Origin of the sequence: Solirubrobacter deserti (genome assembly GCF_027587175.1) — a bacterium.
Taxonomy (GTDB): domain Bacteria; phylum Actinomycetota; class Thermoleophilia; order Solirubrobacterales; family Solirubrobacteraceae; genus Solirubrobacter; species Solirubrobacter deserti.
In genome coordinates this window covers 107964-162458 of the sequence record NZ_JAPCID010000007.1, presented here as the reverse complement: position 1 = coordinate 162458, position 54495 = coordinate 107964, and the positions used below count along the sequence as shown (strand labels likewise).

Here is a 54495-nt window from a genome sequence, read left to right as displayed (position 1 = left end):
CTTCTCGAGCCCGTACTCGCGGATCGTCTCCAGCATCCGGTAGCGCGTGGGCTCGGAGTCGGGCACGACCTGAACCAGGGACCGCTCGGCCAGCGCGGCCAGCCCGTCGAACGCGTCCGCGCCGTAGACCGCGCTCGCCGAGGCGACCGTCGCGCCCGCGGTGAACAGTGCGATCCGGCGCGCGAGCACCCGCTCGGGGTCGTCGAGCAGCTCCCAGCTCCAGTCGACCACCGCGCGCAGCGTGCGGTGACGCGGAAGGGCGGTGCGCGAGCCACCCGTGAGCACGCGGAAGCGATCGTCCAGCCGCTCCGCCAGCTCGCCGGCGGTCAAGGTCCGCAGCCGCGCCGCGGCCAGCTCGAGCGCGAGCGGCAGCCCGTCGAGCCGGCGGCAGATCTCGCGGCCCGCCTCATCGATCACGTAGCCGGGCCGCGCGGCGGCCGCGCGGTCGGCGAACAGCGTGACCGCGGGCGACTCGGCCAATGGCGGCACCGGCACCAGCGCCTCGCCGTCGATCGCCAGCGCCTCGCGGCTCGTGGCCACCACCTTCAGCCGCGGGCAGCTCGCCAGCAGCCGGTCGGCGAGGTCGGCCGCGCCCGCGATCACGTGCTCGCAGTTGTCGAGCACGACGATCGTCTCGCGCTCGGCGAGCACGTCGAGCAGGCGCGGCAGCGAGTCCCGTGGCGCCATGCCCGGCAGGACCGCCTCGCGCAGCCCGAGCGCGCCGACGACCGCGCCCACGATCTCGGACTCGTCGGTGATCGGCGCGAGCTCGACCATCCAGACGCCGTCGGCGACGTCGTCGACGTGGCGCGCGACCGCCTCGCGCGCGAGGCGCGTCTTGCCCGCCCCGCCCGGGCCGAGCAGGGTGATCAGCCGCGCACGGTCGAGCAGCTCATCGATCCGCTCGAGCTCGGCCTCGCGCCCTACGAAGCTCGTCACGGGCGCGGGCAGGTTGGTCCGCCGCGTCTTGCGCTCCCCCTGCACCACGGCCAGGTGCGCCTGCTGGAGCTCCGGCGACGGCGCGACGCCGAGCTCGTCGTCCAGCCGCCGGCGCGTGCGCTCGTAGACGGCGAGCGCGTCGGCCTGGCGCCCGGCCGCGAACAGCGCGCCGATCAGCCGCGCCGCGAGCCGCTCGTGCAGCGGGTGCTCGGCGTGCAGCGCCTCCAGCGTCGGCAGGTCGCCCGTCGCGATCAGCGCCGCGACGCGCTGCTCCTCCAGCCGCTCGGCGGCCAGCTGCGCGAAGCGGTACCCGCGCAGGTCCGCGAGGGCGGGCCCGCGCCACAGCTCGAGCGCGCCTTCGCGCTCGAACTCCTGCACGTCGGTCTGCGCCTCCAGCCGGTACCCGCCCGGCGCGGGCGCCACGAGCGCCGCGTCGCCGAGCGCCCGCCGCAGCCGCGAGACGAGCGACTGCAGCGCGTGCACGTGATCGGCGGGCAACTCGTCCTCCCACACCGCCTCCACGAGCGCGCCGGTGGTCACGGGCCGCCCCGCGTCGAGGGCGAGGCGCGCGAGCAGCGCGCGCAGCCGCCCGCCGCCGACCGCGACCGCTTCACCCTCGTGCTCGATCTCGAGCGGTCCGAGCAGCCCTACGCGCATGGCCCGTACTGTCGCAGGAGGCGAACCGCCGGGTCGTGGCGGATCGCCGCCACTCAGTCGGCTGGCTGGCTCCACGGACCGCGGGGCCGCCGTTCGGGAGGCTTCCGGACGTCAAGCAACCCCCTCCCCGGAGCCTCCCAATGAACCCGCGTCGCCCCCTCACCGCTCTGCTCGTGTCCGCCCTGATCGCCGGCGGCACCCTGTTCGTCGTCGACAAGCGCAACGACGAGGCCGAGCGCACCGTCAACGACATCCAGCAGCGCGCGCTCGAGTACCAGCGCGACGTCACCAAGGCCATGACCGAGAACGTGCCCCCGGCCGACGCCGACGCCGCGCAGGCCCAGCGCGAGGCCGCCGAGATCGCCGCAGAGGCGCAGGCCGACGCCGACGAACTGATCGAGGAGACCAACGAGGCGATCGAGGACGCGATCGACTGATCACTCGGGAGACGGGACGACGACCGCGACCGGCGCGCCCGGCCGGCCGCCCGCCGTGTTGCGGTAGGCCGGGACGCCCACGCACGTGAACAGCGTCGCCGCGAGCGGCGCGCCGATCGTCGCCTCGAACTCGCCGTCCAGGAACGTCATGCCGCTCGCGCCGAGCCCGTGCGCGTACGCCGCCAGGTGCAGCCGGCCCTCGACGATCCCCGCCTCCAGCTGCGCTTCGCGGTAGCCGCGGTCGTCGAGCGCGGCCAGGTCCATGGCACCCATGACCACGAACGCCGCCGTGCGGCCGAGCGGCTGGTCCCAGCACAGGCGGTAGAGCTCGTCGCGCAGGTTCCCGGTGCGCAGCGGCTCGGGCCAGCGGTAGAGGCCCGGCGCGACGTCGTCCACGCCGTGGACGGCGACGAAGTGCGGGTGGCGGACCCCGTCGAGCGCGCCCAGGAGCGTCTCGAAGACGGTGCGCGGGATCGTCGCCGTCTCGTCCATCAGCCGCGTCGACCCGCGCTTGAGGATCACGTCGTCCGCCACCGGTTCCGCGCGCAGCGGCCAGGGCTCGCCCAGCGCGTCCGTGTCGCCCGCCCGCTGGGCGGCGGTGATCAGCGGGAGCTCGAGCGGCGCGGCGTCCACGGCCCCGGTGGCCGCCTCCCCGCCCGGCTCGATCGCGGGCTCGCCGTCGTCGAGCGCGACGACCGCGAGCGGGAACTCGTGCACGCCGTCCGCGCCCACCAACCGCGTGACCGGCTCGTCGGGGAAGCGCGTGAACAGCCGCGCCCCCGGCGCGAGCGCGAGCACGTGCGACAGCATCGTGCCGGCGTCCCAGTAGAGGTGGCGGAAGCCGCGCTCGGCGTAGCGCCAGGCGGTGCGCCACGGGACGCCGGTGACGATCAGCGTCGTCGCCTCGCCGCCCGCCGGCGGCGCGATACGCACGAGCGCGTGCTGCTCGGGGTCGTACCAGTGCACGCCGTCGAGCGCGGACACGTAGAGCTCGAGCGGGAAGCGGCCGCCCGCCGAGCCCGCCGCCCGGAACAAGACGTTCGGCCGGCCGGGCCGCTGCGTCGTACGCACGACGCCGGAGGACAGGTAGAGCACGCGGCCGAGGCCTTCCAGCTCGCGCGGCAGCGGGACGCGCGGGAGGTCGTACCGCTTGTACGGATACGGCCAGCGCGCGAAGTCGTTGGTGACCAGGTCCTGCAGGACGAGCGGGTGGTCGGCGGGTGTGGCCGGGAAGTCGTCGCCGGCCTTGTAGGCGCTCAGCGCGTGATAGAGCCGTGCGGCGTCCCCTGTCATGCGGGAATAGTGGCGCACCGCGTAACGTCCTGCCGGACATGAGCACACGCGTAACGGACCTGCTGTTCGGAGCCGGGCTCAAGCACGAGCCCGTCGCGAAGCGTGTGCGCGCGGACGGCGTCGTCGACACCACGCGCGCCGTGCTGGTGTGGGAGCCGCGCCGCGTCACGCCGCTGTACGCCGTCCCGGCCGAGGACCTCATCGTGCCCGTGGCGCCGGGCGGCGAGACGCTGCCCGCGCCCGACGGCGTCCTGCATCCGGGCATCCCGTTCGCCGCGCACACGGCGCCGGGCGAGCCGCTCACCGTGGGCGAGCACGCGGGCGCCGGCTTCCGGCTCGCCGACCCCGACCTCGACGGCTACGTCCTGCTCGACTTCCACCCGTTCGAGTGGCTGGAGGAGGACGAGCCGATCCGCGGCCACCCGCGCGACCCGTTCTCGCGCATCGACGTGCGGGTCACGTCGCGGCTGGTGCGCATCGAGCGCGACGGCCGGCTGCTGGCTGAGTCCACGCGCGCGCGGCTGCTGTTCGAGACCGGCATCCACACGCGCTTCTACCTCCCGCGCGAGGACGTGCTCGTGCCGCTGGAGCCGAGCGACACGCGTTCCTACTGCCCGTACAAGGGCGAGGCGAGCTACTGGTCGGCGGGCGGACACCGGGACATCGCCTGGAGCTACGAGGACCCGCTGCCGGACCTCAGGCAGATCACGGGGCTGGTCGCGTTCTGGGACGAGCGCGTGGACGTGGTGTTCGACGGGCAGCGCCGCGGCCGGGCGCAGGGCGAGATCGCCGACGCGATGCGCGACGAGTTCGGCGCCTAGAAGGTCTAGAGCAGCTTCGCCCGCAGCGACGCGGCGAGGCTCTCGGCCTGCTCGGGGGTGAGCAGGGCGGACAGCTCGAGCGTCACGACGCCGTGGCCCGCCGCCCACAGCTCCATCGCCAGGGCCTCGCCGTCACCCTCCGGGCCGAGGTGGCGCTGCGCGCCCTCCGCGAGCATCGCGAACGTGCCCGCGCACTCGGCGGCGTCCTGCTCGTCGAGCGGCGCCTCCATGAACATCACGCGGTACAGGTCGGGCTGCTCGCGCGCGAACGCGGCGTAGGCGCGGCACAGCGGCTCGATCTCCGTTCCGGCGGCGGTGAGCGCCTCGGCGAGCGCGGCGTAGCCGGTGCGGCGCACCTCGCGCTTGAGTTCGTCCATCCCGCCGAAGTGCGTGTAGACGGCCATCGTCGACGTGCCCGCGTCGCTCGTCACCCGGCGCAGGGTGAGCGCGTTCGAGCCGTCCTGCGCGAGCAGCCGCGCGGCGGTCGCGATCAGGACGGAACGGACGGCGGGGTCGGCCTTGCGAGGGGACACGACGCGAAGCATAGCAATGCTATATCGTTGCTATGAAATGAGCGTAGAACTCATCAACCCTCCCGGGCGCCCCGTGTCGCCCTTCTACCACCACGTCAGCGTCGCCTCCGGCACGCGCACGATCCACGTCGCCGGCCAGACGGGCTCCGACGAGAACGCGCAGCTCGTGCCCGGCGGGCTCGCCGCGCAGGCGGAGCGGGCGTTGCGCAACGTCGTGATCGCGCTCGAGGGAGCCGGCTTCGGCCCCGAGCATCTCGCCGCGCTGACGATCTACGTCGCGGGCTGGCGGCCCGAGCTGCTCGAGGAGCTGGGCGCCGGGCTCGCGGCCGCGGGTGACCTCCCGCGCGTGCCGGCGACGCTGATCGGCGTGGACGCGCTGTTCGAGCCGGATCACCTGGTGGAGATCCAGGCCGTCGCGGTCGCCTGAGCGACACCCGAGTGCGCCGTGAGCAGGGCTGGTCCGTACCCCATGCATGCGAATTCTGCTCACGGGAGCGAGCTCCGGGGTCGGCCTGGCCACGGTCGAGCGGCTGGCCCGCTCCGGGGCTTCGCTCGCCCTCGTCGCCCGCGGTGAGGTAGCGCTCGAGGAGGCCGCGGAGCGCGCGCGCCGGCTCGGCGCCGTCGCGCACGCGCTGCCCGCCGACCTGTCCGACCGCCAGGCCGCGGACGCCGTCGTCGCGGAGGCGATCGATCGCCTCGGCGGCCTCGACGTGGTCATCTCCAACGCCGGCGCGGTCGTCTTCGGCCACTTCCTCGAGGTCGACCCCGACGACTTCGACCGCACGGTCGACGTCACGTTCGGCGGCGCCGTCAACCTCGTCCGTGCCGCCCTGCCCGAGCTGCGCGCCACGTGCGGGACGATCGTCGCCGTCTCGTCGATGATGGCGCGCCTCCCGCTGCCCGCGTTCTCCAGCTACACCGCGTCCAAGCACGCCCTGCGCGGCTTCCTCAACACGCTCGCCGTGGAGGAGCGCGAGCAGCAGACGGGCGTCCGGATCACGATGGTCGACCCGGGCCCGCTGGACACGCCGATCTACGGCCGCGCGACGAGCGCGACCGGGCGCAGCCCCGCGCGGCTGTTCGACGCCTACCACCCGGACGAGATCGCCAAGGCCGTGGAGCGCGCGCTCGCGCACCCGGGCCGCCGCGAGCGCGTCGTCGGCGGCGAGTCCAAGCTGATGACCGCGCTGTACGAGACCGTGCGCCCGGCCGGAGAGCTCGCGCTCGTGTTCGTCGACCGCTGGTACCGGATCGGTGGCGAGCCCGCCGACAGGCCGGGCAGCCTCTACACGGGCAACGACCGCGCGCGGATCGGCGACGGCCATCCGGCGCGCCGCAGCGGCGACGTGATCGCGTTCACGAAGAACATGCTGCGCGCCGGCAAGCGCGCGGTGTCGCTCGGGCCGGCACTCCTGCGTCCGGTGCCCGAAGAGCGCCGATGAGTCTGCGGCGCACCCCCGAGTCCTGCGGGACGGTGCCCGTTGGCCTCGCGCCGATGGCAGTTCCTTCTCGGACTGGCCGCGCGACCAGGAGCGCACGGTCCGCCGCCGCAGCCGCCGCGAATCGGGTAGATCCCGTGCATGCCCCCGCTCGTGCACCTGCTCGGCACCGGCCGCGCCGTTGACAACCGGCCCGGCGGCGTGCGCGCCGTCAAGCGCCGGCTCGCCCGTCCGGTCACCAACCGCGTGGTGAACCCGCTCGTGCGCCCGCTGGTGGAGCGCGGGCTGCTCGATCCCGGCTGGGCGCTGCTCGAGACGCGCGGGCGGCGCTCCGGCAAGCCGCGCGTGGTGCCGGTCGGCAACGGCCTGCGCGACGGCGTGTTCTGGATCATCACCGAGCACGGCTACCACGCCGACTATGTCCGCAACATCCTGGCTGAGCCGCGCGTGCGCGTGAAGGTGGGCGGGCGCTGGCGCGACGGGCGCGCGCTCGTCCTGCCCGAGGAGGACCCCTACGCGCGGATGCGTGCGCTCAAGCGGCCGATCAACGACTCGCTGCTCCTGACCGTCGGCACCGAGCAACTGGTCGTGCGCGTGGACCTCGACGACTAGAACTCGTCGGTCCGGTTGCCGTCATACTGGTGCGGGTGCCTCGTCGTCTCGCCGTGCCCGCGATCGCGCTCGCGCTCGCGCTCTTCGGCGGCGGAACCGCGCGGGCCCAGGACCGCACCGACGTCTTCGCCGCGAGCCTCAAGCAGTCGCCGGTGTTCGTCAGCGACTCCGTCACGCGCCGGGTGAGCGACGCGGACCGGGCGGCGCTCCTGCGCGAGGTCGAACGGATGCCGTTCCCGACCTACGTGGTCGTTGCCCCGTACCTCAGCGAGTCGCTGACCGGTAGCGAGCAGCTCGCGCTGCTGCGCGACCAGCTCGGCGAGGACGGGCTGTACGTCTACAGCGACGACCGGGGCAACACGCTCGAGCTGGCCGCGTTCGGCGTGCAGCTGCCGATCAGCGACCACGACATCACGATGGCGGCCTACTGGGACCACGACCGCGACGATCCGGCGCTCGAGAAGCTGCGGTACGCGCTCGCGCTCGCGCGGGGGGAGCCGCGGATGCCGAAGTCCCAGCGGGCGCGGATCTCGCCGTCGGAGGGCGGGCCGATGCCGACCTTCGGCGAGGCCGAGGAGGAGGACGAGGAGGACTCCAGCCTCGCGCTGCCCGCGCTGGGCGTGTTCCTGCTCGGCGGCGCGCTCTCGGTGACCGGGCTCGAGCGGTTGCGCCGGCGCCGCAAGCAGCGCCCAGGGCTGCGCGCGAACGCGCACCCGGAGATCAACACGCGCGAGCGGGCGCTCAATCAGCACGCACGGCTGGCGCGGGAGATCGCGCGCCGGCGCGATCCCTCCGAGCGTGCGCTGGAGCTGGAGGCCGCGGCCTCGATGGCGCTCGACCGGCGCTCGCCGATCGACGACCTCGGCGCGCTCGTGCTCGCTCAGCGCGGGCGCGAGGCGCTCAAGGGCGCCGAGCGTCAGCGGTGCTTCTTCGACCCGCGTCACAAGGGCCGGGCGACGCCGACGCGTTGGCAGTCCTCGCGCGCGACGATCGACGTGCCCGCGTGCAGCCGGTGCGCGGCCGACATCGCCAAGGGCGAGGTGCCCGAGTCGGTCTGGGACGGCGAGCGCCCGTACTGGAAGCGCGACACCGTGTGGGCGCGCACGGGCTTCGGTGCGCTGCGGGAGGACATGCGCCGCGCGCTGGCGGAGGACCGATCGTGAAGGTGGCGGTGGGGATGCTGCTCGCGATGCTGGTGCTGGCCGCGCCGGCGCGCGCCGAGGACCGCCTGGACCGCGCTGCCGAAGGGCTGAACGCGTCCCCGCTCTACGTGCACCCCGAGGTGGGGTTCCTGCTCAGCGAGCGCGACCGGGAGCTGATCGTCAGCCATCTGCGCGCGGCGAACGTGCCGTTCGACGTCAAGGTCGTCGCGATGCCGTTGCTGGAGGCCGACGAGAGCGGCGGCGAGCCCGACCGCCTGCTGTGGGCGATCGACGACCGGCTGTTCAAGGCGCCGCGCCTGCTGATCGCGGTCGACCAGCGCGGCAACTTCACGCTGGTCAAAGCGCGGCTGGAGCGCGACATCGATGTCCCGTTCGAGATCGAGTACGGGCCGTCGGGCGAGGCGTCGCTGACGACGATCGTCCCGCGCCTGCGCGCCGTGTTCCAGCTCGCGGCCCGCGCCGACGACGGCTTCTCCTACCAGCGCGACCGTCCCACCGAACCGCTCGACCCGTTGCCCGAGGACCGGCCCGATGACTACTACGAGTCCGACGACGACGCCCCGGCGTGGGCGACCCTGGTCGGTGCCGGCTTCGGTGGCCTGTTCGCGGGCCTCGTGGGCTGGTGCCTGTTCGTCTTCCTGCGGTGGTTGACCGTTGGCTAGGTTCCTCGCACTCGTGGTCGCGCTCGTCGCGCTGCTCCCGGCCGGCGCGAGCGCCCAGGACGTCGGCGCCGCCGCCGCGGGCCTGGCTCGCAGCCCGCTGTACGTGGACCCGTCGCTGCGCTCGGCGATCACCGAGCAGGAGCGCACCCAGCTGGAGTCCCGGCTGGCCGAGCAGCGCCCGCCGGTGCTCGTCGCGCTCGTCCCGGTCGTGCCGGGGGACGCGGTGAACGGCAAGCCGCGCGCGCTGCTCACCGTGCTGCGCCGGCGCACGGGCCAGCGGGACGCGATCCTCGTGACGGTCAAGGACGGCTCGCTCACCGCCGACCTGCCCGACGACGAGGACGAGCAGCTGTACGCGGCGTCGAGCTACACGAACCTCGTCGAGCACGACTACGGCGAGCGGATCGCGACGACCCTGAACCGCTACCTCGACGCGCTCGCCGATCCGGACATCGTCGCCAAGGCCGAGCAGGCCCGCGAGGACCTCGACGACCGGCTGGACGACACCCCGTCGCGCCCGTCCGTCCCGGCGGCGGGTGCCGCCGGCGCGGACGGCGGCTTCCCGACCGCGCTCGTCGTGGTGATCGGCGTTGCGCTGCTGTCCGCGGCCTCGCTGCTGGTGGTGCGCGGCCGCCGCGGCGCCCGCCCGGCGCCCGACGGCCCGCTCTTCCTCCCGGACCACGTCTTCGAGGCGGCCCACGGCTCCCGCCGCCGCGAGCTGCGGCGCACCGTCGAGAACGAGCTCGTCGAGCTGGTCGGCGAGCTCGACGCCCAGCCCGTCCCGGACCTCCCCGCCGCGCAGGAGCACTACCAGCGCGCGCTCGACGCCCGCGACGCCGCCCGCCGCATCACCGAGGACCCGGACGCCTCCGACGCGGACCTGGTCGGCGCGCTCGTACTCGAGGACGTCGCCCGCCAGGCGCTCGCCGACGCGCTCGGCCGCGGGACGAAGGTGCGCGCGCTGTGCGCGTTGAACCCGCTGCACGGGCGCAGCGCGGGCAGCGGGCGCTGGGGCTCGAGCCCGAAGCTGCCGCTGTGCCAGGCATGTCTGGCCGACGTGCGCGCGAAGCGCGCGCCGGAGGTGCTCGACGACGGTGGGCGGCCGTACCTGGAGCGGGACACGGTGTGGGCGCGGACGGCGTTCGGGGCGCTCGTCTCGAACCTGCCGGCCGAGGTCGTGCGGGATCGGGTAGAGCGCTGACGGCGTAGCGCGGGCCCATTCGCCCGGGGTCGTCGACGTTTGTTTCGTTATCCGAAACTTCCGTCGACCACCGTTCACGCGCTCACGAGCCGCAGCCGCGCCTCAGCCGCCCCCACCACCACACGCTGGCCCCACGTGACCGCGAGGTGGTCGTCCTCGATGCCGTCTCCGAACACGACGCCGTCGATCTCGCTCGTCACGCACAACTCGCGCCCGGGCCCCAGCAGCCCGGCCGTCAGCGACGCTCCCGTCGACGGGCTCGCCCACGCCTCGCGCACGAACCACGCCAACTCGGAGGCCGTCGGCGTTGGGAGCGGGAGCCGTCCCTGGTTGATCGACTGCGCCCACCCGGTCGCGCCCGTCCCGGTCGCGACGATCACGCCCGAGGAGGACTGGCGCTCGCTCACCTCGCCGACGGTCAGCGCGTAGCGGGCGGACTGGTGGGTGCGGTGCCCGACGAAGACCTCGTTCAGCGCCCGCAGCTCCTGGCCGTCGTCCAGCGCGGCCCGGACCATCGTCCGTTCCTGCACGCCGGCCCGGCCCGCGACGAGGTCGGCGCACAGGTCGGCCATCGCCTCCGGGCGGTTGCGCACGAGCACGCCGGCGATCCGCTCCGGCTCCGGGTTCAAGCCGATGACGGGCTGGCCGTCCAGGTACTTGGCGACGTTCGCGACCAGGCCGTCCTGGCCGAGGACGACGACGATGTCGTCGGTGGCGAACAGGAAGCGGTCGAGGTCGGCGCGTTCGACGGTGGCGCTGCGCCAGGACACGGGGATCGCGCCGATCACGCGCGCGCGGGTCTCCTCGTAGCGCAGGTGGCGCTCCTCGACGTCCGCGAGATCCAGGCCGCGCTGGGCGAGGAAGAAGCGCGCCTGCTCGCGCGTGCCGTGACGCGCGAGCAGCTCGCGGAACTCGGTCGGGCGCTCGACCAGGACGCAGCGGGGGAGCAGGGTCATCGGCTTCCCAGCCGCGCCAGCACGGGCGTGAGCATGTCGGGCGTGACGGTGAGGTGCTCGACCTTGCCGAGGTTCTCGGCCAGCTCGCGCAGCGCCAGCGCGAGCAGCACGTCGGCGGGCATCGCGGCGTCGATCCGCGCCCGCTCGGCGTCCACGCGCAGCTGCGCGCTCTGGACCTCGTCGATCGTTGCCGCCTTGCGGGCCGCGGCCAGCGCCTGACGCTCGTCGGCGCCCTGCGCTTCGACCATCGCCGCCGCGGCCTGCTCCTGCGCTCGCTTGCGCGCGTTCGCGCCCTCACGGCCGACGAGCTCCTCCTCGCGGCGGGCGAGCTCGATCCGGTTGTGCAGCTCGTTCTCGGCGATCGCCCGCTCGCTCTCGACCGCGAGCGCGCGGCGCTGGAACGTGGCCTGGTCGGCGCTCTGCTGGATCGCCTCGCGGGTCGGCTGCTGGAGCGCCTTCTCCATCTCGGCGGTCGGCGCGACCGACGCGACGCGCACGGCGACGACCTCGATCCCGAGGTCCGCCAGCGCCGGCTCGGCCGCGAGGCCGGCGGCGATGTGCGCGCGGATCGGCGCGACGCCGTCCGCCAGGATCTGGCGCACGTCGCGCTTGACGAGCTCGTCGATGACGAACTGCTGGGCGAGCTGCATCACGAGGCCGGCGAGCTGCTCGAGCGGCGTCTGCGTCCAGCGCCCGCTCTCGAGGTCGACCGCGAAGTCGATCCGGCGCGCCACGCGCTGCGGGTCCACGACGCGGTAGCCGACGACGCCCTGCACCGTCAACGCCTGGAAGTCGGCGGAGCGTACGTGGAACAGGAACGGGAGCTCGCGGTCGTCGATCGGCACCTCCGCGATCGCGGTGTTGATCGCGCGGAACCAGAACGCCTGACCGGGCCCTTCGGTCCGCAGGCGGCCGTTCTTGTAGGCGAGGACGTGGCTCGTGGGTTCGGCGCGGAGGTGCCGGAGGAAGGGGTAGCGCTTGATCTCAGCCATGATCGTCTTTCTGGTCTGCTTGACCTAAAAGACGGTAGCACCGTTTTGGTCGGTGTGACTCTAACTTCGCGCCCGCCGCGAGGGCGATCGTCGAGCGCGGTCAGCGCCTGCCCGGCTGCCACGCGCGATAGGCCGCGTCCGCGCGGCGCATCGCGTCCAGCGCCGCCGCGCAACTCGCGCACCCCGCGCCGTGATCGGGCGCGGGCAGCACCTCGCTGTCGATCATGCCCGCCAGCCGGGGCAGCTGCGCTCGGCACGGCTCCGGCACCGGCGGGGCTTCGGCCAGCCGCAGCCGTGCAGAGGCGGCCAGCTCGCCCACGTCCGCGCGGGTGATGCCCAGCAGCTCCGCGATGCCGTCATAGCCGAACCCGCTCTCGGCCAGCAGCGCGAGCACCTCGCGCTCGGGTCCGGGCAGGGCGGCGTTGGCGGTGTGCACGGCGGCGATCATCCCACCCTCAAGACGGCGTTCAGGCGCCAACCCTTACGCCTCACCCCAGGGTGCCCTGGGGTCCCTGGGTTCAAAGATGAGGACGGGCGCCTCATGAGCGCGCGGCGCGCCGCCGGGAGTATCTCGCCCCGTGATGACCGATCGCACGGAAGCCCAGCCCCTCACCCACGAGACGCTCGCTCGCCTCTACGCCCTCCACGGCGACCGCGTGTTCGGCTACTGCGTCCGCATGCTCGGCTGCGAGCACGACGCCGCCGACGCGCTGCAGGACACGTTCGCCAACCTCGCCCGCCGGGGCGTGGACCCGCACTGCGACGACGCCCGCTTGCGCTTCTACGTGTTCGCGGCCGCCCGCAACGCGTGCTTCGACCTGCAGCGCCGCCGGCGCGGCGACGCCTCGCTCGACGCGCTGCGTGAGGCCGGGGCGGTGCCGGAGCCGGTCGAGCCGCGCGCGCAGCCCGAGCAGGCCGTGATCGACGCCGCCACCCGCGACGCCGTCTACCGCGCGCTCGCCACGGTGTCCGAGCGCCAGCGCACGGCCTGGGTCCTGCGCGAGATCGGCGACCTGACCTACGACGAGGTCGCGCATCACCTCGGCATGAACGCGAACTCTGTCGCCCAGCTGCTGCACCGCACGCGCCGGACGCTCCGCGGCGCCGTCGCCGCCTAGCCCGCGAGGGCGTCCGGCAGCGCGCGGCGCGAGCGCACACCGAGCTTGCGGTAGACGCTGCCGAGGTGCATCTCGACCGTCTTCTGGGTCACGAACAGCGCCTGGGCGATGTCGCGGTTGGTCATCCCGTCGGCGGCCATCCGGGCGACACGGGCCTCCGCGGGCGTCAGCGCCCCCGCGGCGGCCGGCGCGTCGCGCACCGGCTCGGGCGTCACGCCGGCCCGCGCGGCCAGCGCGGCCGCCCCGCAGCGGATCGCGAGCGCGTGCCCGGCCGTGAGCCGCTTTCGGGCCTGCGCGTCCGCGCCCACGGCCACCAGCAGCAGCCCGTGGTCGATCAACGCGCGCGCGTGCTCGAGCGCGCCGAGCGAGCGTTCCAGCACGGCGACCGCCTCGGCCAGGAGCGCGATGCCCTGCTCGCGCTCGGCCACCAGCCCCGCGGCCCGCAGCGCGATCCCGAGCGCGCGCGGCGCGCCGAACGCCCTCGCCAGGTCCACCTCCTCGAACGCGAGTTCCCGCGCCGCGGCCACGTCGCCCAGCTCGTACGCGACGAGCGCGGCGGTCGAGCGCCAGGGCGTGACCGCCGGGTTGCGGGCACCCCACTCGAGCTCGCGGCGGCCGGTCGCGAGCAGCTCCTGGTAGGCCGCCTCGAGCTCGCCGCGGTGCACGCGCAGGCACGCGTGCGCGTGCATGGCGTGGCTGTACGGGAGCGTATCGGCGGCCGCCTCGCGCACGAAGCGCTCCACCAGCGCCTCCAGCTCGGCGTCCACGGTGCCCTGGTCGAGCGCGGTGTAGACGAGCGTGCCGAGCGCTGCCGACAGGAAGCCCTGGGACCCGTGTACGTCCGCGGCCAACTCCAGCGCCGCCGACGCGTCGGCGAGCGCGTCCGTGAGCCGTCCGCGCCGGTAGGCGACGAGCGAGCGCAGGCTGGACGCCGTCGCGAAGGCGATCCCCGATCCGCGCCGCCGCGCGTCCTCGAGCGCACCCGAGTACAGGCGATCCGCGTCGTCGTAGCGCTCGGCGAACATCAGCGCGATCACGCCGGACACGAACGCGTGTCCGCCCGCGGTGGGGTCGGTTGCCAAGCCATGGGCGAGCCCGCGCGTGGCGAGGTCGGCGACCTCGTCGGCGGGCCGGCCGGCGGCGAACGCGTCGAACGCCATCCCGGTGAGCCGGAAGCGGTCGAAGTCGGTGGCCGGCACCGCCGGCGGCTCGGGCAGCGCCGCCAGCCGCTGCGCGAGCAGCCTGCGTGCCGCGATCGAGATGTACGCGGACCCGAACAGCTCGATCTCGAGCTGCTCGCGCAGCTCCGGATCGTCCAGCCCTTCCAGTGCTTGCTCGACCACCGCCACCGCCCGCACCGACTCGCCCGCGAACTTGAGCACGGGCGCCAGCTCGAGCGCCGCCCGCGCCGCCAGCCGCGCGTCCGACGTCTCCGCGATGACCCGCTCCAGGTGCGCGATCGCCTCCGGGTCGCCGGCGCGCGCCTCCGCCCGGCCGAGCTCGAGCAGCACCTCGCCCCGTGCGGACGGCGGCTCCGCGAGCGCGCGCCGCAGGTGCGTGACCGCGCCGCGCGGGTCGCCCAGCCCGAGCGCGCGCGCCGCTGCCGCCCGCAGCCGCTCCACCGCCCACGGATCGCCGGCGGGCTGCGCGGCGAGCAGCTGCGCGCCGATCGCCTCGTCGGCGTCGCCGGCCGCCTCGAGCACGCGGGCTGCCCGCCAGTGCAGCGCGGAGCGGTCCGCGATGCTCTCGTACACGGCGGCGCGCACGATCGGGTGCACGAACGCCAGGCCTTCGCCCTCGACCACGACCTCCGCGGCGAGCAGCGTGCGCAGCGCCGGCACGGCCTCCTCGCCCAGCTGCGCGAGCTGCGCCGCGGTGCGCAGCGACGCGCCGTCACCGAGCACCGCGAGCGCCCGCGCCAGCGCGCTCGCCGCGGCCGGCATGCGCGCGATCCGCGCCAGCACCACGGTCGCGACGCCCTGCGGGCCGAGCGCCTCCACCCGCTCGGCCGCGGCCGCCGTCGGCTCGATCCCGAGCGCGGTCACCTCCCGCGCCAGCTCGCTCAGCAGCAGCGGGTTGCCCTGCGTCGCGCTGCTGCACGCGCGCACGAACGCCGCGTCCGCCTCGGTCCCGATCCGCGCGGCGAGCAGCCGGCCGACGGCTTCGCTGCTGAGCGGGCGCGGGCGCAGCACCTCAACGGCGGGATCGGCGACGAGCTGGGTGAGCGCGGGCGGCGTCACGTCGCTGATCGGCCGGGTCGCGACGAGCAGCCCGACGGGCGTCCCCTCCACCCGCCGGGCGAGGAAGCCGAGGAACTGCAGCGACGGCTCGTCCGCCCACTGCGCGTCGTCGACGCTGATCACCAGCGGGCCGTCGTCGCACAGGTTCGCGGTCAGCCAGTAGAGGCCGTGCAGCCGCTGGTAGGGGTCGGCGGTCGCCCCCTCGGCCGCGGGCTCGAACATCGGCCCCGCCAGCGCGGCGGCACCCGCGAGCCAGCGCGCGCGCTCCTCGCCCGCGGCCCCGAACAGCAACGGCTCGAACACCTGTCGCACCACCCCGAACGGGAACCCGGACTCGAGCTCGGAGCCGCGCGCGTGCAGCACGCGCAGACCGGCTTCACGCGCGGCCGCCCCGGCGCCCCGCAGCAGGCTCGTCTTGCCCAAGCCGCCCGCCGCCTCGAGGATCACGAGGGCACCGGACCCGCGCGCGACCCGCGCGACGGCCTCCGCGAGCGCTGCCTCCTCCGCACCCCGCTCCAGTAGCACCAGAGTCCGCATTATGATCGCGACGGTGATCGAGCGAGATCAACAGCGCGCGCGCGTCGCCGCCGCGCTCGACCGGGCGCTCGACCGCAACGGCTCGCTGGTGCTGATCGAAGGCCCCGCGGGCATCGGCCGCTCCACCGAGTTGGAGGCCGCCCGCCGCGCCGCTCGCGAGCGCGGGATGACCGTGCTCGCCGCGCGTGCCAGCGAGCTCGAGCAGGCGTTCGCGTTCGGCGTGATCCGCCAGCTGTTCGAACGCGAGCTGCTGAGCGCGTCCGCGGACCGCCGCGCCGCGTTGCTCAGCGACGCCGCCGTGCTCGCCGCGCCCGCGCTCGGCCTCGACGGCAAGGCCCCGGCGGTCGTCGACGCCCCGTTCTCGGTCCTGCACGGCCTGCACTGGCTCGCCGCCGGCTTCGAGCCGGTCCTGCTCGCGGTCGACGACGCGCACCTCGCGGACCCCGCCAGCCTGCGCGCGCTGCTGTACCTCGCCACGCGGCTCGAGGGACAGGCGATCGCGATCGTCGTCACCGTGCGCTCCGGCGAGCGCGCACCGCTGCTGGACGAGCTGACCGTCGCCGCCGACACCGTCGTGCCGCTGCCGCCGCTCTCCACCGAGGGCATCGCGGCGTTCCTCGGCGCGCCCGAGCTCGTCGCCGCCGCCGAGCGCGCCACCGGCGGCATCCCGTTCCTGCTGGAGGAGTTCGCCCGCGCGCCCGCGGAGACCTCGCGCACGCTGATGGCCTCCGTCCTGCTGCGGCTCGCCCGCCTGCCCGCCGCCGCGACGGCCGTGGCCCGCGCCGTGGCCGTGCTCGACGGCCACGCCGAGCTCCGGCACGTCGCCGCGCTGGCCCAGGTCCCGGACGCCCCGGCCGCGGTGGAGGCGCTGGTGGAGGCGGGGTTCCTCAAGCCCGGCCGGCCGCTCGGCTTCGCCCAGACGATGGTGCGCGGCGCCGTCCGCGAGCAGATGACGCACGCCGAGCGGGCCGACCTGCACGCCCGTGCGGCGACGCTGCTGCGCGCGGCGGGTCTGCGCCCCGAGCTCGTCGCGCCGCATCTGCTGGCGACCGAGCCGGCCGGGGACGCCGAGGTCGTGCGCCTGCTGCGCGCCGCCGCCACGCGCGCGCTGCACCAGGGCGCGCCGGAGACCGCGCGCGAGTACCTGCGTCGCGCGTTGCGCGAGCCGCCGGAGCCGGGCACGGTGGGCGAGATCCTGAGCGCGCTCGGCGAGGCGGAGTGGTGCTGCGGCGAGGACCTCGAGGCGGCCACCGAGCACCTGCGCGAGGCGCTCGCGCGCACGCCCGACCCCAAGCGGCGGCCGGCCCGCGCGCTCGCGCTGCACCAGGCGATCTTCGTCTCGGGCCGGCTCGTCGAGGCCTACGAGCTGCTCGAACGCGAGATCGAGCTCGCCCGCGGCGCCGCGGACCCCGAGGACGTATGGCGGATGGAGGCGGCGCTGAGCTCGATCGGCCTGCTCAACCCCGCGACGGTCGGCCGCGCCAACGGCCGCCTGGCCCGCTTCGAGCAGCTCGAGGGCGCGACGCCCGGCGAGGGCCTGCAGCTCGCGAACGTCGCCTGCTGGAAGTGGGCGGCGGGAACCGCGGCCGAGACGGTCGAGCACGGCCGCCGCGCACTGGCCGACGCGCGCGCACAGGCCGCGGACGCGCTCGACTCGATCCCCATCTACGAGGCGCTGTGGGTGCTCACGTACGCCGACGCGCACGAGCTCGCCCTGGAGGTGCTCGAGGACACACTGGCCGACGCGCGCGCCCGTGGCTCCGTGTTCGGCGTCTCCACCTCGTGCGCGCTGCGCGCGCTGATCGCGTGGCAGCGCGGGGACGTCACCGCCGCCGAGCAGGAGGCCCGCACCGCCGCGGTGCTACCGGGCCTGTCCGCGTTCGTGCGCCCGCCGCTGTTCGGCACGCTCGCGCTGGCGCTGGTCGCCCGCGGGGACCTCGAAGGTGCCGAGCGGGCGATCGCCGAGAGCGGCTGCGGCCCTTCGCTGCCCGAGTTCGTGTGCCTGAACCCCGCCTTCTACGCCCGCGGGGTGCTGCGCGCCGCGCAGGGTCGCTACGACGAGGCGCTGGCCGACTTCACCGAGTTCGGCGAGCGCTCCGCCCGCATCCGCCTGCGCAACCCGGGCGACCCGTGGCGGCTGGGCGCGGCCGACTGCCTGCGCCAGCGCGGCGCGCACGCCGAGGCGTCCCGGCTCGTGGACGAGCAGCTGGAGCTCGCGCGCCGTTGGGGTACCGCGTCGGCGCTCGGCGTCGCGCTCCACGCACACGCGCTCGCGCACGGCAGCACGCCGGACGCGCTGCGCGCCGCCGCCGACGTGCTGGCGGACTCGCCCGCGCGGCTCGAGCACGCGCGCTGCCTCGTCGACCTCGGGGGCGCGCTGCGGCGGACGAACCAGCGCGCCGCCGCCCGCGAGCCGCTGCGGGAAGGGCTCGAGCTGGCGCGCCGCTGCGGCGCCGACGCGCTGGTGCGGCGCGCCCACGACGAGCTCGTGGTCGCCGGCGGGCGTCCGCGCCGGCTGATGTTCAGCGGCCCCGAGGCGCTCACGCCGAGCGAGCGGCGCGTCGCCGAGCTGGCGGCGAGCGGGCACAGCAATCGCGAGATCGCGCAGCTGCTGTTCGTGACCACCAAGACGGTCGACAACCACCTCGCCCGCGCCTACTCCAAGCTCGGGATCTCCTCGCGCGGCGAGCTCGCCGGGGCGCTGCAGAGCGCGGTCGAAGAACTCGCGTAAGGCCGCGCGGACCGGGCGCGTCTTAGGGAGCAGCAACAGCCACTCCTCCCCAAAGGCTCTCCCCATGTTCAAGACGCTCCGCCCCTCCCCCGCCATGGTCGTCGCCGTCACCGCGCTCGTCGCGTCGTTCGGCGGCACGTCCTACGCCGCGGCCACGCTGGCCAAGAACAGCGTCAGCTCGACCCAGATCCGCAACAGCGGCGTCAAGTCGGCCGACCTCGCATCGAACGCCGTGACCAGCGCCAAGGTCAAGAACGGCACGCTGCTCGCGGCCGACTTCAAGGCCGGCCAGCTGCCCGCGGGCCCCGCCGGGCCCGCCGGCCCCGAGGGCAAGACCGGCCCCGCCGGCGCGGTCGGCCCGGCCGGCCCCGAGGGCAAGACCGGCCCCGCCGGCCCGCAGGGCCCGATCGGCCCGAGCAACGCGTTCATCGCCGAGAAGGCGACGCACAACGTCGGCATCCCCGCCGCCTCGCACACCGTCCTCACCGAGACGCTGGCGGCCGGCGACTACACGTTCATGGCGTCCGCCGGCATCGAGAACACGAGCGGCTCCGACGGCGAGTTCACGTGCGCGATCCTCGAGCCGGTCGGCGACTTGACCGCCACGCTCGGCGAGGTCGTCGTGTCCCTCGCCGACAACCAGAAGGCGGCCATCAGCGTGGTCGGCGCCACGCACACCGACGGCGCGACGATCGAGCTCAACTGCGACTCCACCGACGGCGGCCAGTTCGCCACCGTCACCGAGCCGCGCCTGATCACCACGCGGGTCGGCAAGGTCGACTAGCGCCCGCCCGCCCGGGCGGTTACGGTCCCGGTGTTCTTCCCATGAACACCGGGATCCAGGTCAACCTGCTCGGGCCACTGGAGGTCGTGGCCGGGGATCGCCGTGTCGAGTTCGAGGGTCCCAAGCAGCGGCGGCTGTTCGTCGCGCTCGCCCTGCGGGCGCCGGAGCCGGTGAACGTCGACGCGCTCGTGGACACCGTCTGGGGCGACCAGCCGCCGGAGGGCCGCGACCAGGCGCTTCAGAAGCAGGTGTCCCGCCTGCGGGCGCGGCTGGGCGAAGCGCTGCCCGTGCGCCGCAAAGGCCCTGGGTACGCGCTCGAGATCGACCGCGACGCGATCGACAGCCGCCGCTTCGAGGCGCTCAGCGGCCAGGGCGAGTTCGCCGCGGGGCTGGCGTTGTGGCGCGGCGACGCGCTCGCCGACCATCGCTTCGACGACTTCGCGCAGGGCGAGATCGAGCGGCTCGAGGAGCTCCGGCTCGAGGCCACCGAGGAGCACCTGGCGGCCGAGCTCGAGCGCGGGCAGGCCGGTGAGAAGGTGGCCGAGCTACGCGCACTCGTGGCCGAGCACCCGCTGCGCGAGCGGCTGCGCGGGCGGTTGATGCTCGCGCTCTACCGCACGGGCCGCCAGGCCGAGGCACTCGAGGTCATGCGCGAGGGCCGGCGGCGGCTCGTCGACGAGCTGGGCCTGGAGCCCGGGCCCGAGCTGCGCCGGCTGGAGGCGATGATCCTCGCCCACGACCCCGGGCTCGACGCCGAGACGCCGGCCAACGTGCTCGCCGCCCCGCTGCCCGCGCCGGCCAACGCGACGATCGGGCGCGAGGGCGAGCTGGCGGAGATCGCCGCGCTCCTCACCGGGCCGAATGTTCGCCTGCTGACACTCGTCGGCGCCGGCGGCGTCGGAAAGACGCGGCTCGCGGTCGAAGCCGCGCGGGCCGTCAGCGGGCGCTTCCCGGGCGGCATCGGCTACGTCGATCTCGCGGGCGTCGACGCACGCCTCGTCCCCGCCGTCGCGGGCGCGCTCGGGCTGGCGGCCGAGACGCCGGCCGAGCTCGGCGACGAGCTCGCCCGCACGACCTCCGGCGCGAAGACGCTGCTCGTGCTCGACGGCTTCGAGCACTTCCTGCGCGACGCCGGGCAGGTCGCGCCGCTGCTCACCATCGTCGGCCACCTCACCGTGCTGGTCACGAGCCGCGCGCCGCTGCGGTTGACCGTCGAGCATGCCTACCGCGTCGAGCCGCTCGCGGTCTCCAACGCCGCCGCGCTGTTCAAGGCGCGCGTGGCCGCCTCCCGCCGCGGCTGGTCCGTGGACCACGACGAGGCGGTCGTGACCCGGATCTGCGAGCGCCTCGACGGGCTCCCGCTCGCGATCGAGCTCGCCGCCGACCGCGCGCGGCTGCTGTCACTGCCCGCGCTGCTGGAGCGGCTCGAGCACCGGCTCGAGCTGCTGAGCTGCGGTCCGCGCGACCTGCCCGACCGGCAGCGCTCCCTGCGCGCGACGCTCGAGTGGTCCTGGGAGGTGCTCGATCCCCCGCACCGCACGCTGCTTTCGCAGCTGAGCGTGTTCGAGGGCGGCGCGTCGCTGGAGGCGGTGCTCGCCGTCTGCGACGCGGGCGCGCCCGCCGAGGCGTTGCTGGCGGGCATCATGGACCGCACGTCGCTCGTGATCGTCGACGCCGGCGAGGACGCGCAGCCGCGGATCGCGATGCTCGACTCCGTGCGCGAGTTCGCCGCCTCGCAGGCGGAAGACCTCGAGCCGCTGGTGCGCCGCCACGCGACCTTCTTCCTCACCTACGCCGAACGCGCGGCGCTGGAGGCGGCGCGCACCGACCGGCGCGTGTGGCTGGCCCGCCTCGCGCGCGAGCGCGGGAACCTGCGGCTCGCGTTCGAGCGCTCGCTGCGGGCCGGCGCGTCCGAGTACGCGCTGCGGATCGCGATCGCGTTCGCCCGGACGCTGCCGTGGGACGCGCACGCGCACGAGGTCCGCACCTGGCTCAAGCAGGCGCTCGCGGCCTACGACCCCGGGCCGAGCGTGCGACGCGCGGCCGCGCTGTACTGGGACGGGCAGCTCGCGATCTCCCAGGGACGGTTCGCCGAGGCCGAGGCGCCGCTCGAGCAGGCGCTCACCGTCGCCCAGGACCTCGGCGACGCGGCCCTGGTCGCGCGCGTGCTGACCGCGCTCGGGCGCCGCGCCGCGCTCACGCGCTCCCCCGCGGCGGCCCGGCTGTGCGACACGGCGGTCGCGATCGCGCGCGGCCTGCGCGACCCGGGCCTGCTCGCCGACGCGCTGCTGGCGCTGGCGGGCGCGTGCGAGCGCGCCGAGGACTGGGAGCGCGCGATCGCCATGGCCGACGAGGCGTACACGCTCTACCGCCGGGTGCGCGACCTGTACGGCGTCGCGACCGCGCTCGGCGAGCAGGGCTTCTACGACCTCGTGCACGGGCGGATGGAGCGCGCGGAGCAGCGGCTGGGCGAGGCTGTCGAGCTGCGCCGCCGGCTCGGCGACGACCGCTGCCTGGTGGAGCCGCTGCTCGACAACGCCTGGCTGGACCTCGTCCGCGGCAGCGGCGAGGCGGCCCGGCGCGGCTTCGAGGACTGCCTCGCGCTGGCTCGCCACGTCGGCGACCAGTTCAACGCCGCCGAGGCGCTGGCCGGGCTCTCCGCCCAGGCGGCGCTGGATGGCCGGCACATCGACGCCGCGCGGCTGGCCGGCACGTCCGCCGAGCTGCACGAGAAGATCGGCGCGCCGGCGTGGGCCTCAGTGGCCGCGATCCACGAGCGGGCCTTGTCGAACGCGCGCCTCGCGCTCGGTGAAGCGGCGTACAGCGCGCTCGAGGCCGAGGGCCGCCGCGTGCGGCCGAGCCACGCGACCGGGCGCTTCCGGCGCGTGGCGACGACGGTAGAACTCGCGCGTTAGCGGCGCCGGGCGCTGCGCCTGCGGTACCAGTCGTACGCCTTCTTGGCGGCGAAGAGCTTCATCAACTTGTTCATGGCTCATGCGCTACCCATCTGCTCGGCCCGGGATGCGAACGCCAGCTGCCACGCGAGCCCGACGAGGATGAAGCCGCGCTGGCCGATGCCGGGTGCATCCAGGCGCAACGCGATCAGCGCGGGGACGATCGCCACCAACGCGACGCCGAGCGCCAGCACCGTCAGCCGGTAGCGCGTGTTCGCGATCAAACGCAGCGACGTCAACGCGGCGAGCAGCAACCCGGCGAGGATGCCGAGCGTGCCGAGGTCGTGCAGGCGTCCGCCGAGCGTGCGCTGCACGTCAGACGGCAGCTGCCCGCCCACGGTCTCGGTCGTCCACACCGCCGCGACGAGCAGCCCGGCGGTCGCGGCCACGAGCATGAGGACGACGAGCCCGCGCGCGATCGGGCGCCAGGGCACGCGCGCGGCGAGCAGCGCGCAGGCCGCGGTGGCCGCCGCCCACGCCAGGAACGCCACCGTCTGGACCGGCCGCGTCCAGCCGACCGCGTACTCGCTGACGAAGTGCTCGCCCGGCGGGAGGTCGGTGCGCAGCAGGTGCTCGAGCGCGACGAGGCCCACGAACGCCGCGATGCCACCGAGCACGATCCGCCGCATCTGCGCCCTGTACCCGGCCGCGGCGAGGGCGCGCGCGACCTGGCACCGCGCCGGTCACGCCGCTGGGCAACATCCGGTGATGAGCGCGACTGACCAGTTCATCGACGCCCTCGGGCGCCTTGAGAGCGAGCGCGACCTTGAGCCGCTCGTCGAGTTGTTCGCCGACGACTGCACGCTGCAGAACGTCACGGTCGGCGAGGACCACCACGGCAAGGACGGCGCCCGCGGCTTCTGGCAGGACGACCGCAAGCTCTTCGACGAGGTGCGATCCGAGTTCCGCAACGTGATCGTCGACGGCGACCGCGCGGCGCTGGAGTGGACGCGGCACGGCACGGCCCGCGACGGCGGCTCGGTCGAGTACGCCGGCGTCTCCGTGATGGAGTTCGGCGACGGCGGCATCGCGCGCTTCATGGCCTACTTCCATCCGCGCGAGCTCGGCCGGCAGACCACGCAATAGCCACGGCAACCGCGGCGGCCCCTGACCAGGGGGCCGCCGCGGTCTACCCCCTTGCTACGGGTTCGTGGTCGACAGCGTGAACGTCAGCGTCTTGGAGTAGGTGCCCGTGCGAAGCGGGTCCTTGTCGCCGATGTCCTGTTTGAACGTGACCGTCACCCGGTCGTTGGAGACGGGTGCGTTCCAGGTCGACTTGGAGAAGGCGACCTGCAGCGGCTTCGCCAGCGTGAACGCGCCGTTGGTCATGTGCCCGGGGTCGGACACCGACAGCGTCGCGTCACCCGCCGTCGAGATCACGTCGGCCGTGGTGCTCGCCTCGTAGGTCCTGGTGACACCCGGGATGAACGGCTCGAACGACGCCGGCGCGCCGAGCGACAGCGAGAGCGTCGGCGGCACGGTGCCGGTGGCGGTGCCCGGCGCCTCGACCTTCTGGACCGTGACGCCGTTGCCCTCGAAGTGCACCCAGTTGAGCAGGAACAGGCTGCCGCCCGTCGCGCCGCCTGCGACCTCGCGGAACACGAGGAACAGCTCGTGCTTGCCCGCCAGGGAGATCGGGAACTTCTCGCTCTTCCACGCGTTGGTCGCACCCGTCGAGGTCAGGTTCATCGTGGTCACGAGCGGGCCTGTCTGCGAGCCCGTGCGGACCTCGATCGCCGCAAGCGGTGAGTTGACCGTCCGCCCGGCCGCGGCGTCCGTGTAGCGGACCGTCAGGCCGTCGATCTGGTGCAGGTTGAACGGGCCGTTCAACCGGACCCAGTCGTTGTTGGAGATGTTGCTGCGGTGCGTGCCGACTGGCACGTCCGCGGTGGCCGGGAACTGGGCCTGGTTCTGATTCGACGTGCCGGACTGCGACGTGGCCAGCTCGACCTCCTGGCGCCGCTGGCGGAGCTGCACCTGGCTGGTCGTCTTGAGCGCCGGCACGTCGCCCGCGGCGCCCGTGTCGACGTACTCGGCGCTGATGACGGCGAACACGTTGCCGCCGTGCGACGCCTCGTCCACGCCCGTCTGCAGGAGCCCGGTGCAGCCTGAGACGCTCTGCAGCTCGTGGCCGTGCTGGTCATGGCCGAGGACGTACTTGACCTGCACCCTGCTGCAGTCGATCGTCGGGTCCTCGGGATCGGTGACCGTGACCTTGAACGCCAGCTCGTCGCCGAAGGAGAACACGCCGCCGTCGAGCGGCGCCTCGATCGTGATCGTCGGCGCCGTGTTGCCGCTCGTGATGAGCGTGCTCGTCGACGCCCGCTCGCCCGTGGAGTCGATCACCGTCAGCACGGCGGTGAAGCGGCCGCGCTGCGTGTAGGTGTGCGTCGGGTTGGCCTCGGTCGAGATCGGCGAGCCGTCACCGAAGTCCCACTCGTAGCGGATCGAGTCCAACGGGTCGGGATCCATCGAACCGGCGCTGGAGAAGTTGACCGTCAGCGGCGATGCGCCGTCGGTCTTGTCCGCCGTGAGCACGGCCTTGGGCGTCTTGCTGCCCTTGCTGTACTCCCACTTGTACATGCCGGCTTGCGGACTGATGACGTTGAACCCGTTGCCGTAGGTCAGCAGGTAGAACGCCCCGTCGGCCCCGAACTGCATGTCCATCGGGTTGTCGCACTCGAACATCGGCGGGTTCGCCAGGTTGACGGGACCGCAGTCCAGGAAGCCGTTGATCTTGACGATCCGCCCCTGCTCGTCCAGGCGCATCTCACGCAGGGTGTCCTGCGTCCACTCGCCGAAGACGACCGCGTCGTTGTAGTACGGCGGGAACTTCTTCGGGTTCGGGTTGGCCGCGTCGTACTTGTACTTCGTCATGCCGTGCGGGCCGACGCCGCCGCTGTAGAGCTCGGGGAACAGCCGCGGGCACTCGGTGGCCGAACCGGGGGCGGGGGTGCCCGCCGTCGGCGCGTAGTTGGCCTGGCACGGCGTGCCGAGGCCGACCAGACGGGGATTGGCCCCGCTGAGGTTCGGGTTGTCCTGGTAGGAGTACCAGATGTCCGGGTTGGTCACCGGCGGCACCTCGGTGAGGCCGGGCTCGACCGTCGGGCCGCCTTCGAGGTTCCAGAGCGAGTCGTTGCGCTGCGTCGGCCCGTCGCACTCGTGCAGCTTGGGCGGGTTGTGCAGCGGCGTGCCCGCGTTGGAGGTGTTCGGCGCGAACTCGTGGAAGTTCCACTCGTAGTACGCGAGGTCGCGCTTGTAGCACGTCGGCCAGCCGTAGTTGGACGGCTTGCGGACGATCTCGAAGCGGCCGACGCCGCCCGGACCGCGGCCGCGCGCCGGCGAGCTCGCGTCCGGCGAGTAGTCGCTGACATACGCGACGTCGTTCTCGTCCACCTGGATGCGGAACGGGTTGCGGAAGCCCATCGCGTAGACCTCGGGCCGCGTCTTGGCCTGCGGCGCGCCCGCGACCAGCGGGTACAGGTTGCCGGCCGGGATCGTGTAGGCGCCGGCGCCGCTGCCGGTGAAGTCGGCCTTGTTGGCGTCGGCGGCGGCGAAGTCGTCCTTGACCTTGATGCGCAGGATCTTGCCGCGCAGGTCGTTGGTGTTGAGCGAGCTGCGGCGGGCGTCGCCGGTGAGGCGCTGGTACCAGCCGCCCTCCTGCGCGGTCGTCGTCGCCACGGTGCCGCCGGTGAGCGCGGCGCCGTCGGCGGTGATCTGCGTCTGGTTGGCCTGCTGCTTGCCGCGGCGGAAGAACACGTTGACGTTGCCGGTCTGCACGGGGCCGCCGCTGGTCTGGATCTCGTTCTCCTCGATGTTGGAGAGCGCCTCCAGGGCGGCGTCGACCTGTGCGGCGGTCGCGTTGAAGGCGAGCGGCGCGGTCGTTTGGCCCTCGTAGGTCAGCGTGAACGTGCCGGCCGTCGCGCCGGTAACGCGCACAGTCTGCTGCTCGTCGGTCTTCTGCGAGTTGAACGGGCCCCAGCCGTTGGCGTTGATACCGCCGGCCGGCGTGTCGTCGCCCGTGACCATCCACAGGTTGCCGTGCTTGTCGAAGTCGATGTCACCCGCGACGTGGCAGCACTCCTGCCGGTTCATCGGGACGCGCAGGATCTGCTGTTCGGTGGTCAGGTCCAGGCGCGGATCGGTGGTCGCGGTGCCTTCGACGAACTTGAAGCGGCTGAGCTGGTGGTAGCCGACGTAGGGGTCCCACGCGGTCTTCGAGGGCGCCGAGTTCGGCGGCGCCGTGTTGGGCGTGGTCTGCGTGACGACCTGACCTGTGGACAGCTTGACGTCCGTGACCGTCTGCGGGGAGTAGAAGAGGTAGACCCACTTGTTGGTGGCGAAGTTCGCGTCCACGGCGGGGCCGTAGAGGCCGTCCTCGCCCGCGGAGTAGATGCGCTGCGTCGAGGGCAGGCGCGGGTTCGCGAAGTCGGCGATCACCGTGGTCCGGCCCGTCTTGGCGTCGTGCAGGCGCAGCGAGCCGAGGCGGTCGGTCTGCAGGACGCGGCCGTCGGGCAGCTGGTCGAAGCCGATCGGCTCCTGCAGGTTCGGCGGCGAGCCGATCTTCGTCTGCTGGTAGTTCTTCCAGACGGTGGCGCCGCAGTCGCTGTACGTCGGGTCGCTGTTGCCCGTCGCCCACTTGATCGCGCCCTTCAGGTGCGTCGTGAGGTTCGCGTCGAACGCCGCGGCCGTGTTGCCGAGCGCGGTGTAGAACGAGCGGCCACCCAGGTAGTCCTTGCAGAAGGAGATCGGGTGGTCGGCGCCCATGGTGCCGCCGGCGATGCCGTCCAGGGTCTGGCCCTGGGGCTGCGGGCCGAACGGGTCCTCGACGACCGACGCGAGGACGTGCGCGTTGCCGCGGATCCGCCGCGCGGGATCGTTGGTGATGAAGTTGTACCAGTGGTCGGTGCGGTCGCTGACCAGCGGGAGGTCCTTGCTCGCGTCGTGCACGCGGTCGAAGACCTTCACCGAGCCGCTCTGGAGCTCGGTGCGGCTCGTCGAGCGGGTGCCGAGCACGTCGGTCAGGAACGACCACGACGCGTCGGTCTCGATCGCCGAGCCGATGCCGACGAAGCCGCCACCCTTCTTGAAGTACGCCTCGAAGTTGGCCTTCTGGGCGTCGGTCAACGGGCTCGTCTGGCCCGTGTTCAGGAACACCACCGCGCGATAGGTGTCCAGCTTCTCCGGCGTGAGCTCAGCTCCGACGGCGCTCGGCGCGGGCGCCGTCACGGTGAACGTGTCGCCCGCCGCGGCCGCGTTGATCGCAGCCAGGCCGGCCGTCGTGACCTCGTCGCTGGTGCTCGTGACCACGAGCACGTTCGGCGGCGCAGCGGCCTGCGCCTCGACCTTGGCCGACGCTGCATCCGGCAGCGCGAAAGCAAGGCCCAGCAGCGCCAGGCTTGCGATTCTCCTCCGCATCCCTCTCCCCCTCACAGGGGCGCCACCCGAGGGCGCCCTTGTTTGTTGTATGAGAAGCCGAACCTATCCGGGCGCGGTGGTTGTGTCAATGTCTGACAAACAGACGATGTCCTACGGGGCGGCTGAGAGGGCGAGCAACTCGCGGACCTCGAGCGCCGTCGCATTGGCGCCGAACATCGGGCGCCCCGGCCCGAGGTTGGCGCCGTCCGCGAGCGTGCCCGCGACGACGGGATCGAAGCCGAGCTGATCGACCAGCGCGGCGACGGCGGCGACGTCCTCAGCGTCGTCGCCGGCGATCGCGATCGCCTTGCGTCCCGGCGCGCCCGGGGGCCGCGCGCCCTCCTCGAGGTCGTGGTAGCCCATGTGGTTGAAGCCCTTGACCACCCGCGACTCGCGCAGGAAGGCCTGCACCGTCTCGCTGGAGGAGGTCCGCGGGTCCGTGAGGTCGTCGCGCACGCCGTCGACCTCCTCCCAGTAGTTCATCGCGTCGATCACGAGCTTGCCGGCGAACGCGTCGGCGGGCAGCGTCCGGAACTTGCCGAGTGGGAGCGCGAGGATCACGACGTCCGCCTCGGCGGCGGCGTCGCGCGCGGTGGTGGCGACCGCGCCCGGCGTCAGCACCTCGACGATCAGCGCGATCCGGTCGGGATCGCCCGAGCTCGCGATCAGCACCCGGTGGCCCGCCGCGACGGCGAGGCGGGCCAGCACCGTGCCGAGCTTGCCGGCGCCGATGATGCCGATCGTCATCGCGCCGCCACCGGGAGCAGCTCGCGCACCATCGGGATGACCTCCGAGCCGTAGAGCTCGACCGCACGCATACGGGCGCTCGCGGGCTGCGCGCCGACGGTGTAGATCAGGTCGAAGCGGCCGACGTCGAGGGCGCTGATCGCCTTCGCGATCTTGCGCGCCACGGTCTCGGGCGAGCCGACGTACAGCGAGCCGTGCGCGACCTCCTCGTCGAACTCGTGGCGGCGCAGCGGCGGCCAGCCGCGCGTGGCCCCGATCCGGTCGCGCTGGATCTTGTAGTGCGGATAGAAGAGGTCGATCGCTTCCTTGTCGGTGTCGGCGATGAAGCCGGGCGAATGCATGCCGACCGGGTGCGCCGTCGTGCCGAACTGCTCCGTGGCGCGGCGGTACAGGTCGACGTAGGGCGCGAAGCGCTCCGGCGAGCCGCCGATGATCGCGAGCATGAGCGGGAGGTCGTAGTGCGCCGCGCGGATGACCGACTGCGGCGAGCCGCCGACGCCGACCCACGTATCCAGGCGCCCGGACTCGGTCTTCGGGAACACGTCGGCGTTCACCAGCGGCGCGCGCGTCGTGCCCTCCCACGTGACCGGCCGCTCGCTCAGCAGCTGCACGAACAGGGCGATCTTCTCCTCGAAGAGCGTGTCATAGTCGGCCAGGTCGTAGCCGAACAGCGGGAACGACTCGGTGAACGAGCCGCGCCCGAGGATCACCTGCGCGCGCCCGTTGGAGACCGCGTCGACCGTCGCGAAGCGCTGGAACACCCGCACCGGGTCGTCGGAGCTGAGCACGGTGACGCCGGACGCCAGCTTGATGTTCTCGGTCCGCGCCGCGATCGCGGCGAGGACGGTCTCGGGCGTGGAGATCGAGTATTCGGGGCGGTGGTGCTCGCCCAGCGCGATCACGTCGATGCCGAGCTTGTCGGCCAGGACCGCCTCGTCGACGACCTGGCGGATCGCCGCCGCGTGTGTGACCAGGGTGCCGGAGTCGTCCTCCGGGACATCACCGAAGTTGTCGAGGCCGAAGACGATGTCAGTCATGGGAGAGCCGCCGTTCCGAAGGTGGTTGCTACGACAAGTATAGGCGGAGATAGTTGCGTGCACAACCTCGCCCGACGGGGGACACTTCTCACATGAGCGTCGACAGGGGAACTCGCGGCACACGCCGACGTGGTCTGCCCTGACCGCGCTCGCCGGGCGCATCCCGGCAGCCTCGCTGGTCCTGCTCGGGATCTTGAGCGTGCAGGTCGGCTCCGCGCTGGCCAAGCAGCTCTTCGACGAGGTCGGCAGCTTCGGCACCGTGGCGCTGCGGTTGTGCTTCGCGGCCGCGGTGCTGCTCGCGCTGTGGCGGCCCTCGCTGCGGATCGAGCGGCGCGCGTGGACCGTCGTGCTCACGTACGGGCTCGTCCTCGGCCTGATGAACCTGTGCTTCTACCTGTCGCTGGACCGGCTGCCGCTGGGCATCGCCGTCACGATCGAGTTCCTCGGGCCGCTGGCGGTGGCGCTGGCCGGCTCGCGGCGCTGGCTGGACGGCGTGTGGGTGCTGCTCGCGGGCGGCGGGGTCGTGCTGCTGATGGAGGGCCGCGGAGCGCTCGACACCGTGGGGGTGCTGCTCGCGCTCGCCGCGGGCGCGTTCTGGGGGCTGTACATCGTGGTCGGCGCAGCCCTGGGGCGTCACACCACGGAGGGCAACGGCCTGGCGCTCGGGATGGTCGTCGCCGCGGCGGTGGCCGTGCCGGTCGGCGTCGCCGACAGCGGGACGGCGCTCCTGGAGCCGTGGGTGCTGGCGGCCGGGCTCGGTGTCGCGCTGCTGTCCTCGGTGATCCCGTACACGCTGGACCTGGAGGCGCTGCGCCGCATGCCGCCGCGCGTATTCGGGATCCTGATGAGCCTCGAGCCGGCGGCGGCCGCACTGATCGGGCTGGCGCTGCTCGGCGAGACGCTGAGCTGGTCGCAGTGGGTGGCGGTGCTGTGCGTGGTCGCCGCGTCGGCGGGCGCTACGCGCGGCGCGTGACCGTTTCGGTGCCCTCGTCGAAGCGCCAGCGGTCGGCGGTGAGGTGAACGCCGCCGATCCAGCGGTCGATGCCGTTGAGGGCGACGTGATCCGCGCGACCTTCGAGGACGTCGCGACCAAGGTCGGTCAGCTCGAGGCCGTCGAGGAGCGGGTGCGGACCGGCGGCGAGCCGGTCGAGGCGGTCGAAGGCCCAGGTGTCGCCCATGAACGGGCGCGGCTCGCGCGCGGCGGCGCGCAGGAACGCGTCGCCGCGGGTGCGGGCTCCCGCCGCGACGGCGGCGAGCAGGCGCCGTTCGCTGAGTGAGAGCCCGTCGCGGGTCGACGGGTACTCGCGGCCAAGGCGGTCGAAGGCTTCGGCGAGGAAGCGCAGCTCGGGGTGGTGGTGGGTGGCGATGGCGGCGAGGCCGGTCGGTTCGGGGGCGCGGAACGCGGCCCAGGCGCGGGTGGCGTGCTCGAGCGCGGCGTCGGTGAGCGGGAGGCGCGGGAGGGTGCTGAGCTGAGCGGCGGTGAGCTCTCCCAGGCCGCCGAAGTGCGCGATGCCCGGGAACTCGCCGATGCAGACCAGCGCGATCCGGTCCGCCGGGACGCGTCGTGCGTGGAGGCGCGCGAGGATCTCGATCAGCTGCAGTTGGTCGTAGAGGTCGGCCTCGAACCACAGCACGAACTCGTCGAGCTCGTCCAGCGTGCGATCGCGCCCGGCCAGTTCCTCCTCCTCGATCCCGAGGAAGTGGGCGCGGGCGCGCCGCAGGTCCTGCTCGGGCACCGGGCCTTCGTGCAGGGCGTCGCGCCACGGGAGGATGTGCGGCGCGAGGCCCGTCGCGCGCAGCTCGGGCACCGTGGAGTCGCCGTTGGTGACGTGCAGCGCCATCGCGAGGAAGGCTACGCCGGGACCAGGCGCGGCACCGCGCGCACGTACGCGACCATGCCGAGCACCTCGACGAGCGTCTGCGTGACGATCACCGCGGCCGTGAGCGCGTACTCGTCTCCCAGGGCGAGCGCGAGCGGCAGCACCACGAGGGAGTTGCGGGTCGCGCCCGTGAACACGAGCGCGCGGGCGGCGTCGGGCTCGAGGCGCCACGCACGGGCGAGGACCCAGCCGATGAGGCCCATGACCACGAGGAACGCGACGTAGAGCCAGATCACGCCGGCGATCTCGCCGATGTCGTCGCGCACGCGCGGGAACTGCGAGGCGACGACCACGAGCAGCGTGAGCGCCATCAGCGCGACGGGGAGCCGGTCGACGGTGGCCTTCAGCCGGGCGGCGGCGTGTGCCCGGTCGGTCAGGGCCTCGGTCGCCCACGCGAGCGCGAGCGGCAGCGCGATCAGGAGCGCGAACGCCTCCAGGAACGGCCCGGGCTCGACGATGTCCGCCAGCTCGGAGCCGAGGAACAGCCACAGGTAGGCGGGCAGCAGCGCCATCTGCGCGAGCATCAGCAGCGGCGCGGCTGCCAGCAGCCGCCGGTCGCTCCCGCCGGCCAGGCGCGTGAACACGATCACGTAGTCGATGCACGGGGTCAGCAGCACCATCAGCACGCCCAGCTCCACCGCCGTGTTTCCCGGGGCGAGCTGCGCGAGCGCGAACGCGACCGGCGGGACGACCACGAAGTTGAGCGTCAGCGCGGCGAGCAGGAACCGGCGGTCGGCGAAGGCCGCGCGCAGGGCGGTGAACGGGACCTGCAGGAAGGTCGCGTACAGCAGCGCGCCCAGCACCGGGTAGATCAGCGCCTCGAACACGCCGTCGGCGCCGGGCGCGAGGAGCCCGATCAGCGCGCCCGCGAGCAGCGCGCCGAGATAGAGGGCGACCTGGTGGCGCTCGACGGCGGTCACGCGAACAGCATGCGACACGGCGCAGACGCGGTGCCCCGCACGTCTCGTTCCGTAGTCTCGGCGCTACGCCCTTCCGACCTCTGAGACCATGACCAACCTCGCCCTCGCCGGCGCGACCGGCTGGACCGGCCGCGCCATCGCCCTCGGCGCCCTCGCCGCGCCCGACGTGAACCTCAAGACCGCGATCGCCCGCAGCAGCGCCGGCCGGGACCTGGGCGCCGCCTTGGGTGTCGACGACCTCGGCGTCCCGGTGTTCGCCACCGTCGAGGAGGCCCTCGACGGCGTCGACGTGCTCGTCGAGTTCACCTCGCACGCGGCCGCCAAGGCGGTCGCGCTGGCCGCGATCGAGCGCGGCGTCGCGGTCGTGATCGGCTCCAGCGGCCTGACCGCCGCGGACTTCGCCGAGATCGACGCCGCCGCCCGGACCGCCGGCGTCGGCGCGGTCGCGTCCGGCAACTTCAGCCTCACCGCGGCGATGATGCTCGCGGGCGCCGAGCTCGCCGCCCGCCACCTCACCCACTGGGAGATCATCGACTACGCCAAGTCGACCAAGCCCGACGCGCCCAGCGGCACGAGCTTCGAGCTCGCCGAACGCCTCGCCGAGGTCGGCGCGCCGCAGGTCGACCTCCCGGTCGACCAGGTCGCCGGGCACCCGTCCGCGCGCGGCGCGACGATCGCGGGCAGCCAGATCCACTCCGTCCGCCTGCCCAGCTTCATCGTCTCGACCGAGATCGTCTTCGGCGGCGAGGACGAGCGCCTGAGCATCCGCCACGACGCCGGCGGCACCGCCCAGCCCTACGTCAACGGCGTGCTGCTCGCCGTCCGCCGCGCCCGCGGCCACGTGGGCCTGATCCGTGGGCTGGACCGCCTGCTCCTCAACGACGAGGGCGCCCGAGAGGATTCGACCCTCTGAGCCCTCGGTTCGTATCCCCCGGCCGGCGGGGAAAGACGACCGACGTACGGCACGAAGCGCCCGGCGCGAGCGCGACCTCAGGCATCGAAGGCGCCGCCATTCGCATATCCATACGAATGTAGGTAGGGTCGTCGGCATGGCCGGCGACGACTCCTGCGATCTCCTCTGTCTCGATCTCCCGAAGGCGGAGGCGCTGCGCCAGGCGCTGCCCTCGCCGGAGGAGCTGGAGGCCGGCGCCGCACCGTTCAAGGCGCTCACCGACGCGACGCGGCTGTCTGTGTTGCTGTCGCTCGCAGACGGCGGCTCATGCTGCGTGTGCGACCTCTCGTGGGTGGTGGGCCGCGAGGAGAAGCTCGTCTCGCACCATCTTCGACAGCTGAAGAGCCTGGGCGCCGCTCGCTCGCGTCGCGACGGGCGGATGGTCATGTACGAGCTGACCGAGCTCGGGCTCGCCCTGGCGGCGGCGTACCGGGAACTCGACCGCGTGAGCGCATGAAGCCGATCGAGCTGCCGATGGCGCCCGTCCTCGCCGAGCCGGAGCCGGCTTCGGTGGGGACGCGGCGGTTCCGGGTCGAGGGCATGGATTGCGGGGCGTGCGCGAAGACCGTCGAGCAGGCCGTCGCGGCGCTCGACGGCGTGAGCGCCGCGCAGGTGTCCTTCGGCAACGGCTCCCTGGCGGTTGCCGGCGATGCGCCCGACGCGGCCATCACCGGGGCCGTCGCCCGCGCCGGGTATCGCGCGCATCCGGCCGCGCGTGCGGTCCAGGCGGACGGCGGACCGTTCTGGCGCCGTGACGCCCGCGCGCTCTCGACCACCGCGGCTCTGACGCTGCTCGTCGTGGCGGTGATCGCCTCGCTGCTCTCGGCCCCACGCGCCGTCGCCGAGCCGCTGTACCTGGGCTCGATGGCGGTCGGCGGCTGGCCCATCGCCCGCGCCGCGGCCTTGGCTCTCCGACGGCGCCGGCTCGACATGAACGTGTTGATGGCACTGGCGGCGCTCGGCGCGGTGGGCATCGGCGAGTACGCCGAGGGCGCGTGGGTGCTCGTGCTGTTCGCCGTGGGCACCGGGCTGGAGGCGATGGTGCTCGACCGCAGCCGACGCACGGTGGCTTCGCTGCTCGACCTCGCGCCCGCGCGGGCGCGCGTGGTCGCCGGGGGCGAGGAGCGGCTGGTGGACGTCGGTACGGTGGACGTCGGGGCGGAGATCCGCATCCGCCCCGGCGAGCGCATCCCGCTGGACGCCGAAGTCGTCTCGGGCGCCTCCAGCGTCGACCAGGCGCTGCTGACCGGCGAGTCCGTGCCCGTCGACAAGGTCCCGGGCGACGAGCTGTTCGCCGGGACGTTGAACACCACCGGCGTGCTGGTCGCGCGGACGCTGCGGCCGGCGGCGGCGTCGACCTTGTCCCGCGTCGCGTCGCTCGTGGAAGCGGCGCAGGGCAGCCGAGCGCCGGCCGAGCGCTTCATCGATCGCTTCGCCGGCGTCTACACCCCGATCGTCTTCGTGGCCGCGCTGGCGCTGGCCACCGTGCCGGTCGCGTTCGGCGGCGATGCGGGGACGTGGGTCTACCGGGCGCTCGCGCTGCTGATCGTCGCGTGCCCGTGCTCGCTCGTGATCTCCGTCCCCGTCGCCGTGGTGTCGGCCGTGGGCGGCGCCGCGCGCCGGGGCATTCTCATCAAGAGCGGCCAGGCGCTCGAGGACCTCGGCCGTGTGCGTGTCGTCGCGCTCGACAAGACCGGAACGCTCACACTCGGGCTTCCCCAGCTGCAGCGGGTGGTCGCCGACGACGAATGGGCTGCCCTGGCGCTCGTCGCCGCGGTCGAGGCCGGCTCGGAGCACCCGTTTGCCGCCGCGCTGCGTCGCGCCGCACGGGAGCGCGGGGTGCGCGTGCCGAGCGCCGAGGCCTTCGAGGCCCTGCCCGGACGCGGAGCACGCGCCGTCGTCAGCGGGCGGGAGCTCTGGGCCGGGGGGCCTCGCCTGATGCAGGAACGGCTCGGCTCGCCCCCGCCGGAGCTCGCTGCGCTGCACGAGGCCGGTCAGACGGTCATCGGACTCGGCGAGGGCGACCGGCTGCTCGCGCTCTTCGCGCTCGCCGACCAACCGCGCGCTCAGGCGGCCGGCCTCGCCGACCGGCTGCGTGCGGCCGGAGTGCAGCGGGTCGTGATGCTCACCGGCGACAGCGAACCCGTCGCTCGGGCGGTGTCCGCGACCGCCGGCATCGCGGAGATCCGCGCGGGCCTCCTGCCCGCCGAGAAGCTGGACCACGTCGTCGCGCTCGAACGGGAGACCGGCGCGGTCGCCATGGTCGGCGACGGCGTCAACGACGCTCCGGCGCTCGCGGCCGCCCGCGTCGGTATCGCGATGGGGGCGGCCGGCTCCGACGTCGCGATCCAGAGCGCCGACGTCGCGCTCATGTCCGACCGCCTCGACGGCCTTCCGGAAGCGCTCCGCCAGGCTCGTCGCGCGCTCGCGATCATGCGCGCCAACGTCGTCGCGTCCCTGGCGATCAAGGCGGTGTTCGTCCTGCTCGCGCCGTTCGGGGCGGTGACCCTGGTGGTCGCGGTGGCGGCCGACATGGGCATGTCGCTGCTCGTGACCTTCAACGCCATGCGACTCCTGCGGCCGCCGTCTTAGCCGAAGCGTCGGCGAAGAACTGCTCGATCACGGGGCGCGCACCGACCGGGCCGGAGATGTCGAGGATCAGCGAGTCGTCGTGGCGGCGGAGCTCGAACGTGAGGAACGCGCAGCAGCGCGACTCCGCGGCCACCAGCTCGCGGGTGCGCCGCTCGATCTCCGGCGTGTCGCGCAGCCGGACGCGCAACCCGGTCTCGGTGCTCGTGCGCTCGAGCACGCCGTCGGTCGCAAGGGCGGCGATCAGGCCCACACGGGCGGTGAACCCGTCCGGAGACAGCGTGCAAGCGATGGGGATCTCGGCGGTCATACGACTACCGTGAACCTTGAACCCGACTTCAAGTCAAGGCCCCGATGACAGACGCTCCCTCGATGACCATCGGCCAGGTCGCTCAGCGTGCCGGCCTCAACGCGTCGCGCATCCGGTTCTACGAGCGCACCGGCGTCCTCCCCCAACCGGACCGCGTCAGCGGCCAGCGCCGCTACAGCCCCGACGTCCTCCACCGGCTCTCGATCATCGATGTCGCTCAACGCGCCGGCCTCACCCTGGACGAGATCGCGCCCCTCACCGGCCCCGGCAACCGCACCGCCGACGCCAGCACGCACATCCGTGCGCTCGCCGACGCCAAGCTGCCGCAGATCGAAGCGCTGATCGTGCGAGCCCATGCCGTCAAGCAGTGGCTCGAGGTCGCGCAGCATTGCGACTGCCGAAGCGTCGACGTCTGCGGACTCTTCGTCGACCCGACCCTCCTGCCACCCGTCGCGGACATCGACCTGGACGTGCGCCAGGTTCGCAGACGCGCTTGACTTGAACCCGAGTTCAACGTGCAGGGTCCCGGTCGAACGCTGCCTCGACCAGGAGAAGACCTGCCGATGTGGCTCCCGATCAAGTCCGATCAAACCTCGTCCGCGGCCGCGACGGGCATGCGGTCCATCCTCGGGATGGGCGCGGTGATGCTGCTCGCGTGCCTCGCAGGCCCCGTGCTGGCGGGCGCGGCCGGCGCCCTTGGCGCCGGAGTCCTCGTCGGCGCCGGCGGCGCGGTGTCCGCGGTGGCGCTGTGCCTCATCGCTCCCGCAGCGATGGTGGCGTGGCGGCGCCGGTCAAACTTCCCGATGAGCGTGACGCGCCAACGGACCGATCGGCCTAAGGGTCTGCGCCCGTTGCCGAGGACCGTCGACGGGCCCGAGAACGAGAAAACCCCGCGAGTGGCGGGGTCTTCTGCTCAGCGCGCCCGAGAGGATTCGAACCTCTGACCTTCGGTTCCGTAGGCTGAAAACCGGTTCATTGAGGGCGCTCATTTGGCTCTACGCCGCGGTAAGCGTGGGTCGGATGGGTGCCCGAAATGGGGCCTCTCGTGGAAGTGGGCACGTTGTGGGCACGACGCGCGGCCGGTGACGACCGCCGTTCGCGGCCTACCCTGACGGCCTAGCCGATCTCGCGGTAAGGGGTGGAAACCGGTCCCCGTGAGGGGAGAAGGCGAGGAAGTAGACCCGGTCTGCCCGCCAGCTCAGCTCAGCTCAGCGCCGCCCTTGGTGCGGCAGTCCTGGCGGAGCCTCCTTGACCCGCGCATCAGCGGAGTCGGCCGGTGGGGTCAAGCGGAGCCCGACAGGGCCGAGCGCAGCGAGCTGCGCAGCAGTCCACTTGACGCCGCCGGACGGCGGAGCTAGCCGTAAACGAGTCGACCCGGGTTTACGTTCGCGGATAGCATCGCGATGTGTCCTGGACGATGACGGGCGGCAAGTGGTTCTGGGTGTACGCGGCGCTGATCGTCGGGCTGTGGGGCGTCGCTGTGGCCGTGGGCGTGCCGTGGTACGTAGGGCTGTTGTGGGCGGCGTTCCAGGTGGAGGTCGTCTTCCGCTTGATCGAATGGACACGGAATCGGCGCGCCCAGTCGAGCGCGAACCCCTAAGGCGCGCGCCGGTGTTGGCCGGCGAGCACGGCGAGCGAAGCGAGCCGCGCGCAGCCGGCCGGCGGCCGAAGGCCGCCCTTGACGTCGTGGAGGAGGTCATCACGGGCGACAAGGGGACATATCTCGCGACCGGTAGGCCTCAGTTGATCGCGTCCGACTCGTTGCGTACGGTGTCACAGAATCTATTGGTCGAGGCTCTCCCAGGTGATCATGGGTTACGTCGTCTTATGCAGTGGCGGTATTGATTCGGCGACGCTCACGGCGCTCGCGGTTACGGAGGACCAAGAGGTTGAGCTCTGCTTCGTGGACTATGGCCAGCCAGCGCGTGAGGCGGAGCGCGAAGCAGTGCGATCACTTGGCCACCACTTCGCCGCTCCCGTCCAAGAACTTCAGGTGCAAGGTCTCGTGATCAGCGCGGGAGAGATCCCGATGCGGAACGCGCTGCTCGTGACCTGCGCCGCGGCCCTACGACCGGATGCGGCACTAGTCGGTCTGGGGATCCATGCCGGGACCGGCTATCGCGATTGCTCGCCGGATTTCGTCGATCTGCTGCAGCGCACACTCGATTTTCACCGTGACGGTGCGATGCAGCTCGTGACGCCTTTCCTGAACTGGAGCAAAGGCGATATCCACGCGCTCGCGTTACGCCTCGATGTTCCGCTTTCGGTGACGCATAGCTGTGAAGCGTCGGACGATGCGTGCGGCGCCTGCTCGTCTTGTGCAGATCGGGAGGCCCTGGGTGTCGGCTGAGATCAGGTCATTGCGGTTGGTGTCGGGGGACCAGATCGCGACCCCGCTTCTCGTTCCGTCGTTCTCATCGCGTGGATTCGGAGCGATCCGTGAACCGGGCGAGCCGGAACGGTCGGAGGTTTCCAGCGCACTCGAGTTCTTCGCAGATCGCCTGACCGAGAGCTTCCTGGTGTCGGCGTACGATCTGCACCACGGCTTGCTCGCCGCCGCCGACAGCCTGGAAGACGAAGACTGGAGCGCAAGTCTCCTATCGCGTCCCGAAGTTCTGATCATCGACAGTGGCGGCTATGAGGTGCGTCCAAAGGTCGACAGCGGCGAGCTGCTTCAAGATCTACGTGAGCCGTTGCCGTGGACCGAAGCGGATTACGGGGTCCTGCTAGATCGCCTGCCCGCCGCTGCGGTCAACTGTGCTGCAGTCGCTTGGGATCGTCCCGGCGAGAGCTACGCGGCGCAGCTGCGGTCCGCGCAGGAGTTTCTTGCTGGTCGTCGCGCTCTAACTCCAATCGTGCTCCTCAAACCGTGCCGTGGCTCGATCCACGACCTGGAAGAGCTCGAAGCGTGCGCGTCGAAGCTCGCGTTCTTCGGAGTCATAGGCATCACAGAGCACGAGCTCGGCGCGACATTACTCGACCGCATAGTCGGTGTCATGCGCCTGCGCTCGATACTGGATCGGGCGAGACTGAGCACGCCGATCCATATTTTCGGGGCACTCGATCCCCTGTTCGTGCCGCTCTACTTCGCTGCCGGCGCGGACATCTTCGACGGATTGACGTGGTTGCGGTACGCGTACTGGCACGGACTCGCAGTGCATCGCGAGCAAGCGCCCTTGTTGCAGAGCTTGATCGAACAGCGAGACGACGTTCGCCGGTTCGCCGCGCTGGCATCGAACTTGACATTTCTCGGTCAGCTGCAGTCGCGGCTGCGCCGATTCGTAGCCGAGTCGTACGACTGGACGATCTTCAACGATCCCATGGTGGGCCGGCCCGGCGAGCACCTCGGTGACGTCCTACAGAGCGCGTACCTTTCTGCGATGGCAAGGAGAACCTGAATGGGCGGGAGCGGTGGCGGGGGGCTCCATAGCAGTCGAAGTGCCGATGAGCTCCGAGCCGAGGTTCAGAAGGAACTAGAACAGGCTCGCCTCGAGAGCGATGTCAACGCCCTGCTCAACGAGCAGCTTGCGCTCATCAACAACCGCGACACGGAACTCGTCAACGAGCGGCTCGACGAGATCACGAACGCTCTCGGAGACCGCATAGCTGGAATTGATCGCTTGCTCTATGGCGGCTCGGTCGCCAAGCACACCTACGTCGACGGTCTCTCCGATGTCGATTCCCTCGTCGTCTTGAAGCATGAGGCGCTTGACGGGGATACGCCGAGCGCGCTTCGTTCCGCGATGGAGCGCGCCCTTCGTCAGGGCCTTGACATGGGCCGGGTCGCTTCGATCGATGCGGGTTTTGCAGTCACGGTCACGTATAAGGACGGCAACCAGATTCAGCTGCTCCCGGCGGTTGAGCGAGGCGGCAACATTGCAATTTCCGACAAGGCGGGCACGGGGTGGTCGTTCATCCGGCCACGCGCATTCGAGGAGCGCTTGACGCACACCAACCGTGAACAAGGGGGACGCGTTGTACCGACGATCAAGCTTGCTAAGGCGGTCGTGGACGCGTCGCTCGGAGAACGCGACCGTCCTGGTGGCTACCACATGGAAGCGCTCGCGGTCGATGCCTTTCGTGGCTACCAGGGTCCCCGCAACGCCAAAGCGATGCTCGGGCACTTCTTTAGTCACGCCGCCGAGAGGATCAAACGGCCGATCGCCGACGTGACGGGTCAATCGACGCGTATCGATGAGACCTTCGGGGCTGAGAACTCGCCACATCGACAGCGGGTCGCCACCGCGCTCCGTCGGATCGCTTCGCGAATGCAGAATGCGAGGAGCGCCGAGGAGTGGCGGCGGTTGCTCGAATAAGATGACTCAGAAGGAGTACAACCGCTGCCGTCGAGTAATCGGCTGGATGCTCACGGCGCATGCGACGCTGCGCGATCGATACTTGCGGCGAGCGCGTCTTCTCGTGCTGGGCGTGATGGCGTTCTCGATCACGAGCCTCGTGCTCGCGTTGGCCAACGACGACCAGCAGATCTCGATCCTCGGACTCGAGGGACGACTGCAGAGTTTCCTTGCGGCGCTTGCGGGCGTGACCTTCTTCGTCTCCGTTGTTGATCTCGTTGTCGGCTGGCCGACACAAGCAGCGGCGCATGCCGAAGCCGCGAAGCAGCTTGGAGAACTCAACTTGGTTTTCGCGCGCGCCGAGGTCGAGAATGAACGATGGTCAGTTCCGGACAAAGATCTTGCTGTCGAATACGCGCGGGTCATGGGGGCGATCGCGCCGATCCCGGACATGAAGGCCGCATCGCTGAAGGCCCGTCACAACCGGAAGCGCGAGGTTTTCACCCTCGCGGACCAACGCCCCGGGTCACCGACCTGGTGGCTTCGATGCACCGTGCTCTGGCGAAGCATGTTCGGATCACAGAAGAGCAGAAAGGCGGCCAAGATCACGGCTCCGCCGGAAGCGGACCCCGTGACTCCGGATCTCCCCAGAGAACAGGGGCTCGCCGACACGGATCGTCCGAGATCGTGAGGCGGCGCCGCTACATGGTCAAGTCGATCTTCCCGACTCTTCAAGGCGAGGGTTACAACACCGGGCGTCCGGCGGTCTTCTGCCGCTTCTCCGGCTGCAACCTGTGGAATGGGCGTGAGAGCGGCCGGTCGAACGCGATCTGTGGCTTCTGCGACACCGACTTCGTTGGGACAGACGGCGAGGGAGGCGGCCGATTCGAATCTCCGGCGACGCTGGCGGCGGCGATTCATGCGTGCTGGTCGTTTAGCAGCCCCGCGTTTGTCGTCTTCACCGGCGGAGAGCCGACACTGCAGTTGGACGCGGCACTAATCGGAGCAGTACGCGAGAACGGTGCAGTATTGGCGATCGAGACTAATGGAACCAATCCTGTCCCAGAGGGCGTCGACTGGATTTGCGTGAGTCCCAAATCCGGAGCTCCGTTGCGTCAACGTAGCGGTGACGAGATCAAGATCGCCTGGCCGCAGTCGGGCCTGGACCTCGCGGAACTCGAGCGTTTGGAGTTCTCACACCGGTTCTTGCAGCCGATTGATGGCCCTGACGTGGACCACAACACCGCCGTGACGATCGCCACGTGCCGCGACCGACCGGCCTGGCAGCTAAGCCGCCAGTGGCACAAGGTGCTTGGTATCCCGTGAGCTTCGAGATTACGCGCGCATTTCGGTTCGAGGCGGCGCATTTGCTTCCCAAGGCCCCACATGGCCATAAATGCCGGCGACTGCACGGTCATTCTTTCGTCGTAGAACTCACCGTGGCCGGCGACCTGTCGTCTGAGGGATGGGTTTGCGACTTCGCAGATCTCGCCAGCGCATGGGCCCCGCTGCACGATCAACTCGATCACCACTACCTCAACGAGGTGGCGGGCCTCGAGAATCCCACGTCCGAGCTTCTCGCCGCATGGATCTGGACCCAGATCGAGAGCACTTTGCCGGGTTTGGTTGCCGTACGAGTCGCGGAAACGTGCACTGCATCGTGCATCTATCGCGGCCCACGCGATCCTGGTGGCGGGTCGAGTTGACGCGTCATCCGCCTCGGTGTACGGAGGAGATCCGGGCGCGGTTCGAGAAACCAAGAACGATGCACGTAGACCCCGCCCGTGTGGCAGAACTCTCCGAACCGTGGTGGTCCCCGGTGTGGGAGCGTCACAAGGTCAAGTACGCCGTCACCGCACCGTCTGTCCCAGCGGACGAGAGAGACCTTCGCCGTGAGTTGGTCTTCTGCCTGCTGGGCGGGCATGGCGTCACGTATGAGCTAGGGCGGTCCGCTACGAGAGTGGTGATGGCTCTGGACCCGTTTCACGACCTGTGGTCGCACGATCAGCTCCGCCAGCGACTCGAGCACGAACTGAGGAAGCCGCAGTTCGAGCCGGCGTGCGCCGATGGTGCCTGGCGCCGGTATCGATTCCCGGCTCGCAAGGCGCGGCTGGTGAGCGACGCTGTCGTGTGGGTCAGAGACCGTGGCGGCCTACGCTCGGGTCTCGCTGCGCAGCAGAGCGAAGATGAGCGGCGGCAGTGGCTATGCGATTGCCCCGGCGTCGGTCTAAAAACCGCAAGTTGGCTGCTGCGCAATTGCGGCTGGGCCGAGCGACTCGCGATTCTCGATGTGCACGTATTGCGCGCGCTGGCCGAAGCCGGTGTTAGCGAGAAGCGACCGTCAAGCGCGCGCGACTATCTCGAGATAGAGCGAGCGTACCTCCAGTGGGCGGAACAACTCGATGCCTCACCGGCCGAGCTCGACCTTTTCCTGTGGGATGTGCAGCGGGCGCGCTGACTCGAATCGCGTGAGCGGCCTATCGAAGGGCATCTAGCAGCGTGCCGAGGTCTTCCACTACGCCGTCCGCGCCTGCGTCGACAAGACGCGCGTACTTTCCGATCTTGTTGGCATAGCCGATCGCGTTGACGCAGGACTCCTTGGCGGCCACGATGTCGCTTGGAGAATCTCCGACGAGCACTGTGTCAGGGCCGGCAGCACCGAGAGCGTCGACCGCTCGCTCGACCAGATGCGGATTGGGCTTGAGAAGCGACGGATCGGAAGAGGTACGACCAACGACCGCGTCGAGCGTGAGGCGATGAAGGCAAGCGAAAGCCACGACGGCGGCCTCCGAGTTGTTGCTCACGATTGCCACGGCTTTTCCGGTCTTACGCCAAGCTGTGATGAGGTCGGCGGCGTGTGGCGTGCGCATTGCTGTAGGGACCGCGGCGACTTCAGCCTCACGTAGTCGACGTTCTGTGCGGTCCGCAGCCGCGAAGTTGATCGAGTGCGCGAAGCGCAGCACCTCAAACGGGTCCAATGTCGCCTTGATTCGCTCCGGAATGCTGACGCCCTCGGTACGAAGTGCGCCCAGAAGATCGTTGGCTACTCGGGAAGCCGGAGTGCCCGCGAAGATGGAGCAAACCGGCCCGTCGAAGTCGAGCAGCAGGAAGCGCGCCCGTTGTAACAGCAGGGCCGTCTCGGCGGTTGGAGGGGCTTTCATCGGATGAGCGACTGCGCCACGGTGGTCCAGATCGTCTCGAACCACGCCTGGATCTGCTCGACGTACTGCGAGCCGGTCGACGTGTCGTCGTCACTGGCTGCGTGGTGGAAGAGCGTGGCGTCCTTGCCCATGAGGTCGTAGATGTCGTGAGGCTCGGCGTGGAGCTGAACCTGGCGGCGGACGACGGGATAGAAGCCGAGGAACAGCTCTTCGCGGTTGAGGATGAAGGCCTTGAAGAGGGGCGAGAGCTGGTGCACGCGAACCTCGACGGTGCCGTTGCCGACGAGGCCGAGTTCGTCGAGCTCGTGCACGGCGTCGGTGATCGCCTCGTTGTGGCGCTGCGTCATTGCGCGCGAGCGTTCGCGGAAGGCGGGGTCGTCGGCGAGGTCGTCGGCGCGGCACGGCAATGCGGCGGGCTTGGTGCTGTCCGGGACCAGGATGCGGATTGCGATCGACTCGGGAGCGGCCGCACCGGCCCGGATCTTGTCGAGCGGTTCCTGCACGGCTCCAAGCAGGGTCTCGGCGGTAAAGCCGAAGAAGTCGATCGTGACGTTCGGGCGCTGGAACGCTCGCTCAACGACGGGGCGCAGGCCAACCGGGCGGGCGGTGCGCTCGCGCACGAAGACCCCGCTGCCCTGGCGTGAGACGACGAGGCCCTCGTCGCGCAGGATGCGGATCGCCTGCTGGACCGTCATGCGCGCGACGCCGTAGCGGGTCGCGAGCTGACTGCCGGACGGCAGCTGGTCTCCCGGCTGCAGGGTCTTGGTGAGGATCGCAGCGCGAAGGGCGCCGGCCACTTGGATGTAAGGCGGACGCGGATCGTCGGGATCGAGAGCGCTCACACGGCGAAGTCTACTTGCGGACTAGGCGACCTGACTTGGTTGACATGGCTAGCCATGCTGTCTATGTTGTTCAAGTCGAGTGATCGTCCCGTATGGGCGACGTGAAGGAGGTTCGAGCAGATGCGTCTGCCGATCGACACGAGCCGTCTGCAGTTCCTCGTGGTCAGCGCCGCGGAGCCGCTGAAGAAGTTCGAGGACGGCAAGCCGCGTGAGGCCTGGGCGCCTCGCACCGATGAGAACGGGGAGTTGCTCTGGCGTGTCCAGGTCGTCGCGTTCGGCGACAACGAGGCGGAGATCATCCGCGTGACCCTCCCCGGTGACCCCGGCGTCGGTCAGGGCGTGATGGTGCGCATCGAGGGCATGACCGCGCAGGCATGGGAGATGGACGGGCGCTCGGGCATGGCGTTTCGCGCCACGGCGATCCGTTCGACGAACGCTCGGGCCGGCGGGGAGAAGGCGGCGGCGTGATGACCGGCGAGCTGTCCCGTGTGCGAACGCCGCGACGGGCTACGGAAGGCGACGTGTGGCTGCGGCTACTGGGCGGTCTGGTCGGAGCGCTGTGGCGATCACGGCTGGAACTGACGCTCGTCGGCGCGATCGTCGTCGTGCAGCGCGTGCTTGCCGGGCTCGTGGGTGCCGCGGCCGCGTGGGGCCTCGTTCTCGGCCTGGTGGCTGTCGTGCTCGCAGTTCCGAGGGCACGCGGCTGGCTGCGGACGGCGCTGCGGGCGGCTCGGGTCCGGCGCAAGTGGTGGGCGGCCTGGACGGACTGCGGTCTCCCCCGTGTACGCGCGGGGCGAGTGACGTCGATCCCGGCCGGAGAGCTGGTGCGGGTGCGCGCGTCGCGTGGCTCGTCGCTGGGGCATGTCGAGCACCGAGCGGAGGAGCTGGCCGTGTGCCTGCAGGTGCGCGAGGTCCGCGTGACTCGCGATCGGGAGAACGCGGCCACGGGCACGGTGACGCTCGTTCGGCGTGACCCGCTCGCGGGTGTGGCGTCGGTCCGCTGGCCTCAGCGCGACGCGGCCGAACTGTCGCTGTGGGAGCCGATCCCGATGGGCGTCAACGAGCTGGGTGCGACGGTCTCGGTGGCGCTGCCCGAGCGCAACGTGCTGCTTGGCGGTGAGCCAGGGGCGGGCAAGAGTGCGGCGCTCTCGCTGCTCGTGGCGACCGCGGCGCTCGATCCGAGCACGCGCGTGTGGCTGCTCGACGGCAAGCTCGTGGAGCTGTCGGTGTGGGCTCCGTGTGCGCAGCGGCTCGCGGGCCCGGACATCGATGAGGCGATCGAGCTGTTGCGTGAGCTGCGTGGCGAGATGGAGCAGCGGTACCGCGAGCTGCTCCTGCGCGGTCAGCGGAAGGTCGCGCGGGAGGACGGGCTGCCGCTGAACCTGGTGGCGTGCGACGAGCTGGCGTTCTACCTCGGGCACGAGGACCGCAGGAAGCAGAAGGAGTTCGCGGAGCTGCTGCGCGATCTCGTCGCCAGGGGCCGCGCGGCCGGCGTGATCGTCTGCGCCGCCACGCAGAAGCCCGCGGCGGACGTAGTCCCGAGCGCGCTCCGCGATCTTTTCGGGTTCCGGCTCGCGCTGCGCTGCAACACGCCACAGGCGTCGGACACGATCCTGGGGCAGGGCTGGGCGTCGCTCGGGCACGACGCGGCGACGATCGCGCCCGTTCAGCGTGGCGTGGGGCTGCTGCTCGCCGAGGACGGCCTGCCGGTCCGGATGCGCGGGTTCCACCTGGACGACGCCGACGCGGACGAGCTGGCGGCACGCGCAGCGGCGCTGCGGGCTGACGTATGGCTCTCGAACGGGGAGACGCGGTCATGAGCGCGCGCCGGAAGGTGACCGACGAGGTGCTCGCGGAGCGGACGCGGACCGGCGACGAGCTGGCGTTCCGCGTTCTGGTGACTCGCTACGAGCCGTTGCTGCGGTCGGTGTGCTGGTCTCCCCCGCTCGGCCTGGACGCCGACGATCTCCGTCAGGAAGCGCTTGTCGGGTTACTGGAGGCCTGCCGCGTGGAGACGGCGTGCTCGTTCGCGGCGATCGCCGCGAGAACGGTCCGCTGGCGCGTGCTCAATGCGCGGGAGCGGACCCGGCAGGCCGGCGCGCGTGTGCTCAACGACGCCGTCTGGCTCGACGGAGGCAACGACGAGATGCCCGCCGTCGAGGGAACAGACCCCGCGGTGGCCGTCCTGGTGCGCGAGCAGCTGCGCATGTTCGTGCGCCAGCTGCCCGAGGCCGTCGAGCTGGCCTGCCAACCGGACGTCTCGCAGGTGCACCCACCGGTCGTGATCGCTCGGGCGCTGCGCGTGATCCGCAAGGGCGGGACCGTCGCGACCGCCGCGGCGGCAGTCGGGGTAAACGAGGGCGCGGTCTACGGCTGGGTGAACCGACTCCCCGCGGCGCGTGAGGCTCGGCGAAGTCTGCGTCGTCGCGGCACGGGCCGGCATCAGGCGCACTCGACCACGACGGGCGGGCAGGCCGCGTGACCGTCGCGCCGTCTCCGGTGCATGTCGAGCTGGCCGAGCGCGCGGCTCGCCCGGACTTTGAGACGCTGCAGAAGCAGCTGCGCTCGTCCGGGTACTGCGCTCGGCCGGTCCGGCTCAAGGGGCACGTCGAGACGTGCGGCGCGGACGGGCGCTGGCGCTCTACCTGGTCGACGCTCACGCAGCCGGACGGCGTGCTCCGCAAGGCCTGCGGCAACCGGCGCGAGGCGATCTGCCCTGCGTGCGCGGAGCGCTACCGCCAGGACGCCTACCACCTGATCGCGGCAGGGCTGCGGGGCGGCAAAGGCGTGCCGGACACGGTGACCGAGCACCCGATGATCTTCGCGACGCTGACGGCGCCGACGTTCGGGGCGGTGCACTCGCGCGCGACCGGTCCTGACGGGCAGCCGCGCCGCTGTCGTCCTCGGCGTGACGCGCCGGTCTGCCCGCACGGGAACTCGCTCAGCTGCACGCGCCTCCATCGCGAGGGCGACCCGTGCCTGGGCGAGCCGCTGTGCCGCGAGTGCTTCGACTACGACAGCGCGCTGGTCTGGAACAACCTCCTGGGCGAGCTGTGGCGGCGCACGACGATCTACCTGCCGCGCGCCCTGGCGCGGCTCGTCGGCCTCACGCAGAAGCAACTTCGCGCCCGCGTGCGCGTCGCCTACGTCAAGGTCGCCGAGTACCAGCAGCGCGGGCTCGTGCACCTGCACCTGGTGATCCGGCTCGATCGCGCGATGCCCAAGTACCGGGCCGGCGACGTGCGCCCGCCCGGTTTGCGGTTCACCGTCGAGCTGCTCGAGGACGCGCTGCGCAACGCCGCGGCCACGGTGACCGTCCCTGTGCCGCAGGAGATCGGCGGCGGCTACGCGACGTGGGGCGCGCAGCTCGATGTCCAGCACATCGGCACCGGCCGCGCGCTCGAACCCGGCCACTGCGCGGGCTACCTCGCCAAGTACGCGACCAAGGCGACCGAGCAGGCCGGCGGCGTGCTCCACCGCGTAACCGAACACGAGGTCAACCAGCTCCCGGTGCGCGAGCACGTCAAGCACTATCTGCGCCACGCGTTCGCGCTCGACGCGCAGCTCGACAACCGCAAGCTCGCGCGCAACGCACACGCCTTCGGCTACCGCGGCCACTGCCTGACCAAGTCGCGCCGCTACTCCACGACGTTCAAGCAGCTCCGCGCCGATCGCGAGGCGCACGTCCTGGAGCAGATCCTTGCGCGCTCGCGCGACGAATCACAACGTGCGATCGCCACGGCGGCGCCCGAGCAGCGGCGTGGGCGCTTCGAGTTCGTCGGCCAGGGCCACCGAACCGACGTCGAGGCCCTTCTTGCCGAGCAAGGCCGCGCCAGAGAGCGCGAAATGCGCCGGATCGCCCGCGAAGAGCTGTGCGACCAACCACCACCCCGAAGGGAGCCGACATGCCTGACCCGGCCGAGTTCGAGCCGTTCCTGACCGCCCGCGAGGTCGCCGAGCGACTCCGCATCGCTCCGACCACGGTGCTCCGCTACTACGACGAGGGCGTGTTGCCGGGCCGGCGGCTGCGCAAGGGTCCGCGGCGCCCCGTCCGCTTTCGCTGGAGCGAGGTCGAGGCGGCGCTGATCGAGGAGAACCGGCCGTGAGCAACAGCCGCGGCCAGGCGCGCACGGGCGAGATCAAGCGCACGGCCGGCGGCTGGGCGATCCGGTACCGCGACGGGCAGGGCGTACGCCGTCAGAAAGGCGGCTTCAGGACCAAGGCCGAGGCGAAGACCGTCCTGGACGAGGAGCTGCGCAAGGCGCGCCTCGGCCCGCTGTACCGGCCGGACGTGACGCTCAAGGAGCTGGTCGACGCGTTCCTCGACCAGTACCAGGGCGCGCCGTCGAGCAAGGATCGGCTCGATCAGTACCTCGGCAAGGCGACGGCGAAGTTCGGCGATCGTCCCGTTAGCGAGATCAACGTGCTGGACCTCTCGCGCTGGCGGGCGAGCCTGCCCGAGACGATGCGCCACGGCGCGGTCCGTTCGCTGCGGCAGGCGCTGGGCGCGGCGCACAAGTGGCAGTGGATCGAGCGCAACGTCGCGCTGGACGTGCCGAACCCGATGCACGCGCGGCAGGAGTTCGTCCCGTTCGACACCTGGGAGGAGGTGGAGGCCGTCGCGCACGAGCTCGGTCCGTTCGGGCCGCTGATGATCTTCAGCATCGGCACGGGCGTGCGGCCGGAGGAGGCGTTCGGCGCCGAGTGGGTCGACGTCGACCTAGAGGCCGGCGTCTTCACCGTGCGGCGTTCGTTCGCCAAGGGCCGGCTCAAGCCGTACGCCAAGACCGCGCGCTCACGGCGGCGCATCCCGCTGCGCGCGAAGGTGATCGACGCGCTGGAGAGCCTCCACCCGCGCGAGGGCATCCTGTTCCCGGCGTCCGGGGGCGGCCGGATCAACATCGACAACTGGCGGCGGCGCGAGTGGACGCCGGCGCTCATCGCCGCCGGTATCGAGCACCGCCGCATCTACGACATGCGCCACACGTTCGCGACGTGGAGCCTGGCGGCCGGGATGAGCATCTTCACCCTCGCTCGCCGGATGGGCACGAGCGTGCAGATGATCGATCAGACCTACGGCCATCTCGCGCGCGACGCCGAGGATCAGGACCGCGGCCTGCTCGACCGCTACGACGGCGCCGAGAACGCCCGTGGGCACGTTGTGGGCACGATTGCGGACGCAACCAAGATCGATGCTGATCCCGAGAACGACGAAGGCCCCGCAAATGCGAGGCCTTCTGTTCAGCGCGCCCGAGAGGATTCGAACCTCTGACCTTCGGTTCCGTAGACCGACGCTCTATCCAGCTGAGCTACGGGCGCTGGTCGCGCTGCGGCGAGCCAGTTTAGCGCCCGCTTCGCGGACGACCGGGTCCGGGGCGTCGGAGAACTTCCCGTAGCGGCCGAGAAGGCGCCCAACCCGCGCTTGGAGCGGCAGGACGAATCGGCGCACGAGCGGCGGGATCGCGGTCATCGCGAACTCACTCCGGTAGCGGGTGAGCAGGTACGCGGCGTCGAACGCCCCCGGCCGGCCGCCACGACTCTCGGCGATCGACGCGTAGACCGCGGACAGGAAGTATTCGAGGTTGTGCGCCGGGAACACCTCGCCGACGAGGTGGAGCGGCTCGTCGCCCGCGTTCCAGAAGCGGTGCTCGACGCCGGGCTTGAAGGTCGCCATCTCACCCATGCCGTAGAAGCGGTCGGCCTGACCCGGGATCGAGACGCCCATGCGACCGGACTCGACGCGCATGCGCTCGGTCTGGAGCCAGTGGACGTGCATGGGCGGGCCGGCGCCCGGCTCAACGGTCGATTCCACGAGCAGGTGGTCCCCGTCCAGACCGACGAAGGTCAGCCGTTCGCCGTGGCCGTTGTCGATCGTCTTCGGATATCCCATGAGCGCCGTCCTTTTCGCTACCGGTAGTTTCGATACGGACGGTAGCGGTGATCGGCATTAGGGTGCAAGGGGTGCCAGCCGAACCAAGACGGGGGCGCCCGCTCGACCCCGCCATCGACGAGGCGATCGTCCGGGCGGCGGTGGCGATCTTTCTCGAGGGCGGCCTGCAGCGGATGACGGTGCCGGGCGTCGCGACCGCGGCGGGGGTGGCGAAGACGACGGTCTATCGGCGCTATCCCTCGCCCGCGCAGCTGGCGCTGGCCGCGATCGCGCGCCTGAACGCCGACGCGGCCGACCCCGACACCGGCTCGGCGCGGACGGACCTGATCGCCACGCTGGAGGCGGTCCGTCAGCGCGTCGACCCGACCGTTACCGCGACGGTGCTGGTGGAGGCGCAGACACACCCGGAGATCCTCGAGGTGGCGCGGCGGAACATGATCCGGCCCGCGGTGGAGCGGTTCCGGCGCGCGATCCGCAAAGGCGTCGAGACCGGCGAACTCAGACCCGACCTCGACGTCGAACTCGCCGCGGACGCGGTGTTCGGCTCGTTCTTCACCCGCTTCTACGAGCACGGACGCCCAGGGCCGGAGTGGCCGGAGCAGGTCGTGGACCAGCTGTATCCCGCGTGGAAGCGCGCCTAGAACGCAAACGCCCCGCAACCGAGCGGGGCGTCTGAAACAGCGGACAGGGCGGGATTCGAACCCGCGATGGAGCTTTATTACCCCATACTCGCTTAGCAGGCGAGCGCCTTCAGCCTCTCGGCCACCTGTCCCGGTCCGCGGGAGTGTAGAGAGCCGCGCGTCAACTCGCGCGGTTGCGTCGCCCGCGGGGGAGCGTGTCCAGCTCCTCGAGCGACATGCCGGCGCCCGTGGCGACGCACGCCAGCGGGTCGTCGGCGACCCGCACGGGCATGCCCGTCTCGCGCGCGACGCGGTCCTCGAAGCCGCGCAGCAGCGACCCGCCGCCCGCCAGCAGCACGCCCTCGGTGGTGATGTCGGCGGCGAGCTCGGGCGGCGTCTCCTCCAACGTCGCGTGGATCGCCGCCATGATCTCGGCCAGCGGCGAAGCGATCGCCTGGCGGACCTCCTCCGACGTCAAGACGATCTCGCGCGGCAATCCGGACGCCAGGTCGCGCCCCCGGATCGACGTCTTGATCTCCTCGCGCAGCGGGATCGCGGACCCGGCGGCGAGCTTGATCGCCTCGGCGCTCTGCGACCCGATCGCCATCCGGTGCTCGAGCCGGATGTGGTTGGTGATCGCGTCGTCGAGGTCGTACCCGCCGACCCGCAGCGACTTGGCGACCACGAGCCCGCCGAGCGAGATGATCGCCACCTCGGAGGTACCACCGCCGATGTCGACCACCATCCGGCCCTTGGGCTCGGCGATGTCCACGCCGGCGCCGATCGCGGCGGCCAGCGACTCCTCGATCAGGTGCACCTCGCGCGCGCCGGCGCTCAAAGTCGCCTCCTCGACCGCCCGCCGCTCGACCTCGGTGATGCCGGAGGGAGCGCAGATGACCATCCGCGGCCGGGCGAAGCGCGACTGCAAGACCTTGCCCACGAACTGGCGGAGCATCGCCTCGGTGACCTCGAAGTCGGCGATCACGCCGTGCCGCAGCGGCCGGTCGGCGGAGATCGTCGCGGGCGTGCGGCCGATCATCCGCTGGGCGTCCGCGCCGACCGCGTGCACCTCACCCGTGCGCTGGTCGATCGCGACCACGGACGGCTCTGACAGGACGATCCCGCGCCCGCGGACGTACACGACCGTGTTGGCCGTGCCAAGGTCGACCGCAACGTCGCCACCCGACCGCAGGCGGCCGACATGACGTCGTCGGCCGGAGCCGCCGAAGAGCCGGAGGGACATTCGGCCGCCCACTCAAGCACACGCGGCGGCGATGCCCCTCGAAACAGGGGCGTACCCTACGAACCTCCGGAGGGGTGGCAGAGTGGTCGATCGCACCGGTCTTGAAAACCGGAGTCCGTGTAAGCGGACCGTGGGTTCGAATCCCACCCCCTCCGCTCCGCCCTTGCCCGATCGGCAAGATCCCTTGGCCGGCGGCCCGCGTGCAACGACCCTTGCGCCGCATGGCCACCGACTGGACCAAGACGAGCTTCCACCGCCTCAAGGACAAGAGCCCGAGCGACGCGCCGATGCAGTGGAAGATGGCGCGCGACGCCCTCGGCACGCGCGAGCTGGGCGTGAGCCGGTTCACGTATGAGCCCGCCGCCCGGATGCCGTTCGGTCACCGGCACCGTGAGCAGGAGGAGGTCTACGTGGTCGTCGGCGGCGCGGGTCACGCCAAGCTCGACGACGAGATCGTCGAGCTGGCGACCTGGGACGTGCTGCGCGTGAGCCCGCACGTGTGGCGCTCGTTCGCCGCCGGCCCCGAGGGTCTCGACCTGCTGTGCGTCGGCGGCCGGCGGCCGGCGGGTGGCGACACCGAACGCGCACCCGGTTTCTGGGCCGATTGACACAGCGATCCTTGAGCGCTTAGGTTCGAGCCGCAGAGCAGAGGTGCACCGTGTCGGACGTTCGTCACGCTCACGCGACGGCTGACCCCGAGCCGCAGCGACTGGATCGCCGACGCCCACCGCATCCGGGCGGCGCTCGCCTGGCTGAGCCTCAGCCGTGGACGTGGAGGCGCTGCCCCTGGGGCCCGAAGATGCCGATCAGCTCGACGGGCCCGTCCACGGCGCCGAACCAGTGCGGCGTCCAGGTGGAGAACTCGACCGCCTCGCCCGGCTCGATCACGAAGTCCTTCTCGCCGAGCACGAGCCGGAGCCGCCCGGACAGCACGTAGATCCAGTCGTGCCCCTCGTGCACGGGCAGCTCGTCGGGCGGCTCGGCACCGTCGAACGGCACCAGCAGCTTGAACGCCTGCAGCCCGCCGGCGCCGCCGCGGCTCGTGAGCGGCCACGCCGTCATCGCGCCCATCTTCAGCGGCTTGGCCCGCACGCGCGGGTCGGGCGGCGGCGCGCTGCCCAGCAGGTCGTCGGCCTTGACGCCCAGCGCCGCGGCCAGCCCGGGCAGATGGTCCAGCGCCAGCCGACGCTTGCCGGACTCCAGACGACTCAAGGTCGACACGTCGATGTTCGCCCGCTCGGCCACCTGTTGCAACGTCAGCCCCTGCTCACCGCGCAGCTCGCGCAGCCGCCGCCGGACCCGCGCGTCCACCGCTTCGTTTGCCGTCATGGCAAACGATCTTGACACATCTCTCGCCTCGCACCACCCTGAACCGCAATGACTTGGGATTGCATCGTCGTCGGCGGCGGGGCCGCGGGACTGAGCGCCGCGCTCGTCCTGGGCCGGGCGCGCCGGCGCACACTGATCATCGACAAGGGCGAGCCGAGCAACCGCTTCGCCCACGGCATCGGCGGCCTGCTCGGCCAGGACGGGCGCGCGCCGCAAGACTTCTACGCGGACGGCCGCGCGGAGCTCGCGAAGTATCCGACCGTGGAGTACCGGCGCGGCGAGGTGACGGACGGCGAGCCCGGCTTCACGCTCACGCTCGCGGACGGAACCAGCGAAGCCACGACGAGCATCATCCTCGCCACCGGCATGGACTACGTCTATCCGGACGTGCCGGGGCTGCAGGAGCGCTGGGGCCGCACCGCCTTCCACTGCCCGTTCTGCCACGGCTGGGAGGTGCGCGACCGCCCGCTGTTCGTGCTCGACCCGTCCGAGCACGGCCCGATGCGCGCGCAGCTGCTGAGCGCCTGGAGCGACGACGTCACGCTCCTCGACGCCCCGCCGCAGGAGCTGCGCGACGACGAGATCGTCCTGGCCGACGGCACCACGCGCCCGTGCGGCGGCTTGCTCGTCGGCGTCCAGCTCGCCCAGCGCGACGGGCTCGCGGCCAAGCTCGGCGTCACCGCCCAGGAGCCCAACCCGATGTTCAAGGACGGCCTGGTCATCGACGAGCGCCACGCCACGAACGTCCCCGGCGTGTTCGCCGCGGGCGACCTCACCGGGAAGCCGCCGTCGGTCGCGGCCGCCGTCGCCTCAGGCTCGATGGCGGCGGCGATGGCGGTGCATGCGCTGGTACTGCCGCACTAGCGCGATCAGGACGACGACCGCCGCGCCCGCCCACCCGAACGCGAGCACCAGCGCTCCCGCCCCGAGCACCGGCGCCGCGATCGCCGCGGGCTGCCGGGGGCGGCGGGCGATCACGAACCGCTGCCCGTCCAGCACGAAGGAGGAGCCGGGTCCGCCGCGGAACACCACCCGCGGCGGCCGGCTCACGTGCCGGTCGCGCAACGCCGCGTAGGCGAGGTTGACCGCCTTCATGCGCTCCTCGTCGGGCGTCGCGCCCACCTCGGAGTACTGCTTAACGAGGCGGTTGCGCACGACCCGCAGGTCGCCGTCGAACGACGGGTCGATGCCGA

Annotated in this window: 56 protein-coding genes and 3 tRNA genes (2 of these 59 running past the window's edge); 37 read left to right on the top strand and 22 right to left on the bottom strand. The window is 72.0% G+C overall.

From position 1 onward, the window contains the following. Positions 1-1596, bottom strand: partial view of a BTAD domain-containing putative transcriptional regulator gene (locus OJ962_RS06260; protein ID WP_202956254.1) — the 5' portion only. The gene continues 1362 nt to the left of window position 1, outside the view; the window shows 1596 of its 2958 coding nt (coding positions 1-1596); it begins with the start codon at positions 1594-1596; its stop codon lies off the left edge, out of view. A 173-nt stretch (positions 1597-1769) separates the two neighbouring features. On the opposite strand from OJ962_RS06260, the gene OJ962_RS06255 reads away from it, so the two are divergent. Beyond that, positions 1770-2033 carry a hypothetical protein gene (locus tag OJ962_RS06255; protein WP_270006239.1) on the top strand — a complete coding sequence of 88 codons (264 nt, stop codon included), beginning with the start codon at positions 1770-1772 and terminating at the stop codon, positions 2031-2033. Here OJ962_RS06255 and OJ962_RS06250 read toward each other — a convergent pair whose 3' ends face one another. Next, positions 2034-3326 carry a nitroreductase family protein gene (locus tag OJ962_RS06250; protein WP_202956252.1) on the bottom strand — a complete coding sequence of 431 codons (1293 nt, stop codon included), beginning with the start codon at positions 3324-3326 and terminating at the stop codon, positions 2034-2036. Positions 3327-3364: 38 nt separating this feature from the next. Here OJ962_RS06250 and OJ962_RS06245 point away from each other — a divergent pair, with 38 nt between their 5' ends. After that, a complete protein-coding gene (locus tag OJ962_RS06245) occupies positions 3365-4147 on the top strand; it encodes a DUF427 domain-containing protein (RefSeq protein ID WP_202956251.1) in 783 nt (260 codons plus the stop codon). A gap of 5 nt (positions 4148-4152) precedes the next feature. On the opposite strand, the gene OJ962_RS06240 is transcribed toward OJ962_RS06245, so the two are convergent. Then, positions 4153-4680, bottom strand: coding sequence for a TetR/AcrR family transcriptional regulator (locus OJ962_RS06240; RefSeq protein WP_202956250.1), 528 nt, complete (start codon positions 4678-4680; stop codon positions 4153-4155). 37 nt (positions 4681-4717) lie between these two features. Between OJ962_RS06240 and OJ962_RS06235 the strand changes: the two genes are divergently transcribed. The 6 genes from OJ962_RS06235 to OJ962_RS06210 all read left to right on the top strand — a co-directional run bounded on the left by OJ962_RS06235 (position 4718) and on the right by OJ962_RS06210 (position 9757). After that, entirely contained in the window at positions 4718-5107 is a 390-nt protein-coding gene (locus OJ962_RS06235) for a RidA family protein (RefSeq protein ID WP_202956249.1), read from the top strand. A 46-nt stretch (positions 5108-5153) separates the two neighbouring features. Further along, positions 5154-6122 carry an SDR family NAD(P)-dependent oxidoreductase gene (locus OJ962_RS06230; protein WP_202956248.1) on the top strand — a complete coding sequence of 323 codons (969 nt, stop codon included), beginning with the start codon at positions 5154-5156 and terminating at the stop codon, positions 6120-6122. Between the two features lie 138 nt (positions 6123-6260). Continuing rightward, positions 6261-6731, top strand: a complete 471-nt coding sequence (locus OJ962_RS06225; RefSeq protein WP_202956247.1) for a nitroreductase/quinone reductase family protein — start codon at positions 6261-6263, stop codon at positions 6729-6731. 35 nt (positions 6732-6766) lie between these two features. Then, entirely contained in the window at positions 6767-7894 is a 1128-nt protein-coding gene (locus OJ962_RS06220; protein WP_202956246.1) for a hypothetical protein, read from the top strand. Continuing rightward, on the top strand, positions 7891-8556 hold the full coding sequence (locus tag OJ962_RS06215) for a hypothetical protein (protein WP_202956245.1): 666 nt from the start codon (positions 7891-7893) through the stop codon (positions 8554-8556). The genes OJ962_RS06220 and OJ962_RS06215 overlap by 4 nt, the downstream gene beginning before the upstream one ends. Continuing rightward, positions 8549-9757, top strand: coding sequence for a hypothetical protein (locus OJ962_RS06210; protein WP_202956244.1), 1209 nt, complete (start codon positions 8549-8551; stop codon positions 9755-9757). The genes OJ962_RS06215 and OJ962_RS06210 overlap by 8 nt, the downstream gene beginning before the upstream one ends. Positions 9758-9831: 74 nt before the next feature. Here OJ962_RS06210 and OJ962_RS06205 read toward each other — a convergent pair whose 3' ends face one another. The 3 genes from OJ962_RS06205 to OJ962_RS06195 form a co-directional block, all read right to left on the bottom strand. Next, positions 9832-10713 (bottom strand): diacylglycerol kinase catalytic domain-containing protein, encoded by an 882-nt coding sequence (locus OJ962_RS06205; RefSeq protein WP_202956243.1) that lies wholly within the window; start codon positions 10711-10713, stop codon positions 9832-9834. Continuing rightward, entirely contained in the window at positions 10710-11705 is a 996-nt protein-coding gene (locus OJ962_RS06200; protein ID WP_202956242.1) for an SPFH domain-containing protein, read from the bottom strand. Before OJ962_RS06200 ends, OJ962_RS06205 begins: the two co-directional genes overlap by 4 nt. Positions 11706-11805: 100 nt before the next feature. Beyond that, positions 11806-12153, bottom strand: coding sequence for a hypothetical protein (locus tag OJ962_RS06195; RefSeq protein ID WP_202956241.1), 348 nt, complete (start codon positions 12151-12153; stop codon positions 11806-11808). A gap of 133 nt (positions 12154-12286) precedes the next feature. Between OJ962_RS06195 and OJ962_RS06190 the strand changes: the two genes are divergently transcribed. Then, positions 12287-12823, top strand: coding sequence for an RNA polymerase sigma factor (locus OJ962_RS06190; protein ID WP_202956240.1), 537 nt, complete (start codon positions 12287-12289; stop codon positions 12821-12823). On the opposite strand, the gene OJ962_RS06185 is transcribed toward OJ962_RS06190, so the two are convergent. Then, a complete protein-coding gene (locus OJ962_RS06185) occupies positions 12820-15600 on the bottom strand; it encodes an AAA family ATPase (protein WP_202956239.1) in 2781 nt (926 codons plus the stop codon). The two genes, OJ962_RS06190 and OJ962_RS06185, sit on opposite strands and share 4 nt — an antisense overlap. 1 nt (position 15601) lies before the next feature. Here OJ962_RS06185 and OJ962_RS06180 point away from each other — a divergent pair, with 1 nt between their 5' ends. The 3 genes from OJ962_RS06180 (at position 15602) to OJ962_RS06170 (ending at position 22030) form a co-directional block, all read left to right on the top strand. Further along, positions 15602-18331 carry an ATP-binding protein gene (locus tag OJ962_RS06180; RefSeq protein ID WP_202956238.1) on the top strand — a complete coding sequence of 910 codons (2730 nt, stop codon included), beginning with the start codon at positions 15602-15604 and terminating at the stop codon, positions 18329-18331. A gap of 64 nt (positions 18332-18395) precedes the next feature. Beyond that, a complete protein-coding gene (locus OJ962_RS06175) occupies positions 18396-19115 on the top strand; it encodes a collagen-like protein (RefSeq protein WP_202956237.1) in 720 nt (239 codons plus the stop codon). Positions 19116-19156: 41 nt separating this feature from the next. Beyond that, positions 19157-22030 (top strand): BTAD domain-containing putative transcriptional regulator, encoded by a 2874-nt coding sequence (locus OJ962_RS06170; RefSeq protein ID WP_202956236.1) that lies wholly within the window; start codon positions 19157-19159, stop codon positions 22028-22030. Positions 22031-22107: 77 nt separating this feature from the next. On the opposite strand, the gene OJ962_RS06165 is transcribed toward OJ962_RS06170, so the two are convergent. Next, positions 22108-22698, bottom strand: a complete 591-nt coding sequence (locus tag OJ962_RS06165) for a DUF998 domain-containing protein (protein WP_202956235.1) — start codon at positions 22696-22698, stop codon at positions 22108-22110. Between the two features lie 79 nt (positions 22699-22777). Here OJ962_RS06165 and OJ962_RS06160 point away from each other — a divergent pair, with 79 nt between their 5' ends. Next, on the top strand, positions 22778-23155 hold the full coding sequence (locus OJ962_RS06160; protein ID WP_202956234.1) for a nuclear transport factor 2 family protein: 378 nt from the start codon (positions 22778-22780) through the stop codon (positions 23153-23155). Between the two features lie 54 nt (positions 23156-23209). Here OJ962_RS06160 and OJ962_RS06155 read toward each other — a convergent pair whose 3' ends face one another. The 3 genes from OJ962_RS06155 to OJ962_RS06145 all read right to left on the bottom strand — a co-directional run bounded on the left by OJ962_RS06155 (position 23210) and on the right by OJ962_RS06145 (position 29271). Continuing rightward, positions 23210-27487: a ThuA domain-containing protein gene (locus OJ962_RS06155; RefSeq protein WP_202956233.1), complete on the bottom strand. Its 4278-nt coding sequence runs from the start codon at positions 27485-27487 to the stop codon at positions 23210-23212. Positions 27488-27598: 111 nt separating this feature from the next. Then, positions 27599-28234 carry an NADPH-dependent F420 reductase gene (locus OJ962_RS06150; protein WP_202956232.1) on the bottom strand — a complete coding sequence of 212 codons (636 nt, stop codon included), beginning with the start codon at positions 28232-28234 and terminating at the stop codon, positions 27599-27601. Continuing rightward, complete coding sequence (locus OJ962_RS06145) at positions 28231-29271, bottom strand: LLM class flavin-dependent oxidoreductase (RefSeq protein WP_202956231.1); 1041 nt, start codon at positions 29269-29271, stop codon at positions 28231-28233. The genes OJ962_RS06150 and OJ962_RS06145 overlap by 4 nt, the downstream gene beginning before the upstream one ends. Positions 29272-29410: 139 nt before the next feature. On the opposite strand from OJ962_RS06145, the gene OJ962_RS06140 reads away from it, so the two are divergent. Further along, positions 29411-30244, top strand: coding sequence for an EamA family transporter (locus OJ962_RS06140; RefSeq protein ID WP_407697496.1), 834 nt, complete (start codon positions 29411-29413; stop codon positions 30242-30244). On the opposite strand, the gene OJ962_RS06135 is transcribed toward OJ962_RS06140, so the two are convergent. Then, entirely contained in the window at positions 30228-31112 is an 885-nt protein-coding gene (locus OJ962_RS06135; RefSeq protein ID WP_202956229.1) for a hypothetical protein, read from the bottom strand. The genes OJ962_RS06140 and OJ962_RS06135 overlap by 17 nt on opposite strands. Positions 31113-31123: 11 nt before the next feature. Continuing rightward, on the bottom strand, positions 31124-32071 hold the full coding sequence (locus OJ962_RS06130; RefSeq protein ID WP_202956228.1) for an arsenic resistance protein: 948 nt from the start codon (positions 32069-32071) through the stop codon (positions 31124-31126). An 88-nt stretch (positions 32072-32159) separates the two neighbouring features. Here OJ962_RS06130 and dapB point away from each other — a divergent pair, with 88 nt between their 5' ends. From dapB to OJ962_RS06115, 3 genes are all read left to right on the top strand, one after another. Then, positions 32160-32984, top strand: coding sequence for a 4-hydroxy-tetrahydrodipicolinate reductase (gene dapB / locus OJ962_RS06125; RefSeq protein WP_202956227.1), 825 nt, complete (start codon positions 32160-32162; stop codon positions 32982-32984). Between the two features lie 136 nt (positions 32985-33120). Then, complete coding sequence (locus OJ962_RS06120) at positions 33121-33480, top strand: ArsR/SmtB family transcription factor (protein WP_202956226.1); 360 nt, start codon at positions 33121-33123, stop codon at positions 33478-33480. Beyond that, positions 33477-35615, top strand: coding sequence for a heavy metal translocating P-type ATPase (locus OJ962_RS06115; protein ID WP_202956225.1), 2139 nt, complete (start codon positions 33477-33479; stop codon positions 35613-35615). Before OJ962_RS06120 ends, OJ962_RS06115 begins: the two co-directional genes overlap by 4 nt. On the opposite strand, the gene OJ962_RS06110 is transcribed toward OJ962_RS06115, so the two are convergent. Beyond that, positions 35581-35922 (bottom strand): hypothetical protein, encoded by a 342-nt coding sequence (locus OJ962_RS06110; RefSeq protein ID WP_202956224.1) that lies wholly within the window; start codon positions 35920-35922, stop codon positions 35581-35583. The genes OJ962_RS06115 and OJ962_RS06110 overlap by 35 nt on opposite strands. A gap of 62 nt (positions 35923-35984) precedes the next feature. On the opposite strand from OJ962_RS06110, the gene OJ962_RS06105 reads away from it, so the two are divergent. The 10 genes from OJ962_RS06105 (at position 35985) to OJ962_RS06060 (ending at position 42675) form a co-directional block, all read left to right on the top strand. Continuing rightward, the gene (locus OJ962_RS06105) at positions 35985-36419 is read left to right on the top strand and encodes a MerR family transcriptional regulator (protein WP_270006238.1); all 435 of its coding nucleotides are present in this window, start codon (positions 35985-35987) and stop codon (positions 36417-36419) included. A gap of 66 nt (positions 36420-36485) precedes the next feature. Further along, positions 36486-36866 carry a hypothetical protein gene (locus OJ962_RS06100; protein ID WP_202956222.1) on the top strand — a complete coding sequence of 127 codons (381 nt, stop codon included), beginning with the start codon at positions 36486-36488 and terminating at the stop codon, positions 36864-36866. Positions 36867-37327: 461 nt separating this feature from the next. Beyond that, positions 37328-37522: a hypothetical protein gene (locus OJ962_RS06095; RefSeq protein WP_202956221.1), complete on the top strand. Its 195-nt coding sequence runs from the start codon at positions 37328-37330 to the stop codon at positions 37520-37522. Between the two features lie 210 nt (positions 37523-37732). Beyond that, positions 37733-38272 carry a 7-cyano-7-deazaguanine synthase gene (locus OJ962_RS06090; protein ID WP_238932096.1) on the top strand — a complete coding sequence of 180 codons (540 nt, stop codon included), beginning with the start codon at positions 37733-37735 and terminating at the stop codon, positions 38270-38272. A 19-nt stretch (positions 38273-38291) separates the two neighbouring features. Continuing rightward, positions 38292-39320: a hypothetical protein gene (locus OJ962_RS06085; protein ID WP_270006237.1), complete on the top strand. Its 1029-nt coding sequence runs from the start codon at positions 38292-38294 to the stop codon at positions 39318-39320. Then, complete coding sequence (locus OJ962_RS06080; RefSeq protein ID WP_202956218.1) at positions 39321-40238, top strand: CBASS oligonucleotide cyclase; 918 nt, start codon at positions 39321-39323, stop codon at positions 40236-40238. A gap of 1 nt (position 40239) precedes the next feature. Further along, on the top strand, positions 40240-40908 hold the full coding sequence (locus tag OJ962_RS06075) for a hypothetical protein (RefSeq protein WP_202956217.1): 669 nt from the start codon (positions 40240-40242) through the stop codon (positions 40906-40908). A gap of 14 nt (positions 40909-40922) precedes the next feature. Beyond that, a complete protein-coding gene (gene queE, locus OJ962_RS06070; RefSeq protein ID WP_202956216.1) occupies positions 40923-41543 on the top strand; it encodes a 7-carboxy-7-deazaguanine synthase in 621 nt (206 codons plus the stop codon). After that, positions 41540-41923 carry a 6-carboxytetrahydropterin synthase QueD gene (gene queD, locus OJ962_RS06065; RefSeq protein WP_202956215.1) on the top strand — a complete coding sequence of 128 codons (384 nt, stop codon included), beginning with the start codon at positions 41540-41542 and terminating at the stop codon, positions 41921-41923. Before queE ends, queD begins: the two co-directional genes overlap by 4 nt. 59 nt (positions 41924-41982) lie before the next feature. Then, on the top strand, positions 41983-42675 hold the full coding sequence (locus tag OJ962_RS06060; RefSeq protein ID WP_407697495.1) for an 8-oxoguanine DNA glycosylase: 693 nt from the start codon (positions 41983-41985) through the stop codon (positions 42673-42675). Between the two features lie 19 nt (positions 42676-42694). Here OJ962_RS06060 and OJ962_RS06055 read toward each other — a convergent pair whose 3' ends face one another. Together OJ962_RS06055 and OJ962_RS06050 are read right to left on the bottom strand one after the other, a co-directional pair. After that, complete coding sequence (locus OJ962_RS06055) at positions 42695-43378, bottom strand: HAD family hydrolase (protein ID WP_202956213.1); 684 nt, start codon at positions 43376-43378, stop codon at positions 42695-42697. Then, complete coding sequence (locus OJ962_RS06050; protein WP_202956212.1) at positions 43375-44220, bottom strand: GntR family transcriptional regulator; 846 nt, start codon at positions 44218-44220, stop codon at positions 43375-43377. Before OJ962_RS06050 ends, OJ962_RS06055 begins: the two co-directional genes overlap by 4 nt. Positions 44221-44340: 120 nt before the next feature. On the opposite strand from OJ962_RS06050, the gene OJ962_RS06045 reads away from it, so the two are divergent. Genes OJ962_RS06045 through OJ962_RS06020 form a run of 6 tightly spaced genes read left to right on the top strand, consistent with a single transcriptional unit; the run spans position 44341 to position 49492 of the window. Further along, positions 44341-44688: a hypothetical protein gene (locus OJ962_RS06045; RefSeq protein WP_202956211.1), complete on the top strand. Its 348-nt coding sequence runs from the start codon at positions 44341-44343 to the stop codon at positions 44686-44688. Between the two features lie 53 nt (positions 44689-44741). After that, positions 44742-46040, top strand: coding sequence for an FtsK/SpoIIIE domain-containing protein (locus OJ962_RS06040; protein WP_270006236.1), 1299 nt, complete (start codon positions 44742-44744; stop codon positions 46038-46040). Continuing rightward, on the top strand, positions 46037-46702 hold the full coding sequence (locus OJ962_RS06035; protein ID WP_202956209.1) for a sigma factor: 666 nt from the start codon (positions 46037-46039) through the stop codon (positions 46700-46702). The genes OJ962_RS06040 and OJ962_RS06035 overlap by 4 nt, the downstream gene beginning before the upstream one ends. Before the next feature lie 17 nt (positions 46703-46719). Continuing rightward, entirely contained in the window at positions 46720-48159 is a 1440-nt protein-coding gene (locus OJ962_RS06030) for a replication initiator (RefSeq protein WP_270006235.1), read from the top strand. Then, on the top strand, positions 48126-48326 hold the full coding sequence (locus OJ962_RS06025) for a helix-turn-helix transcriptional regulator (protein WP_202956207.1): 201 nt from the start codon (positions 48126-48128) through the stop codon (positions 48324-48326). The genes OJ962_RS06030 and OJ962_RS06025 overlap by 34 nt, the downstream gene beginning before the upstream one ends. After that, complete coding sequence (locus OJ962_RS06020) at positions 48323-49492, top strand: tyrosine-type recombinase/integrase (protein ID WP_202956206.1); 1170 nt, start codon at positions 48323-48325, stop codon at positions 49490-49492. Before OJ962_RS06025 ends, OJ962_RS06020 begins: the two co-directional genes overlap by 4 nt. Here OJ962_RS06020 and OJ962_RS06015 read toward each other — a convergent pair. Both OJ962_RS06015 and OJ962_RS06010 read right to left on the bottom strand, forming a co-directional pair. Then, positions 49466-49539, bottom strand: a tRNA-Arg gene (locus tag OJ962_RS06015). The two genes, OJ962_RS06020 and OJ962_RS06015, sit on opposite strands and share 27 nt — an antisense overlap. Then, on the bottom strand, positions 49517-50110 hold the full coding sequence (locus OJ962_RS06010; RefSeq protein WP_202956205.1) for a cupin domain-containing protein: 594 nt from the start codon (positions 50108-50110) through the stop codon (positions 49517-49519). Before OJ962_RS06010 ends, OJ962_RS06015 begins: the two co-directional genes overlap by 23 nt. Positions 50111-50181: 71 nt before the next feature. On the opposite strand from OJ962_RS06010, the gene OJ962_RS06005 reads away from it, so the two are divergent. Then, positions 50182-50751: a TetR/AcrR family transcriptional regulator gene (locus OJ962_RS06005; protein ID WP_202956204.1), complete on the top strand. Its 570-nt coding sequence runs from the start codon at positions 50182-50184 to the stop codon at positions 50749-50751. A gap of 40 nt (positions 50752-50791) precedes the next feature. On the opposite strand, the gene OJ962_RS06000 is transcribed toward OJ962_RS06005, so the two are convergent. Beyond that, positions 50792-50882, bottom strand: a tRNA-Ser gene (locus OJ962_RS06000). 29 nt (positions 50883-50911) lie between these two features. Then, a complete protein-coding gene (gene mreB, locus OJ962_RS05995) occupies positions 50912-51973 on the bottom strand; it encodes a rod shape-determining protein (protein ID WP_202956203.1) in 1062 nt (353 codons plus the stop codon). A gap of 68 nt (positions 51974-52041) precedes the next feature. Here mreB and OJ962_RS05990 point away from each other — a divergent pair. Together OJ962_RS05990 and OJ962_RS05985 are read left to right on the top strand one after the other, a co-directional pair. Next, positions 52042-52128: transfer RNA gene (locus OJ962_RS05990), tRNA-Ser, on the top strand. Positions 52129-52194: 66 nt separating this feature from the next. Then, positions 52195-52581: a cupin domain-containing protein gene (locus OJ962_RS05985; RefSeq protein WP_202956202.1), complete on the top strand. Its 387-nt coding sequence runs from the start codon at positions 52195-52197 to the stop codon at positions 52579-52581. Between the two features lie 151 nt (positions 52582-52732). Here the strand turns inward: OJ962_RS05985 and OJ962_RS05980 are convergent, their stop codons facing one another. Then, positions 52733-53302, bottom strand: a complete 570-nt coding sequence (locus OJ962_RS05980) for a helix-turn-helix domain-containing protein (protein WP_202956201.1) — start codon at positions 53300-53302, stop codon at positions 52733-52735. A gap of 48 nt (positions 53303-53350) precedes the next feature. Here OJ962_RS05980 and OJ962_RS05975 point away from each other — a divergent pair, with 48 nt between their 5' ends. Next, positions 53351-54166, top strand: coding sequence for an NAD(P)/FAD-dependent oxidoreductase (locus OJ962_RS05975; protein ID WP_202956200.1), 816 nt, complete (start codon positions 53351-53353; stop codon positions 54164-54166). Here OJ962_RS05975 and OJ962_RS05970 read toward each other — a convergent pair. Next, on the bottom strand, positions 54113-54495 hold the 3' portion of the coding sequence (locus tag OJ962_RS05970; RefSeq protein ID WP_202956199.1) for a J domain-containing protein. 19 nt of this gene lie beyond the right edge of the window; only the last 383 of its 402 coding nucleotides appear in the window; its start codon lies off the right edge, out of view — the gene reads right to left on this strand; it ends in the stop codon at positions 54113-54115. The genes OJ962_RS05975 and OJ962_RS05970 overlap by 54 nt on opposite strands.

Excerpts from the sequence above, each read along its gene's own strand:
- OJ962_RS06245 (WP_202956251.1), top strand. The coding sequence starts at position 3,365 with ATGAGCACACGCGTAACGGACCTGCTGTTCGGAGCCGGGCTCAAGCAC.
- OJ962_RS06205 (WP_202956243.1), bottom strand. The coding sequence starts at position 10,713 with ATGACCCTGCTCCCCCGCTGCGTCCTGGTCGAGCGCCCGACCGAGTTC.
- OJ962_RS06100 (WP_202956222.1), top strand. The coding sequence starts at position 36,486 with ATGTGGCTCCCGATCAAGTCCGATCAAACCTCGTCCGCGGCCGCGACG.
- OJ962_RS06120 (WP_202956226.1), top strand. The coding sequence starts at position 33,121 with ATGGCCGGCGACGACTCCTGCGATCTCCTCTGTCTCGATCTCCCGAAG.
- OJ962_RS06060 (WP_407697495.1), top strand. The coding sequence starts at position 41,983 with ATGCACGTAGACCCCGCCCGTGTGGCAGAACTCTCCGAACCGTGGTGG.
- OJ962_RS06135 (WP_202956229.1), bottom strand. The coding sequence starts at position 31,112 with ATGGCGCTGCACGTCACCAACGGCGACTCCACGGTGCCCGAGCTGCGC.
- OJ962_RS06175 (WP_202956237.1), top strand. The coding sequence starts at position 18,396 with ATGTTCAAGACGCTCCGCCCCTCCCCCGCCATGGTCGTCGCCGTCACC.
- mreB (WP_202956203.1), bottom strand. The coding sequence starts at position 51,973 with ATGTCCCTCCGGCTCTTCGGCGGCTCCGGCCGACGACGTCATGTCGGC.
- OJ962_RS06200 (WP_202956242.1), bottom strand. The coding sequence starts at position 11,705 with ATGGCTGAGATCAAGCGCTACCCCTTCCTCCGGCACCTCCGCGCCGAA.
- OJ962_RS06225 (WP_202956247.1), top strand. The coding sequence starts at position 6,261 with ATGCCCCCGCTCGTGCACCTGCTCGGCACCGGCCGCGCCGTTGACAAC.
- dapB (WP_202956227.1), top strand. The coding sequence starts at position 32,160 with ATGACCAACCTCGCCCTCGCCGGCGCGACCGGCTGGACCGGCCGCGCC.
- OJ962_RS06110 (WP_202956224.1), bottom strand. The coding sequence starts at position 35,922 with ATGACCGCCGAGATCCCCATCGCTTGCACGCTGTCTCCGGACGGGTTC.
- OJ962_RS06035 (WP_202956209.1), top strand. The coding sequence starts at position 46,037 with ATGAGCGCGCGCCGGAAGGTGACCGACGAGGTGCTCGCGGAGCGGACG.
- OJ962_RS06160 (WP_202956234.1), top strand. The coding sequence starts at position 22,778 with ATGAGCGCGACTGACCAGTTCATCGACGCCCTCGGGCGCCTTGAGAGC.
- OJ962_RS06025 (WP_202956207.1), top strand. The coding sequence starts at position 48,126 with ATGCCTGACCCGGCCGAGTTCGAGCCGTTCCTGACCGCCCGCGAGGTC.
- OJ962_RS05975 (WP_202956200.1), top strand. The coding sequence starts at position 53,351 with ATGACTTGGGATTGCATCGTCGTCGGCGGCGGGGCCGCGGGACTGAGC.
- OJ962_RS06150 (WP_202956232.1), bottom strand. The coding sequence starts at position 28,234 with ATGACGATCGGCATCATCGGCGCCGGCAAGCTCGGCACGGTGCTGGCC.
- OJ962_RS06080 (WP_202956218.1), top strand. The coding sequence starts at position 39,321 with ATGGGCGGGAGCGGTGGCGGGGGGCTCCATAGCAGTCGAAGTGCCGAT.
- OJ962_RS06185 (WP_202956239.1), bottom strand. The coding sequence starts at position 15,600 with ATGCGGACTCTGGTGCTACTGGAGCGGGGTGCGGAGGAGGCAGCGCTC.
- OJ962_RS06045 (WP_202956211.1), top strand. The coding sequence starts at position 44,341 with ATGCGTCTGCCGATCGACACGAGCCGTCTGCAGTTCCTCGTGGTCAGC.
- OJ962_RS06010 (WP_202956205.1), bottom strand. The coding sequence starts at position 50,110 with ATGGGATATCCGAAGACGATCGACAACGGCCACGGCGAACGGCTGACC.
- OJ962_RS06230 (WP_202956248.1), top strand. The coding sequence starts at position 5,154 with ATGCGAATTCTGCTCACGGGAGCGAGCTCCGGGGTCGGCCTGGCCACG.
- OJ962_RS06145 (WP_202956231.1), bottom strand. The coding sequence starts at position 29,271 with ATGACTGACATCGTCTTCGGCCTCGACAACTTCGGTGATGTCCCGGAG.
- OJ962_RS06090 (WP_238932096.1), top strand. The coding sequence starts at position 37,733 with ATGGGTTACGTCGTCTTATGCAGTGGCGGTATTGATTCGGCGACGCTC.
- OJ962_RS06115 (WP_202956225.1), top strand. The coding sequence starts at position 33,477 with ATGAAGCCGATCGAGCTGCCGATGGCGCCCGTCCTCGCCGAGCCGGAG.
- OJ962_RS05985 (WP_202956202.1), top strand. The coding sequence starts at position 52,195 with ATGGCCACCGACTGGACCAAGACGAGCTTCCACCGCCTCAAGGACAAG.
- OJ962_RS06170 (WP_202956236.1), top strand. The coding sequence starts at position 19,157 with ATGAACACCGGGATCCAGGTCAACCTGCTCGGGCCACTGGAGGTCGTG.
- OJ962_RS05980 (WP_202956201.1), bottom strand. The coding sequence starts at position 53,302 with ATGACGGCAAACGAAGCGGTGGACGCGCGGGTCCGGCGGCGGCTGCGC.
- OJ962_RS06165 (WP_202956235.1), bottom strand. The coding sequence starts at position 22,698 with ATGCGGCGGATCGTGCTCGGTGGCATCGCGGCGTTCGTGGGCCTCGTC.
- OJ962_RS06190 (WP_202956240.1), top strand. The coding sequence starts at position 12,287 with ATGACCGATCGCACGGAAGCCCAGCCCCTCACCCACGAGACGCTCGCT.
- OJ962_RS06055 (WP_202956213.1), bottom strand. The coding sequence starts at position 43,378 with ATGAAAGCCCCTCCAACCGCCGAGACGGCCCTGCTGTTACAACGGGCG.
- OJ962_RS06075 (WP_202956217.1), top strand. The coding sequence starts at position 40,240 with ATGACTCAGAAGGAGTACAACCGCTGCCGTCGAGTAATCGGCTGGATG.
- OJ962_RS06155 (WP_202956233.1), bottom strand. The coding sequence starts at position 27,487 with ATGCGGAGGAGAATCGCAAGCCTGGCGCTGCTGGGCCTTGCTTTCGCG.
- OJ962_RS06235 (WP_202956249.1), top strand. The coding sequence starts at position 4,718 with ATGAGCGTAGAACTCATCAACCCTCCCGGGCGCCCCGTGTCGCCCTTC.
- OJ962_RS06250 (WP_202956252.1), bottom strand. The coding sequence starts at position 3,326 with ATGACAGGGGACGCCGCACGGCTCTATCACGCGCTGAGCGCCTACAAG.
- queE (WP_202956216.1), top strand. The coding sequence starts at position 40,923 with ATGGTCAAGTCGATCTTCCCGACTCTTCAAGGCGAGGGTTACAACACC.
- OJ962_RS06195 (WP_202956241.1), bottom strand. The coding sequence starts at position 12,153 with ATGATCGCCGCCGTGCACACCGCCAACGCCGCCCTGCCCGGACCCGAG.
- OJ962_RS06105 (WP_270006238.1), top strand. The coding sequence starts at position 35,985 with ATGACCATCGGCCAGGTCGCTCAGCGTGCCGGCCTCAACGCGTCGCGC.
- OJ962_RS06180 (WP_202956238.1), top strand. The coding sequence starts at position 15,602 with ATGATCGCGACGGTGATCGAGCGAGATCAACAGCGCGCGCGCGTCGCC.